Consider the following 57671-nt stretch of genomic DNA (forward strand, 5'->3'; position numbering starts at 1 on the left):
CATCAACCACGGCGAGTCCGACAAGATGTACATGACCACCAACCAGTTCAAGGCGTACGACTACGCGCTCGTCGCCGGCGACGCCGCCAGGGACCGGTTGCGGCGCGCGCTCTGGGATTACGACGTCGAGACCCGCACCCTGCCGATCGGCCGGCCCCAGGCCGACCATTTCGCCGGGGAGCTGCCGTACGAGCCCGACGACCGCACGGTGGTGCTCTACGCCCCCACCTGGGAGGGCGACCGCGCGGCCGCCGCCTACGGGTCGATCGCGACGCACGGCACCGCGCTCGTCGACGCGCTGCTCGCGACGGGCCGCCATCGCGTCATCTACCGACCCCACCCGCGCAGTGGCGTGCTCGACCCGGAGTACAAGGCCGCGAACGCCGCCATCATCGCCGCGCTCGAGGCCGCGAACGCCGCGGATCCGGCTGCGCACCACGTGTACGACGACGGGCCGACCCTCGGCTGGCAGCTCGCCGCGGCCGACGTGGCCATCACCGACATCTCGGCGATGGTCTACGACCGGCTCGCAGTGGGGCGGCCGCTCATCGTCACCCGCCCCAGTTCGCCTCACGCCGCCATCGACCACGGGGGATACCTCGGGGAGGCGGAGTGGCTGCGGGCCGACGACGCCCGCGCCATCGTGCCGCTCGTCGATCGGGTGCTCACGAGCGAAGAGGCGCAGCGGAAGCTCGAGTTCTGGGTGCACCGCTACTTCGGGGACACCACGCCCGGAGCCGCGACGGCCCGATTCCACGCCGCGATCGACGAGCTCAGCGCCCGGTGGGAGGAGCACGCAGCGCTCCACCGCGATGACCCACGGCACGACGAGCGCGACCCGTTCGCGTACGAGGACGACGAGGACGCCCCGGTCGAGCAGGACTGACCCGCCGCGACGCCGTCGGCGATCAGCTCCGGCGGCGGCCCGGCAGACGCAGCCGGGCACCCTCGCGGGGAGCACGCGGCGGCTTCGGCGGCTTCGGCTCCTTGAGGATCGGCTCGAGTTCGAGCGGGAACGATGCGGCCGGCGGCCCGAACGCCGTCCGCGCGCTCGCGACCACCTTGCGACCGAGCATGTGGTTGCCGGTTCCGCCGATGACCGCGCCGATGCCGAAGGGCAGCACGCGTCCGACGATGTTGCCGCCCTGCATGGCCGCGAAGCGGCGCACGAACGAGTGCTTGATGCGGTCCGCGATCGGACCCATGACCGCTTGCGGAAGATTGCGCGTGACGAGGTCGCCCCAGAAGGCCGAGCGCGCCGGGCCCGACCCGGTGACCTGCGCGGCCAGCTGTCGCACGAGGTCGGTGCCTCCGCTGCCGAGCATCATCGTCATAACGAGCGCGCGTGCCCGATCCGGATCCTCGACGGCGATGCCGTGCACCTCGGTGACCGACTGTGCGAACAGGGCGCTCGCCTCGAGGAACCCGACGGTCTCCACGCCCGACAGGGCGAGCGATGCGGCGACGCCGACCCCCGGAATCACCGCGCTCGCCCCCACGGCGGCGCCGCCGGTGGTGACGGCGGCGAGGTATTCGCGTTCGAGGATGCGGATCACCTCGGCGGGTGACGCGTGCGGATGCCGCGCCCGGATGGCCCGGATGTGCGCGAGCACCACGGGACGCTGCACGCCCAGCACCCGGTCGATGGCCTTCAACACCCTCGCGTTGGCCCCGGTCAGCTCGGTCTGGTCGGACGGGAGGCGCCACGCCTCCGCGGCCCGCTCCTGCGCCGACACGTCGACCGCTCGATCCTCACTCATCCGCTCAGTGTCGCACCGCGACATCCACGACCCCGGAGAGGACGCGGGAAGCCGGGCGGATTCGGAGCGTGCTCAGGCGTACTCGGCGTTGTAACGCTCGATGACCTCGTCGATGGGGCCGTCGAGCACGAGCGAGCCCTTGTCGAGGTAGAGCCCGCGGGTGCAGAAGCGGCGCAGGTCGCGCTCGTTGTGCGACACGAAGAACAGCGTGCGACCTCCCGCGAGCAGCTCCTCGATGCGGCGATAGCACTTCTCGCGGAACCCTTTGTCGCCGACGGCGAGCACCTCGTCGACCAGGATGATGGGCTCTTCGAGCCGCGAGATGACCGCGAACGCGATCCGCACCTTCATGCCGGAGGAGAGGTGCTTGTACGGGGTGTCGAGGAAGTCGCCGATCTCGGCGAAGTCGATGATCTCGTCGAAGCTCTCGTCGATCTCGCGCCGGGTCATGCCGTGCAGTCCGGCGGTGAGGTACACGTTGTCGCGCACCGAGAGGTCGTCGACGAACCCGCCCGTGATCTCGATGAGCGGCGCGACTCCGCCGAGCACATGCACGGTGCCCTCGTCGGGCAGGATCACCTCGGCGACGAGCTTCAGGAGGGTCGACTTGCCCTGCCCGTTGCGTCCGACGACGCCGATCGCCTCCCCGGCATCCACCCGGAAGCTCACGTCGCGCAGCGCCCAGAACTCGCCCGGGAGGGTGCGCCGGTGCCGTCCGGCGAAGAGGTCCTTGAAGTTGCGACGCGCGCGACGGTTGCGCCGGAACCGGATGCCGGCGCCGTCGACCACGATGACGGGTTCGCTCATCAGATCTCCTTGAGCACCGAACGCACGCTGCGCCGGAACACGAGCAGGCCGATCGCGAAGATGAGCACGCTCATGCCGGCGCTGATGCCCACGGCCCACCATTCGAGCTGCTGGGGGAAGAACGCGCTGCGATAGAGCGAGAAGATGCCGGCGAGCGGGTTGAACGCCCCGAGCACCCGCAGATCCTCGGGCAGGTCCGAGAGTCCGTAGATGATGGGGGAGGCGTAGAACAGGAAGCGCAGCACGAGCTTCGTCGCCCGCTCCAGGTCGCGGAAGAACACGACGAGCGGCGCCACGAGCAGCCCGATGCCGAGGGTCAGCACCAGCTGCAGTGCGATCGCGAGCACCCAGGTGATCGCCTCCCAGTGCAGCGTCGCGCCCTGCCAGATGGCGAACGCGGCGAGCACCGGCACGCTGAAGAGGAACTCCATGCCCTTCGAGAGCACGATCCGGCCCACCCAGATGGTGCGCGGGATCTTCGTCGAGCGCACGAGCTTCGCCTCACGCAGGAACGCGCGGGTTGAGTCGGAGACCGCTCCGTTGAACCACATCCAGGGCAGCAGCCCCGAGAGCAGGAACACGATGTACGGCTCGTGGCCGACCCCGCGGTGGAAGACCTGGGTGAAGACGAACCAGTAGATGAGCGACATCACCAGCGGGTCGAGCACCGACCACAGATAGCCGAGCACCGACGTCGAGTACCGCACCCGCAGGTCGCGGCGCGTGAGCAGCCACAACGTGCGCCGATAACGCTCCGCCGGGCGCCAGGCGCTGCGGGCGGGAACTGCGGTCACGGGGTCCTCACGAAGTCAGCACCCCCGTGCCCGCGTCAGACGAAGAGGTTGGCCCTCTCCAGATCCTCGGCGAAGTCGATCTCCACGGCGTAGAGGTCGGAGATGTCTACCGGCTCGAATCGGAGCTTGTTCTGCTCGATCGCCAACTCTATTCCACGCTCGAAGTAGTCCTGGTCGTTCACACGCTGCAGGTGGCGCAGGAGCACGGCCTTGTCGTTCGCGGCGACGTAGTTGATGCCGACCGCCTCGCCGAGTCCGTTCTTCACGGTCTTCGAGAGCTCCTTGATGTAGCCCTCGGCATCCGTCGTGTACTTGACCTCTTCGTCGGACACCTTCGCGGTGTTGACGGAGACGAACGACTGGTCGCGGGCGACCATCTCGGCGGCGCGGTCCAGCGCGGCGGGGTCGAACACGACGTCGCCGTTCATCCACAGCACTCCACCGGGGGCGGACGCCTGCAGGGCGCGCATGAGGCTCTTCGACGTGTTCGTCTGGTCGTACTGCTCGTTGTAGACGTACTCGGCCTCGGGGAACGCCTCGATGATGTGCTCGAGCTTGTACCCCACCACGATCGTCACCTTGGCGTCGTCGCCGAATGCGTGCCGGATGTTGTCGAACTGCTGCTGCATGATGGTGCGGCCGTCGCTGAGCTCGGTCAGCGGCTTCGGCAGCGTCCGCCCGAGGCGGCTGCCCATTCCCGCCGCGAGGATCACGATCTGCGTGCTCACGATTTGTCTCCCTAATCGCGCGCCGCCAGGCGGCGCGGGTCGGACCCGCCGCGCCCCCGTTCACCGGGAATTCACGCGCGAGTCGCCATTCCGACACGTCGTTGTGCAGGTCAAGGCTACCGGGGACCTTCCGGAATGGTGATTATCCCCAGTTTTCTGTCACCTTTTCGTGATGTGACCGGCCCTCGTCACCCCGTTGGTACGGTGATGGGATGGATTCCGACGCCGAGACGCCCGAGGTCATTCTCGCAGACGCCGACGCGGAATCGACGGTTCGCGACGACGGTTCTGCGACCGAGTCGCGAGCCGCGGAAGGTGACTCCGAGCGCGGGGCGCGCGAGTCGTCCGCGAGCCGCACGGCGCCCGCCGCGGCGGCGCCGAGCACGCGCACACCGCGTTCGACGAGCGGTCGAGCGGGTTCCGGCACGACCTCGCGATCGGGCGGTACTCGTACCCCGCGTGCCCCGAAGAAGCCTGCCGCGCCTGCCGGGGAGCGCCCCGCCGCCGAGGCAGCGCCGACCCCCAGCGCGGCCGTCGAACCCACGACGGTCGAACCTGCCGCCACCGATTCGGTGGACTCCCCGAGCGGGCCGACCGAGGGCACTCCGGCCGAAGCCCCAGCCGCGCCCGCCACGAAACCTCGGCGCCCCGCGGCGAGGAAGCCGGCCGCACGCAAGACACCAGTGAAGAAGACCGAGCCCGCGGCGCGACCGGTCAACGCCGCCGCCCCGCCGCCCGCGGATGACGCCGTGGCATCCGCCGACACTGCAGCTCCCGCCGACACGACCGCTCCCGCCGACACGACGGCTCCCGCCGACACGACCGCGTCGCCCGAGCCGTCGGCCGCGGCGGACGCGACCGCCGTGCGCCCGACCGCCGCCCGCTCGCCGCGCACCTCCACGGGCCGCACCTCGACGCCGCGCGCGTCGACCCCGCGCGCGTCGACCGGGCGCACCGCGACCCGCACGTCGACCACTCGCTCCACGACCCGCACGAAGAGCGCGGAAACCGCGGCTCCCGCCTCGACTGAGCCGGATGCCGCCGCGCCGACTCCGTCGGCCGCCGTGTCCGCCCCGCCGACCGTCGCGCCTTCACCGACCGCTCCGGCGAAGACCGCCGCCGAGCCGCAGATCGCGACGCCCGATGCAGCGACGGCTGCCCCGGCGACCGTCGAACCGGCCGAGACCGAAGTGGCGACACCCGCGCCCGCCCGACCGGCCCGCAAGAAGGCCGCGCCGCGCTCGCGCACCAAGACGTCCCCCGTCGCGCCTCCGGCTCCTCAGCCGGCCGCGCCGGTGGTGCTCGGCATCTCCGGACTCACCAAACGCTTCGGGTCGACGCTCGCGGTGAACGGGATCGACCTCGAGGTGCGTCAGGGGTCGTTCTTCGGCATCGTCGGGCCGAACGGCGCCGGGAAGACCACCACGCTCTCGATGGTGACCGGCCTGCTGCGGCCCGACGCCGGGGCCGTCCACGTGCACGGCGCCGACGTGTGGGCCAACCCCGTGGTCGCCAAACGCAACATGGGGGTCCTTCCCGACCGGCTGCGGCTGTTCGACCGGCTCACCGGCGCTCAGCTGCTCTATTACGCGGGGGTGCTGCGCGGGCTCGACTCCGACACCGTGCGCTCGCGGTCGACGGACCTCGCCAACGCGTTCGGACTCGAGGACGCGCTCGACCGCCTCGTCGCGGACTACAGCGCGGGCATGACGAAGAAGGTCGCGCTCGCGGCCGCGATGATCCACTCGCCCCGACTGCTCGTGCTCGACGAACCGTTCGAGTCCGTCGACCCGGTCTCGGCGGCGAACGTGACCGAGATCCTCCAGCGTTACGTGCAGGCGGGCGGCACCGTCGTGCTCTCGAGCCACAGCATGGATCTGATCCAGCGCATCTGCGACCACGTCGCGATCATCGTCGAGGGCTCGGTGCTCGCCGCGGGCACGACCGACGAGGTGCGCGGCGAGGGCACCCTCGAAGACCGATTCGTGGAGCTGGCCGGTGGCCGCAAGGCGGCGGAGGGCATGGAGTGGTTGCACACCTTCTCGGACTGAGGCTGCGCCTGCTGGCGGGCGCCTTCCGCCGGAGCCCGTGGCAGGTCGTGGGGATGGTGCTCGGCCTGCTCTACGGGCTCGGCCTCGCCATCGTCGCCGTCACGGCGCTCGCCGGACTGCGCCTGCTGCCGGTCGACATCGCCGGTCCGATCGTCATCGTCATCGGCGCGGTCATCGTCATCGGATTCCTGCTGGTCCCGCTCGCCTTCGGCGTCGACGACAGCATGGACCCGCGCCGGTTCGCGCTGTTCGGCATCGAGAACCGCCGGCTCACGCTCTCGCTGGCCATCGCGGCCCTGGTGAGCGTCCCGTCGCTCGTGATCATCGCCGTCGCCATCGCGCAGATCATCACGTGGACCCGATCGCCTCTCGCCACGGCGCTCGCGATCGTGAGCGCCGTCACGGTCGTGGCAACGTGCGTGCTCGGCGCGAGGGTCACCACCTCGATCGCGGCGTTCCTGCTCTCCAGTCGACGTGCGCGCGAAGCCACCGGTCTCGTGGCGGTCGTCGTGCTCGTCTCGCTGTCGCCCGTCATCGTGCTGCTCGCGAACATCGACTGGGCGCGCGACGGGCTCACGATGCTGCGCGAGGTCGCGGGAAACCTCTCCTGGACGCCCCTCGCCGCCGCCTGGAGCGCCCCGGTCGCCGCCGCCGAGGGCGACGCCGGCGGCGCGCTCTTGAAGCTGCTGATCGCGCTCGCGACGGTCGCCGTGCTGTGGTTCGCGTGGACCGCCCTCGTCGCCCGGATGCTCGTCACTCCGCACCGGGAGGCTCCGGCGAAGTCGTACCACGGCCTCGGCTGGTTCGGGCGCCTGCCCGCCACCCCGGCGGGCGTCATCGCGGCGCGGAGCCTCACCTACTGGGCCCGCGACGCCCGCTACCGCATCTCGCTCGTCGTCATCCCGATCGTCCCGGCGATCACGATCGTGCCGCTCATCGTCGGCGGGGTGCCGAGCCACGTCATCTGGCTGCTGCCGGTGCCGCTCATGGCCCTGTTCCTCGCGTGGACGATCCACAACGACGTCGCCTTCGACCACACCGCGATCTGGATGCACGTGGCCGCGAACACGTCCGGCCGTGCCGACCGCATCGGCCGGGTCGTGCCCGTGCTGCTCGTCGGCGTGCCGCTGCTCGTGGCGGGGTCGGTCGTGTGCGCCCGCGGCTTCGGCGACATGGACGCCTTGCCCGCCCTGCTCGGCGTCACCGGCTGCATCCTGCTCGTCGGCCTCGGGCTCTCGAGCATCATGTCGGTCGCGTTCCCCTATCCCGCTGTGCGTCCGGGTGACAACCCGTTCCAGCAGCCGCAGTCGAGCGGGGGAGCCGCCGCGCTCATCCAGGGCGTGTCGTTCCTCGCCATCGTGGTGCTCAGCCTCCCCTCGATCCTGTTCGCCGTCGCCGGCGTGTACGGCGAAGGTGACGGCGAATGGTGGGCGCTCTGGGTCGGACTCGGGGTCGGCGTGGTGTGCTTCGTCGGGGGAGTCTTCGCCGGGGGTGCGATCTTCTCGCGACGGGCGCCGGAACTGCTCGCCTTCAGCGGCCGGAACTAGAATCGACGCCATGAGCGACACCGAACCGGGCGGGGGCACGACGACCCTCGATCGCGAGCTCGAGAAGCTGCTGAACGACGAGCAGCTGGACGAGGGCGACCACGAGCGCTTCTCGCACTACGTACCGAAGGACAAGATCGTGGAGTCCGCGGTGACCGGCAAGCCGGTGCGCGCCCTCTGCGGCAAGCTGTGGACGCCGGGCCGCGACCCGCAGCGCTTCCCGGTGTGCCCCACGTGCAAAGAGATCTACGAGAAGCTCAAGGACTGACGCGCCTCAGCCGAAGACGGTGGGGATCTCCGCCTCGCCGTGGCTCAACCGCAGGGCGCCGATCGGGAGCTCGGCGATCGCCGCCGCGCGGTGCGCGCGGGCGTTCCGCGTGCCGGTGACGCCGAGGAACTCGGGCACGGCCTGACCGTCGCGCATGAGCGGCACGGTCAGCTCCCGGCCGTCGATCTCGAGCGCCTCGGGCACCCCGTCCCGGTCGGCGTCGACCACGATCCGCTCCGCCACCGCGACGCCGCCGCGCAGCTCGCGCACCGCGCGCTTCGCGCCGCCGTGCGAGGCCTTCTCCGCGCTCTTCTTCGCGACGGGAACCCACGAGCCGTCATCGTCGCTGTGGGCGACCAGCTTGTAGACCATGCCGGCCGCCGGTGCTCCGGAGCCGGTGACGACGGACGTGCCGACGCCGTAGGAGTCGACCGGCGCGCCGCGCAGGGCGGCGATGGTGTGCTCGTTGAGGTCGCTGGTCACAGTGATGCGGGTACCGGTCGCGCCGAGGGAGTCGAGCTGCGCGCGCACCTCGCGCACCAGGGAGGGGAGGTCTCCGGAGTCGATACGCACGGCGCCGAGCCCCGTGCCGGCGACGCGCACGGCCGTCTCGACGGCTTGACGGATGTCGTAGGTGTCGATGAGCAGGGTGGTGCCGGTGCCGAGGGTCTCGACCTGGGCGCGGAACGCCTGCTCCTCGGTGTCGTGCAGCAGGGTGAACGAGTGCGCGGCGGTGCCCATGGTGGGGATGCCCCACGTGCGCCCCGCTTCGAGGTTGCTCGTCGCGTCGAACCCGGCGATGTAGGCGGCGCGGGCGGCGGCGACCGCGCTCGCCTCGCTCGTGCGGCGTGAACCCATCTCGGCGAGCGGACGACCCTCGGCCGCGGCGACCATCCGCGCCGCGGCGCTCGCGACGGCGGTGTCGTAGTTGAGCACGCTGAGCACGAGCGTCTCCAGCACGACCGCCTCGGCGAATCCGCCCTCCACGGTCAGCAGGGGCGAGTTCGGCAGGTACACCTCGCCCTCGCGGTACCCGGTGATGTCACCGCGGAAGCGGTAGGCGGCGAGCCAGTCGAGGGTGCGCCGGCCGACCACCCGTTCGCGTTCGAGCCACTCGAGTTCGGCCTCCGCGAATCGGAAGTCGGCGATCGCCTCGAGCAGGCGTCCCGTCCCCGCGAGCACGCCGAAACGGCGGCCGTCGGGCAGTCGGCGGGCGAAGACCTCGAAGACGGAGCGTCGATCGGCGCGCCCGGAATGCAGGGCGGCCTCGATCATCGTCAGCTCGTAGCGGTCGGTGAGCAGCGCGGTGGTCACCCGGTCAGCCTAGGGGCGGCGCTCCGGCGGTGACGCATCGCGTCGGGCTTCCGTCAGGATGCCGGTCGGGCCGCGCCCCGCGGGCGGTCTACACTCGGATGCCGTGACCGACGCGCCTCTCGGAGTATTCGACAGCGGCGTCGGGGGACTCACCGTGGCGCGCGCGATCATCGACCAGCTGCCCAACGAATCCATCCATTACGTCGGGGACACCATCCACTCGCCGTACGGTCCGAAGCGCATCGCCGACGTGCGGCGCTACGCGCTCGCGGTGCTCGACGACCTCGTCGAGCAAGGGGTGAAGGCGCTCGTCATCGCGTGCAACACCGCCTCGTCGGCGATGCTGCGCGATGCGCGTGAGCGGTACACCGAGGAGTACGGCATCCCCGTCGTCGAGGTGATCCAGCCGGCCGTCCGCGCGGCGGTGCGGCAGACCCGCTCCCGCCGCATCGGCGTCATCGGCACGCAGGGCACGATCCGCTCCCGGGCCTACGACGACGCCTTCGCCGCCGCATCCGACCTCGAGATCCACAGCGTCGCGTGCCCCCGCTTCGTCGAGTTCGTCGAGTCGGGAGTGACGAGCGGTCCCGAGCTGTTCCGCGTCGCCGAGGAGTACCTCGCGCCGCTCAAGGCCGCCGACATCGACACCCTCGTACTCGGCTGCACGCACTATCCGATGCTCGCCGCGGCCATCCAGTACGTCGTCGGGCCGGAGGTGACGCTCGTGTCGAGCGCGGAAGAGACCGCGTACGACCTCTACCGGGTGCTCGTGAAGCACGGGCTTCAGCGCACCGCGTCGACCCCACCCACCCGGCGCTTCGAGGCGACCGGGCCGGACGAGGCGGGCTTCCTGCAGCTCGCCGCCCGCTTCCTCGGCCCCGAAGTCCACCACGTCGAGACGTTCGAGACCGGAGCGATCCCGCTCCCGCACCGCAAGGAGACCGCATGACCAGGGCCGACGGCCGCACCAACGACCAGCTCCGCGAGGTCACCATCGAGCGCGGCTGGAGCGCCCAGGCCGAAGGCTCGGCGCTCATCTCGTTCGGCAACACAAAGGTGCTGTGCACCGCGTCGTTCACCAACGGCGTGCCGCGCTGGCTGACCGGCAAGGGCAAGGGCTGGATCACGGCGGAGTACGCCATGCTGCCGCGCTCGACCAACGAGCGTATGGACCGCGAGTCCGTCAAGGGCCGCATCGGCGGACGCACGCACGAGATCTCCCGGCTCATCGGCCGGTCGCTGCGGGCGATCATCGACCTGAAGGCACTCGGCGAGAACACCATCGTGATCGACTGCGACGTGCTGCAGGCCGACGGCGGCACGCGCACCGCCGCCATCACCGGCGCGTACGTCGCGCTCGCCGACGCGATCGAGTGGGCGCGCGGTCAGAAGTTCATCGGTCAGAAGTCGCAGCCGCTCATCGACAGCGTCTCGGCCGTGAGCGTGGGCATCATCGACGGAGAACCGATGCTCGACCTCGCCTACGTCGAAGACGTCCGCGCCGAGACCGACATGAACGTCGTCGTCACCGGTCGTGGCCTCTTCGTCGAGGTGCAGGGCACCGCAGAAGGTGCACCGTTCGATCGGCGCGAGCTCGACTCGCTGCTCGACCTCGCCCTCGGCGGCGCGGTGACCCTCGCCGAGAAGCAGGCGGCGGCGCTCGCGTGACCCGTCTCGTGCTCGCGACGCACAACGCCCACAAGGTCGTCGAACTGCGTCGCATCCTCGGCAACCGTCTCGAAGGGATCGAGCTCGTCGGCTACGACGGGCCGGAACCGGTCGAGGACGGCACGACGTTCGCCGAGAACGCGCTCATCAAGGCCCGGGCGGCGTTCGCGCACACGGGTGTGCCCTCGCTCGCCGACGACTCGGGGATCAGCGTCGCCGCGCTCGGCGGTGCCCCGGGCATCCATTCGGCCCGATTCGCCGGGACCAGGGACGACGCCGACAATCGCCGGCTAGTGCTCGAACGCCTCGACGGGGTGGCCGAACGGGACGCGGAGTTCGTCTGCGCCGCGGCCTTCGTCGCCGAGGGCTTCGAGCACGTCGAGCTCGGCCGGTGGCCGGGCGTCGTGGGTGCCGAGGAGCGGGGGAGCGGCGGGTTCGGCTACGACCCTCTCTTCGTGCCCGCGGACGGTGACGGACGCAGCGCGGCGGAGCTCGGCGCGGACGAGAAGGACGCGATCAGCCACCGCACCCGCGCGTTCACGGCGCTGCTCGACGCGGTCGGCGACCGGCTGCGCTGAGACCGGCGCCGCAGCATCCGCTCGTCGGGTGAGAACGGCAGTCGTTCCCGAGTAGGCGAGGCGTCTGGCATATCCCGGGCGGGGTTCCTACGCTGGTGGGGTGAGCCACGACCACCACTCCCACGCGTCGGGCGACCGCCGCCGGCTGGTCGTCGCGCTCGCGATCGTCGCGACGGTGCTCGTCGCCGAGGTGATCGGCGCGCTCGTCTCCGGCTCGCTCGCGCTGCTCGCGGATGCGGGCCACATGGCCAGCGACGCGATCGGCCTCGTCGTGGCCCTCATCGCGAGCGTCTTGGCGGCCCGGCCCGCGACCGACCGGCACACGTTCGGCTTCCAGCGCCTCGAGGTACTCGCCGCCCTCGTCAACGGCGTCATCCTCGTCGCGGTTGCGTTCTCGGTCGGCGCGGAGGCCGTCCGGCGCCTGGTCGCGGACGAGACCGAGGTGCAGGCGACGCCGATGCTCGTCGTCGCCGCGCTCGGGCTCGCGGCCAACGTGGTGGCGCTCTTCGTGCTGCGCGGCGGCGATCGCACCTCCCTCAACATGCGCGGCGCCTACCTCGAAGTGCTCGGCGATCTCTTCGGGTCGATCGCGGCCGTTGTGGGTGCGCTCATCATCCTGCTGACCGGGTTCGCCTCGGCCGACGCCATCGCCTCGCTCGTGATCGCCGGGCTCATCGTGCCGCGGGCCTTCCTGCTGCTACGCGACGTGGCGCGCGTGCTCACCGAGTCCGCTCCGCGCGACACCGATGTCGCCGAGATCCGCAACCACCTGCTCGAGACCGATGGCGTCGTCGAGGTGCACGACGTGCACGTGTGGGCGATCACCTCCGGGTCACCGGTCTTCACCGCCCACGTCGTGGTCGACGACGCCCTGTTCGCGCGCGGCGATGCCGGCGCGCTGCTCGCGCGGCTCAACGGCTGCCTGGCGAACCACTTCGACGTCGAGCACTCCACGTTCCAGCTGGAGCCAGCCGGGCACTCGGCACGGGAGGGGAACGCTCATCGCTAGGCCGCCCGCCACCGTCGTCGAGGATTACCTCAAGGCGATCTACGCCCACACCGAGTGGCAGGACGACCCGGTCACGCCGTCGCAACTGGCTGAACGCCTCGGTCTCGCGCCGTCGACGGTCACAGAGATGGTCAAGAAGCTCGCGGCGCAGGGACTCGTCGACCACGCCCGCTACGGCGCGATCCGGCTCACCGATGCCGGTCGCCAGGAGGCGCTGCGCATGGTGCGGCGGCACCGCCTCATCGAGACCTGGCTCGTGGAGCGCTGCGGTTTTGCGTGGCACGAGGTACACGACGAGGCCGAGGTGCTGGAGCACGCCATGAGCGACCGCCTGCTCGACGAACTCGATCGGCAGCTGGGCCACCCGACATCCGACCCGCACGGCGACCCGATCCCGGATGTGCACGGCCGGGTCGACAGGCCGGATGCGGTGCCGCTCGCTCAACTCTCGGACGGTCGCGCGCTCGTTGCGCGGGTGAGCGACCGTGACCCGGAGATGCTGCGCGAACTGACGCGCGGGGGTGTATCGCCGGGCTCGATCGTTTCGGCCGGGAGCCTGGCGGCGGCTGCGACGGCGATCTGGGTGATTCCGCTCGACGACTGATCCTGCTAGTTTCGGTTCACCGAAACCAGGAGGGGTCGATGTCCGCCGCGCCGCCCGCTGCACCTCGCGCCGCTCTGCGCGTGCTGCCGCTGCTCGGGCCCGCCATGGTCGCGGGCGTCGCCTACCTCGATCCGGGGAACGTCGCGAGCAATATGACGGCGGGCGCCCAGTACGGGTTCCTCCTGGTGTGGGTTGTCATCGTCGGCAACGCGATGGCCTGGCTCATCCAGTACCTCTCCGCCAAACTCGGGCTCGTCACCGGCCGCAGCCTTCCCGAGGTGCTCGGCGACCGCATCCGCCACCGGTACGCCCGCTACGCGTATTGGGTGCAGGCGGAGCTCGTCGCGATGGCGACGGATGTGGCCGAGGTGATCGGCGGCGCGATCGCGCTGCAACTGCTGTTCGGTGTCCCGTTGCTCGCCGGAGGGGTCATCACGGGTGTCGTCTCGATGGTGCTCCTCGCCATCCACAACCGCCGCGGGTCGAAGCCGTTCGAGCGGATCGTCTCGACCCTCGTCGTCGTGATCGCGGTCGGATTCTGCGCCGGGCTCGTCGTCGGACCTCCCGCCGCGGCCGATGTCGTCGGCGGACTCCTGCCGCGCTTCGAGGACACGGGATCGGTGCTGCTCGCCGCATCGATCCTCGGCGCCACGGTCATGCCGCATGCGATCTACGCGCACTCCGCGCTCACCCGCGACCGCTTCGGTCGCGTCGACGAAGGCGCGGACCGCGCGACGGTGCTGCGCGCCACCCGCATCGACGTCACCATCGCGCTCGTACTCGCGGGGACGGTGAACGTCGTCATCCTGCTGCTCGCCGCGACCAACCTGCAGGGCGTCGCGGGCACCGACACGCTCGAGGGCGCCCACGCCGCGCTCGATGCGGCACTCGGTCCGGTGATCGCGACGTGCTTCGCCGTGGGGCTGCTCGCCTCCGGACTCGCGTCGACGTCGGTGGGCGCCTATGCGGGCGCGGAGATCATGCACGGGCTGCTGCGCACGCGAGTGCCGCTGCTCGCCCGCCGCGCCGTCACGCTCGTGCCGGCGCTCGCGCTCCTCGCGCTCGGCGTGGATCCGACCCTCGCCCTCGTGCTCAGCCAGGTCGTGCTGTCGTTCGGCATCCCGTTCGTGCTCGTGCCGCTCGTGTGGTTGACGGCGAAACGGGAGCTGCTCGGGTCGAGCGTCAACCGCCGCGGCACGACCCTCGCGGCCGCCGTCGCGGCGCTGCTGCTGATCGCGCTCAACGTGACGCTGCTCATCCTGCTCGCCACCGGCGGCTGAGCGGGCCCGCCACCGGCCGCGGTCGGCCCGGCGGGCGCGGCTCGCTCCCTGAGCCTGTCGAAGGGAGCCGTGCGGGGCCGCGATGTGCACTGAGCGCGGACGATTCGTCGGACGCGCCGTGCCCGCCGCGTGCACGTCGGCGTGTCGCGGTACGAGTCCGCTGTGGCTGCCGCCGGCGGGACGCCGGGGCGCGTTCTCGACCTGGCGGCACTCCGCGGTGCTCCGGGCTGCCGGATGTCTCGCGCTACAGTTCCGTGCTCACGCGCCGGACTTTTGTGGCGCTCGAGCGCGGAACTGTAGCGCGACGCGCGGAGACAGTGGCGGCAGCGCGGAACTGTAGCGCGACGCGCGGAGACAGTGGCGGCAGCGCGGAACTGTGGCGCGAGGCGCGGACGCGTCGCGGGCCGGGTGCGACCGCCGGAGTGGGCGGAGCGTCCCGGGTCAGTGCTTCGGGTCGTTCTCGCGGTTCTGGTCGAAGTACTCGGGCGAGAGGGCGAGCGACGCGGTGTCGACCGGCTCCGCCGCCTCGGTGCGGGCGCGACGCGCCTTGCGGGACGACTGGATGTAGTGGAACACCGTCGGCACGACCGCGGTGAGCACGGCGGCGAGCAGGATGAGGTCGATGTACTCCTGCACGAAGTCCGCCACGGGCGGGATGTAGCCGAGCAGGTAGCCGCCGTAGGTGAGCCCGGCGCCCCAGATGAGCGCGCCGATCGCGTTGTACAGCGAGTACTTCGCGTAGTTCATATGCCCGACGCCCGCAGCCACCGGGGTGAACGTGCGGACGATCGGCACGAAGCGGGCCACGATCACGGCGAGTCCACCGAAGCGTTCGAAGAACGCGTTCGTCCGCTCGACGTTCTTGACCGAGAAGAGCCCGGACTCCTTGCGCTCGAAGATGCGCGGGCCCGCCTTGTGCCCGATGAGGTACCCGACTTCACCGCCGAGGAACGCGGCGAACGCGATCGCGAGGCAGACCCACCAGATGTCCACGGGGAAGTCGGGATTGAACGCGAGCAGGCCCGTGATGATGAGCAGGGTGTCGCCCGGCAGCAGGAAGCCGACGAGCAGGCCGGTCTCGGCGAACACGATGAGGCAGACGCCGAGGAGGGCGAACGGCCCGAACGCGGTGATGAGCGTCTCGGGGTCGAGCCAGGGGATGAGCGCAGCGGGGGCCACAGGACTCCAGTCGTCGGGTGCCGGCGACGGCAGGCGGATATCCGTTCAGATTAGCGGGTGACGCTCACCTCGCGCCGGATGCGGCTGGTGCGGAAGGTGGGACTCGAACCCACACGCTCGAAAGCACAGGAACCTAAATCCTGCGTGTCTACCGGTTTCACCACTCCCGCTGATGCGCGATCAGTGTATCGACCGGGTGCGTCGCGCTCGTTTTGCGAGTCGCCACGGGCCTGTGGCATACTCGTCAAGTTGTCGTGACGGCCCCATCGTATAGCGGCCTAGTACGCCGCCCTCTCACGGCGGTAACGCGGGTTCGAATCCCGCTGGGGTCACCACAACGGGAAGCCCGGCTCCGGCCGGGCTTCTTGCATTACCGGAGAATTCGTCGAACTGGGGCTTGTGCCCCCCGTTCGGGGTGCGTCACGCTGTGCTCGTCCGGGCCGCTGGGAGCCCGGGGAGCCGGAGGATCGGCATGTCGACGTCGAGGCGATGGATACGGTCGGTTCTCGCGACGGGGGCCGTGCTGACGGTGGTGGTGGCAGGAGTCGCGGTCCCTGCGGCGGCGGCGGATACGGGAACGGCGGCCGTCGTCGAGTATCCCGCGGGCGGAGACGACTGGCCGCGGCCGGAGGCGGAGTACGGTGCTCCCGCGCCGGAGGCACGCCGGATCGAGATCTCACCGGCCGCACGCACCATCCGGGTCGAACCCGAGTTCCCCGAGGATTGGTCGCTCGGGATCGTGTGCTGGCTCGAGGACGACGCCACGCGGACCGACCTCGCGCACCGGAACTGGGCCGGGATCATCTGGAGCGAAGAACCGGCCGAGCGCTACTTCACCGTGCCCGAGGGGGTGATCCAGCCCGACGTCGCCTACACCGTCACCTGTCAACGGGGTGAGGTGGTGATCGAGCGCATCGCGTGGCATCTCTCCGGTGTCGAAGACGGCGCAGCCGACGTCGCGCTCACCCTCGACCCTGCGAAGCACGTGTCCGACTCGTCTTTCCGTTACTTCGAGCTCGCGGCCTACGAGCGGCGCACCCTCCGTACCGGGGACACGGTCGTGATCCGCGGTGAACCGGGTACCTTCCACCAACCCGGACCGACCCCCGAACTCCGGGTGGCCTTCGGATTCGATCCGGAACTCCTCGCCGACGACGCTCGTGTGTCGGACGACGGGTCCCGCGTCGAGTTCACCGTGCCGGAGTTCCCCCCCTCCGGCGCGACGAGGGCATCGCTCCGCGTCACCCTGGTCAGCGAGGAGGCGGGCTCCGACACCACGCCGACACGGCGGTGGACGACCCGCTGGTACTCGACGCCCGACATCGTCGCCCCCGATCTCGGGTCGTCCGTCCGGCTCGCCCTCAGCCGCAACCGTGGTGTGTCGTTCTGGCCGACCACGGGCACGGCGCGGGTCACCGTTCCGGGTGTGCTCTATCCGACCGGCACCATGACGGTATGGGTCGACGATCGCGCGGTCCGCGAGATCGAGATCGGACCGACGCTCGGGGCCGTGTCGTTCCGCTTGCCGAAGCTGGCGCCCGGCACCTACGCGATCCGCGTGCAGTATTCCGGCGCCCCCGGAGTCGCGGGTTCCATCAGCGCCCCGGCGTCGCTGCACATCCACGTCTAGCGCCGCATTCCCGGAGAATTCGTCGAACTGGGGCTTGTGCCCCCCGTTCGGGGTGCGTCACGCTGTGCACATCCGGGCTACTGGGGGCCCGGGGATCCGCGTCGGGCCGTCACACGGGGGAGACCTCGTGCACCGCGTCCGCCGGGGGACGGGGTGGCGCATGTCCGGTCGGAGCAGGTCGAGCTGGGCGGCCGTCGCCGCCACCGCACTCATCCTCACGGGGGTGGGGATCGCCTCGCCGGCTCACGCCGACGCGCCCCAGCCGACGGTCGACTATCCGGCGGGGTTCGGCGACTCGAGTTTCGAGCACACCTACGGCGCAGACGCTCCCGCGGCTCGGCGGATCGAGATCGGCACGGCCACCCGCACCGTGCGGCTCGACCCGGGATTCGACGTCTTCCTGTACATGAATTGCTTCCTGGAGGCGCCGAACGGCGGCCAGCTCTCCGGCCGCACCTGGCACGAAGAGGAATGGGCGATCACCGACAACCGCCGGCTCCCCGTCCCCGAGGGACGAGTGATCCCGGGTGAGCTCTACGAAGTGTGGTGCGACACCGGGGAGTTCACTTCGGAGCGGACTCGATGGATCCTGTCCGCCGTCGAGGGAGGCCCGACCACGCTCCCGCTGTTCGCGGATGCGTCGAAGGCCGTCGTCGAGCACGAGACCGTGTTCCTCGGTGGCGGGCAGAGCGAGCAGCGCACCCTCGCCGCGGGCGACCGTGTCACCATCACCGGATCACCGGGCACGTGGGCGCGCCAGGGCGAGATCGACACGGCCACCGTGGTCGTCGTCGCATCCGCCGGGTCTGGACGGGTCGAGACCGTACCCGAGATCTCCGGCGACCGGTCCGCCCTTACCTTCGTGGTGCCCGACGAGGCCACGACGGCAGCCCTCACCGGCAGGATCGAATTGCAGGTGCGCGTTGACAGCACGCTGGCCGGTTCGGACACCGTTCCGGCTCAGACGTACTCGGCGTGGTGGGTCGCGGAGGCGATTCTCGTCGACCAGAAGACGTCATCGAGCGTACGGCTCGCATTGAGCGGCGAATACGCCGTGTCCGTCCGCCGCGTCACCGGCACCGCCCGCGTCATCGCGCCCGGCACCCCGCATCCGCTCGGCACCGCGACGGTCGTCGTCGACGGCGTCGCCGTCCAGGCCCTGCAGCTGCGCGACGGAGCGGGAGGGCGCGTCACCTTCACGCTGCCCCTGCTGAAACGCGGCACCCACGACGTGAGCGTCGTGTACTCCGGCACCGACACCATCCGCGGCAGCACCAGTCCGACGACGTCCGTACGCGTCATCTTCTAGGTGCCCACCGTGGAGCGTTCCCGGGCCGCACTCCTCGTCTTTGCGATCGTGGCGTCCAGCGCGCTCGTCGTCGCCCCGATCAGCGCACCGAGCGCATCCGCCGCCGAGGTGTCGTTGGATGCCGGGCCGCCCGGTCACGACGTCTCGATCGACTACGGCACCACGATTCCGGATGAGCAGCGGATCGAGGTCGGGCCGGCGACGACGACCCTCGTCGTGACCCCCGGCCTCAGCGAGGAGCCGCCCGGGGTCTTCTGCGCTGGTTCCGGCGGTCTGCCCGACTATTCGTCGCTCGAGACGCCGTGGACGGGCCGCGTGGTCGTGCAGGTCGATCCGGGCACCTTCGGCTCGACCGGCGGCATCGATGCGTGGTACCGCTGCCGCAGCGGTGGGGGACCGGAGACGTCGGTGTACTCCGAGACGTGGTGGCTCGCCGGCTCGGCCGACGCTCCGGAGACGGTCGAGCTGACCGCCGATCCGGCGAAGCAGGTGCAGCGGACGGACGACTACACCTTCACGGGTGAGGAAGCGGAGACGCCTCGCGTCGTCCAGGCGGGTGATCGGGTCACCGTGTCGGGCCTCGGGGGAGTGTGGCCGTCGTCGAAGGCGTACGTGTCGGTGAACCACCTAGGGGGGTCCACGCTCGCCCCGGCGGTGGTCGCAGCGGACCGCGACTCGTTCTCGTTCGTCGTCCCGCCCGATCTGCCGGAGAGCCCGTTCGGCGCGGCCTACTTCGTGCAGGCGAGCGCCGACTCCGGGATACCGGGCGATCCCTCCATGCCGGAGCTGCTCGTCAGAGCAGCCTGGTCGGACTACCTCACGATCCGCTCCGCCGAGGCCGCGGCATCGACCACGCGGTTGTCGCTCGATCGGCATTACGCGCTGTCGTCGTCGACGATCAGGGCGACCGTCTCGGTGCGTTCGGAGGGCCGGCCGGCGACGGACGGACGCGTGCGACTGCTCGTCGGCGGTCAGGAGTTCCGGCGCTCACTGACGGCGGACGACGCCGGCGACGTCACGTTCACCCTGCCCAAGCTCCGACGCGGCCTGCACACCGTCACCGCCGTCTACGACGGCACCTCCGCCAGCGAAGGCTCGCGCGACCGGCCGGATCGCGTCCGGATCCTCTGGTAACCCCGGAGCGCCCCACCCGACCCCCACAGAAAAGCGGCAGATCATGGAACACCCCGTCCCCACCGCCCCCCGACGCGGCCCCGCCCGCGCCGTACTGGCCGCCGTCGCGGCTCTGACACTCGCCCTTCCGCTCGCGGCCGCGACGTCGGCGTCCGCCGCTGAAGTGGTGTTCCCCGCCGGTCCCGCCGACGGCAGCATCACCTGGACGTACGGCAGCTCCCAACCGGCATCCCGGCTCATCACGATCGGCGCGCAGACGACGGAGATCACGATCGTGCATCCGATCCGGGTGACCGCGAGCGGGATCACCTGCACCCTGTGGAACCCCGCCGGTGGTCCGTCGACGTTCCGCACGTGGACCCGCGCCGAGTGGCAGGCGGAGGAGGTGCACTCCCTGCCCGTGCCCGCGGGCATCGTCGAGGCCGGATCCTTTGCGCTGTACCGGATGCAGTGCCGCAGCGGCGTCGAGCGTTCGCAGATCGCCGCCTGGGCGCTTAAGGAGAGCCGCACCGCCCCCGAGGTGCTCGCCCTCACCGACGACCCGGCGAAGATCACGCGGTACACCGAATTCACCGAGCGACGCGGCGGTACCACGACGCCGCCGTCGACGCTGCGCCCGGGCGACCGGTTCGTGGTGCGCGGCGAGGCGGGAGCGTTCGCCCGATCCGGCCAGGACCCGGCTGTCCAGGCGTCCCTGCAGCCGATCACGATCGACGGTGCGCCGACGGCGCCGGCCTTCGTCGTGACGGGCGCCGAGGTGAGCGCAGACGGATCCGAGCTGTCCTTCACCGCGCCGGGCGACCTGCCGGCGACCCACGTCGGGGAGCGGGTGGTGGTACGCACGGCGTCGGTCGTGCGTCAGCCGTTCACCGACACCACGCCAACCGTCGAACGCGACGTGCGATTCAACGTGATCGTTCGCGTGGAAAGCGCGCCCGCCGTGACGCCGACCTCGACCCGCCTGGCGCTAGCTCGGAGTGTCGGGTTCACGTTCTCGTCGGTCACGGCGACCGTAGCGGTCACTCCCGCGGCGGCGGGTGGCACGGTCGATCTCGTGGTGGACGGCACGGTCGTCGCGACGAAGCCCGTTCCGGCGACCGGCCGTGTGCCGTTCACCCTCCCGCGCCTGCCCCGCGGACCGCACGAGGTCGTCGCCCGCTTCTCGGGAACGCCGACGAGCGCGGCGTCCGAGAGCGAGCCGCAGTCGCTCCGCATCCTGTTCTGATGCTGAGCGGATGCCGCGGGTCAGCCCGCGGCATCCGCTACCATGGTGCGAGCGAGAGGGAGTATCCCGAACGCCGTGATCGTCACCACGAGCTCCGAGGATGCGGCTCCGGGCACGGCGCCGTCCGCTTTTCGGCCGGGGGAGAGACTTTCGGTCTTTCTCCATCCCCTGATCCCCGAAGGAATCCCGTGGAACTCGCCCTGCCCGCCTGGTTCGAAATCGGCACCTACATCACGCTGCTGCTGATCCTGGCGTTCGACATCTTCCTCGCCTACCGGCGCCCGCACGTGCCGTCGACGCGCGAGTCCGCGCTGTGGATCGGCTTCTACGTCGCGCTCGCGCTCATCTTCGCGGGCCTCATGTTCGTGCTCGGCGACGCCGAGCACGCGGGGCAGTTCATCGCGGGGTGGCTGACGGAATACAGCCTGTCGATCGACAACCTGTTCGTCTTCATCATCATCATGGCCCAGTTCTCGGTGCCCCGTAAGTACCAGCAGGAAATCCTGATGGTGGGCATCATCCTGGCGCTCGTCTTCCGCGGCATCTTCATCATCATCGGCGCGCAGCTCATCGCGAACCTCAGCTGGATCTTCTACATCTTCGGCATCTTCCTCGTCTACACGGCCATCCGTCAGGCGATGTCGAGCCACGAGGACGACGAGCAGACCGAGAACGGCATCATCCGGTTCTTGCGCAAGCGCATCCCGATCACCGACACCTACGACGGCGGCAAGGTGCGCACGGTGGTCGACGGGCGCAAGATCTTCACGCCCGTGCTCGTCGTGTTCATCGCCCTCGGCACGACCGACCTCGTGTTCGCGATCGACTCGATCCCGGCGATCTTCGGCATCACGCAGAGCCCGTTCATCGTGTTCACGGCCAATGTGTTCGCGCTCATGGGTCTGCGCCAGCTGTACTTCCTGCTCGGCGACCTCGTCGAGAAGCTCGTCTACCTCAAGTACGGCATCGCGTTCATCCTCGCCTTCATCGGCGTGAAGCTGTTCTTCCACGCCCTTCACGAGAACGAGCTGCCCTTCATCAACGACGGCCACCACGTCGAGTGGGCGCCCGAGATCGACACCTGGACCTCGCTCGCCGTGATCGTCGGGGCCATGGCGGTCGCCGTCATCGCGAGCCTCATCAAGATCCGCTCTGAGGCCAAGCGCAGCACCCCGATCGAGTCCGAGCACACGCCCCAGTAGTCTGGTCGGCGCCGCCGCGTTGGTAACGTGAGCGGTGGTCGCAAGAGGAGGGGGATTCCGTGGGCGCGCCTCGCACGTACGACATCCCGCTGCCCGCGGCCTCGTTGCAGCTCACCGTGACCACCGCGACGGACGTCGGGGCGGTACGCCGGGTCAACGAGGACAGCCTCCTCGCCGTCGGCCCCGTCTTCCTCGTCGCCGACGGGATGGGCGGCCACTCCTTCGGTGACCGGGCGAGTCAGAGTGCCGTCGCCGCGTTCCAGCGCGAGGTCGTGCCCGGACGGCCGGCCGAGATCGCGCACATCCTCGATCTCGTGCAGGTGGCCAACTCCGACGTCATCGACCTCAGTTCGTGGGCTGGGGAGGAGCGGGTGCTGTCGGGCACGACGCTCACCGGCCTCGCTCTCGTCGAGACGCCCGGCGGCGCGTTCGCGTGGCTCGGCTTCAACGTGGGTGACTCGCGGCTGTACGGCTACACCTCCGGGCACCTCACCCAGTTGAGCGTCGACCACTCCGTCGTGCAGGAGCTCGTGGACGCGGGCGCCATCACGCCCGAGCAGGCGCACGGGCACCCCGACCGCAACGTCGTGACGCGCGCCCTCGGCGCCGCGGAACGCGCCGACGCCGACGTGTGGTCGATCCCGATCCAGGAGCAGCAGACGTTCCTCATCTGCTCCGACGGGTTGAGCAAGGAGATGACCGATCCGGAGATCGCCCGGGTGATGCGCGACCACGACGCGTCATCGGGATCGACCGTCGCCGAGGAGCTCGTCGCCGCCGCGGTCGCGGCGGGCGGACGCGATAACGTGACCGTCGTGGTCGTCGAGTCCCGACTGGTCGGCGACCTCCACACCGATGCCGCGCAGACGCTCGACCGTCCGCCGATCTCCGCCGCTTTCGAAGACACGATGCCGAGGGCTTGAACTCATGGTGCTGCAGTACTCCCCGTCCGACCCCGCCGCGTGGCGCGCGATCGTCACCGACACCGCGCTGCTCGTGCTGGACCCCGCCGCCGACGGGGCCCTGCTTCCCGATCTGGCCGGGCGCCTGGAGCAGGAGGGGGCCTTCCAGGCGGTGCTCGACCGGCTCGTCGCCGGCGGCGTCTCGACGGCGCCGTCGTTCGCGCTGCTGTCGTGGGGCGGAGGAGAGTCGCTCGGCGACCTGCGAGTGCTCGTGCGCGGCGCAGTGGCCCTGACGATCACCTCGGCGCAGGGGGACAGCCGTCTGAGCGGTGAGGGCGTGACCACGTGGTCGGAGCAGTTCGTGCCCGGAACCACCGGGGTCACCGTGAGCACCCCGGGCGGCGACTGGGCGCTGGGCGGCGCGTCCACCCCCGCTCCCACCGCGGTCGCGACCTCCGCGCCGTCCGCCGCTCCGGAGCCGAGGACGGCTCCGGCGGCCTCCGAACCGACGCCGGTTGCCGCAACACCGCAGCCGAAGGCGACAGCCGCCGCGCCTGAGCCGACGCCTGCCGCCGCGGCACCGGCCCCGCCCGCGTTCCCCACGCCGGTGCCCGCCGAGGCGCCCCAGCCGACGGCTCGACCGGCGACCGCCCCCACGCCCGTGGTGGAACCCGGCGAACTCGACTCCGAGGCGACGATGGTGCCGTCGGCGATCCCGGATGCCGACGGCGATCACGACGGCCACACCGTCATGAGTTCCGACATCCGGGCCATGCGCGCCGGGCGCCCCCGTGCATCCGACACCGCATCCCCGGCCGCGCCGAAGGACGTCGCGTTCTCGCTCGAGCTGCCGACCGGTCGCCGTGAGCCGTTGAGCTCCGCCGTCGTCGTCGGCCGCGCCCCGTCCGCGGGCCGATCGACCGGTGCCGACGCTCCCCGCCTCGTCACCCTCGGCGGCGACGATCAGGACATCTCCCGCACCCACGCCCGCGTCGCCGTCGAGGGCGGCACCGTCGTCGTCACCGACCTCCACTCCCGCAACGGCACCATGGTGGTACTGCCGGGCAAGGGACCGCAGCGGTTGCGGGCCGGCGAGCCGACGGCCGTGATCACCGGCACCGTCATCGACCTCGGCAGCGGCGTGACGCTCACCGTGCGTGAGGGCTGATGCGCCGAGCCGCCTCGACCCCTCCCGAACTGCCGGGGTACCAGTTCATCAAGCTGCTGGGTTCCGGCGGCTTCTCGGACGTGTTCCTGTACGAACAGAAGCTGCCGCGCCGCCGCGTGGCCGTGAAGGTGCTGCTCACCGAGGAGCTCACGCCGGCCAACCGTGCCGCGTTCGTCGCCGAGGCGAACCTCATGGCGCAACTGTCGGCGCATCCGTACATCGTGACCATCTACCACGCCGACGTCGCCTCAGACGACCGACCGTACTTCGTCATGGAGTACTGCTCCGGCCCGAGCCTCTCGGAGCGGTACAAGCGCGAGCGGTTCCAGGTGGTCGACGCCCTGCGCACCGGTGTGCGGCTGTCCTCCGCCATCGCGACGGCGCACTCGGCGGGCATCCTGCACCGTGACATCAAGCCCGCCAACGTGCTGACGAACGACTACGGATGGCCGGCGCTCACCGATTTCGGCATCTCGTCGACGCTCGAGGACGAGCTGCCCGTGCACACCACGACGCTCACCGGGCGCAGCAGCGACACGGGCACCGGCAGCACCACGAGCGGCCAATCCGTGGGCATGAGCGTGCCCTGGTCGCCGCCGGAGATGTTCGAGGACGACCCCGAACCGGATGTCCGCAGCGACGTGTTCTCGCTCGCGGCGACCATCTACACCCTGCTCGCGGGGCGCACCCCCTTCGAGATCGCGGGCCGCTCGAACGGCACCCTCGACCTCATCGGCCGGATCGAGCGCGGCGTCGTCACCCCGATGCCCCGGGACGACGTTCCGCGCTCGCTGCTCGCCGTGCTGCAGAAGGGCATGTCCCCGCGGCGCGAGGAACGCTTCGCCACCGCCGTCGACTTCGCCCGTGCGCTGCAGCGCGTGGAACTCGAGCTCGGGTACGCGCCGACGAACATCGAGGTGCCGAACCTCGACCTCCGCGACACCCGCGACGACAACGACGACGACGGGGACGACGTCACCCGCGTGCGATCCGTCGCGACCGTGAACGCCCAGCCGCGCACGCTGCAGGACGACCCCGACGCCACCCGGGCGCGTTCGGTCACGCCGATCGCGGCGCAGGCCGACGACGGCACCGTGGTGCGGTCGTCGCGGCGCACCATCGCGCAGCCGGACGAGGAGGATCGCACGGTCGTCCGTTCGCGGCAGCGGGTGGAGCCGGAACCCGACCACACCGTGATCCGCCGCCGGGATCTGCCCGCCGTCGGCGATGCGGCTCAGCCCGCGTCCGTCGAGGAGCAGACGGCACCGCGCGGCGGCCGGGGCAAGGTGGTCGGCATCATCGTGGGCGCCGCCGCCGCGGTCGTGGCCGCCGTCGTGATCGTGTCGGTCGTGCTGACCGGTGGTACCGCCCCCGGTCCGACGCGCCCGACGCCGAGCGCCGACGGCGGTGACGCGATCATCGACAAGGTGGCACAGCCGGCCGACATGACGGTCACACCCTCCGCCGACGGCGCGTCCATCGTCTTCAGCTGGACCAACCCGGAGCCGGAGAAGGACGACCGCTTCGTGTGGTACCGCACCGAGCAGCCCGACCTGCCGCAGGTGACCGAGGAGCCCACCATCACCGTCCCGGCGGACGGCACGCGGATGTGCGTGGCCGTCGAGATCCGCCGTTCCGGCCGCAGTTCCGAACCGACCACGGGGTGCTATCCGTCATGACCACGACCGACACCGCCACTCTCCGCGTCGAGTTCTGCGGTGAGTGGTACACGCCCGAACCGGGCGTCGACTTCAACATCGGGCGCGAGTCCGACCTCACGATCGACGACAACCCCTACCTGCACCGCCAGTTCCTGCGGCTGTATCAGGATCACGGGATGTGGTGGCTCGGAAACGTGGGCAGCCTGTTGACGGCCACCGTGACGGATGAGACCGGCCAGGTGCAGGCCTGGCTCGCCCCGGGCGCGCGCCTGCCGATCGTCTTCCAGGTGATGCACGTCATGTTCAGCGCGGGGTCCACCACGTACGACTTCACGATCCACGCCGAGGAGGACTACTTCAACACCGCGGCGGCCCTCACCCCGAGCGGCGGCACGACGACGATCATGCCGGTGCTGCTGACCAAGAGCCAGCGCCAGCTGATCGTCTCGCTCGCGGAGCACGTGCTCAAGCAGAGCGTCCCGGGGCGAGGGACGATCCCCACCTCGGCGGAGGCGGCGGAGCGACTCGGCTGGAGCATGACGACGTTCAACCGCAAGCTCGACAACGTCTGCGACAAGCTCGACAAGGTCGGGGTGCCGGGCCTCCGCGGCGGCAAGGGCAAGCTCGCGGTCAACCGCCGCGCACGGCTCGTCGAGTACGCGGTCACGAGCCGACTGGTGTCGGTCGAGGATCTCCCGCTCCTCGATGAGCGGGATGGGTAGCGGTCCCCATTAGTGCGGACCTTGAGCACATGTTAGGTTGACTCCGGCCGACTGGGGTGGCCGAATCCAAACCGATGTGAAGTTCATGCGATAGCGGGAGTGCTCGTGCGGGGGATGTGGGCGTGGCTTCGGCGGCGCAAGTCGATCGCCTCAGCGACGGCGATCGCCGTGCTCGTCGGCGTGCCGATCTCGATCGCGGTGATCCACAAGGGGTTCCCCGTCACCGAGGTGGACCTCGATGCGAAGCAGGTCTGGGTCACCAACGGCGAGAAGCTCATGGCCGGCCGACTCAACCGGCAGATCGAGGAGCTCGACGCGTCGGTGCAGGCCGCAGCCGCGACGCTCGATGTCGTGCAGGACGGCGAACGCGCCTTCCTCTTCGATCCGCAGGTCGGCTCCATCAGCCGCATCGACCCGGCGTTCACGACCCTCGTCGAGTCGGGCTCCATGCCGGCCGGCGCCGAGGTCGACCTCGCGGGTCGCGTGCTCACCGTGCTCGACCCCTCGAACGGCTCGGTGTGGGTGCTGGATGTCAGCGACAAGCTGTCGTTCGACCCCTCCGAGAAGCCGGATGTGAAGCTCGGCAAGGGCGGACACGTCGCCGTCACGCCGAAGGGACAGGTGTACGCGACCGCCCCCTCCGACGGCATCCTGTACCGGATCGACGGTCCGGGGGGAGACATCACCGAGTCCGCCTTCAAGATCTCGACCGAGCACGAGCTCGCGGCGGTGGGGGAGCGGATCGTCGCCCTCGACCTGAAGGAGAGCCGCCTCGTGGTGCACGACGGCGGCACCACCGACCTCCCCGAGGGCGTGCTGAAACTGCAGCAGTCGGGCCGTGAGAACGACGCGGCACTCGTCTCCACGGGCACCGCGCTGCTCGAGGTCCCGCTGGGAGGCGGCGAGCCGGTCGAGCATCCCTCCGGCGGAGAGGTGACCACCGCCGACGCGGTCGCCGCCCCCGTCTGGCTCAACGGATGCGGACACGCCGCCTGGGCCGGAGCGGGCCTCTACCTCGCGGCGTGCGAAGGAGCCGAGCCGCGCATCGAGGAGCTGAGCAAGAGCACCACGGGCTCCCGGCTCGAATTCCGCGTCAACAAGTCGGTCATCGCCCTCAACGACCTCGACACCGGCAACGTGTGGCTCGTCGACGCGAACATGCGACTCGTCGAGAACTGGGACGAGGTGAGCCCCCCGCAGCAGAGCGAGGAGCAGATCGGCGACGACAAGTCGACGATCCAGTCGTTCGAGGAGGCGCTCGCCGAGCGCACCGAGGTGAACCGGCCGCCCGTCGCCGTCGACGACCAGTTCGGGGCGAGACCCGGCCGCACGACGATCCTCCCGGTGCTCGACAACGACACCGACCCCGACGGCGACGTGCTCACCATCAGCGAGATCACCGAGATCCCGGAGTCACTCGGCTACGTCGACCTGATCGACGGCGGGCGGGCGCTGCAGTACACCTCCGCGGAAGGAGCCGTCGGTTCCACCACGCTCCGGTACACCGTCGACGACGGCCGCGGCGGAGTCGCGACCGGCAACGTGAACATCACCCTCATGCCGGCCGAGGCGAACAACGCGCCGGTCGCCAAGCGCGAGACGGGCGTGCAGGTCGAGGCCACCGGAGCGGTCGACTACAACGTGCTCGTCGACTGGATCGACCCGGACGGCGACGAGCTGTTCCTCACGTCCGCGTCGCCCACCGGGGCCGACCGCGTGTCGTACACCCCCGACGGAACGGTCACCTTCACCGACCTCACCGGGCAACCGGGTCCCCGTGAACTGCAGTTCGTCGTCTCCGACGGCAAGCTCAACGCGACCGGCACGCTCACGATCCAGGTCGAGCCGGCCGGCTCGGTCAAGCCCGTCGGTGTCGCGGACTTCGTGGAGACGTTCGTCGACCAGCCGATCACGATGAAGCCGACCGAGAACGACATCACGCCCACGGGCGGCATCCCGAGCCTGACCGGCATCGAGGAGGTGCCGTCGCAACTCGACGCCGAGCCGAACCTGCAGAGCCAGGAGGTGGTCGTCCGGTCGAGCAACCCCGGCGTCTACTACTTCTACTACGCCCTCGCGAGCGGCGCGGCGACGAGCAAGGGCCTCATCCGCGTCAACGTGCTCGAGGCGCCCACCGACCCGCTCCCGCCGGTTCCGGTCAAGGACACCGCGTTCCTGCGCCCCGGGGAACCCACCATCGTCCGGATGCTCGACAATGACGTCTCTCCCACCGGCAAGGTGCTCGGCGTGCAGTCGATCGACCGCAGCCGAGCCGCCGACAGCGTGTCGATCGAGCTGCTGAACAACACGTTCGCCCGCATCACGACGCCGACCGCGCTGACCGAGCAGACCCAGTTCACCTACACCGTCTCGGATGGCGGCCAGTCCGCGATCGCCGGCGTGACGATCGTGCCGGTGCCGCCGGTCGTCACGCGGCAGACGCCGATCGCCCAGGACGACCAGCGCACGGTGCGCGCCGGCGACTTCGTGAGCGCCGACGTGATGGCGAACGATCGCCACCCCGACCTCGCGCAGATCCACCTCGACCCCGAACTCGTCGACGGGTCGCAGGTCGGCGACGGGCTCGCCTTCGTCGGTGACGACACCGTCCGCTTCCAGGCGCCGAGCCAGCCCGGCGACTACCCGGTGCGGTACCGCGTGTTGGACCAGTACGGCGAGCAGGCCACCGCGACCGTCAACTTCACGGTCAAGGGCGGCGACCTCGACTCCAATCAGCCGCCGAACCCGAACCCCGTCACCGCGCGCACCTTCGAGGGCTCGGACGTGCGCATCCAGCTGCCGCTCAACGACGTCGACCCCGACGGCGACTCGGTGCAGGTCACCCAGGTGCTCAGCGCGCCGCAGCTCGGCACGGTGAAGTCGGACGGCCCCAACGCGTTCATCTACACCGCCGCGCCCGGGGCTTCGGGTGGGGACATCTTCCGCTACGAGCTCCAGGACGCCTACGGCTCGAAGGCCATCGGCGAAGTGCGAGTCGGGGTCATCCCGCGACCGCAGCAGGTGTCGCCGCCGAACGCCGTCGACGACAGTGTGCAGATCAAGCCCGGTCGCACCGCGTCGGTCCCGGTGCTCACCAACGACTCCGATCCCAACGGCTACAAGCTGAAGCTGAGCGAGGAGCTCCCCGAGATCGATCCGGGCATCACCGCGGAGGTCCGCGAGGACATCGTGGTCGTCGAGGCTCCCGAGACGGAGGGCACGTTCGCGATCCGTTACGAAATCTCGAACGGCAACGGAGGATTCGACACCGCCTTCATCCAGGTCGACGTGACCCCCGATGCGAAGGTCATGTACCCGACCGCCGAGGACTACTTCGTGCCGGTGGAGGACGTCATCGGCGAGGACGGCGAGGCGGTCGACTCCCTCGACGTGAACATCGACGACTACGCGACCAACCCGGGTGGGGTCGTCGAGGACCTCGTCGTGACGACCGAGGGGCCGTACGCCGCGCAGGCGCAAGTGGACCAGGCGAACCGCATCATCACCGTCTCACCGGGTGAGAAGCGGATCGCGATCGCCTACCGCGTGACCAACGAGATCGACGGCACGAGCGCGACGGCGTTCATCGTCGTGCCCCCGGCGAACAACCCGAGCGACTACCCCGCGCCGTACATCGACCCGGCGCTCCCGCCGCAGAACGTCGACATGAACGGCGAGATCACCTGGGATCTCGACGACATCCTCGTCGTGCCGTCGAAGAAGCCCGTGAAGCTCATCGAACGCGAGACCATCAAGGCGACGGCGAGCGACGGCTCCGAACTGTCCATCGACGAGAACACCCTGCGGTTCGCCCCGCTGACGGACTACCGCGGGCCGGCGACCATCACCTTCACGGTGACGGACGGGTCCGGGCGTGACGATCCCAACGCGAAGTCGCCGACCCTCTCCCTTCCGTTCATGGTCGGCAACCCCACCTACGAGGACACGCCGCCGACGTTCACCCAGCAGACCATCCAGGTCGAGGCCGGGGAAGCGCCGAAGACGCTCGATCTGCGCAGCGCGACCCAGCATCCGAACTCGTCGCTCATCGGCGAGATGACCTACTCGAACCTCACCGGAGCGACCCGCGACATCGAGGCCGGGCTGAGCGGGTCCACGCTGTCGGTGTCGTCGCCGTTCGGTGTGCAGCCCGGAACCGGCACGACGCTCACCGTCGACGTGCAGTTCCGCGAGTTCCGCATCCAGGGCACCATCCGCGTCGAGGTCGTCGCCTCGACCCGCCCGCTCCCGCGCGCCGCGCAGGACGAGGCGAAGGGACAGCGCGGCAAGAGCTCGACCGTCAACGTGCTCGGCAACGACTACAACCCGTTCCAGGCGCAGGGCCAGCCGCTGCGGGTCATCGAGGCGTCCGTCGAGAACGCCGCCGAGAGCGCCGCGAGCGTGAGCCACACCGAGGGCGGCGACATCACGGTGCGCGCCGGCTCCACCTTCATCGGCGTCGTGAGCGTCGTCTACACCATCGAAGACGCCACGAAGGACCCGAGCCGCCACGTGCAAGGCCGACTGTTGTACAACGTGCGCGACGTGCCCAGCAAGATGGCTCCGCCCGCCATCGCGGGGGAGAGCGACAAGGAAGTGACGGTCACCTGGAAGGCCCCGGCCACCAACGGTGAACCGATCCAGAGCTACACGGTCGTGTGGAACGGCGGTCGCGCGACCGTCGGCGCCGATCAGGACTCCTACCGGGCCACCGGTCTCACGAACGGGAATTCGTACAACTTCACGGTGACGGCGAAGAACGTGCTCGGCGACAGCGAGGTGTCCGACCCGAGCAACACCGCGATTCCCTACGGCAAGCCCTTCCCGCCGGACGGGTTGAACAGCACGGCGACGAACAACGGCTCCGGTCAGGCGACGATCAGCTGGAATGCCGCGAACGGCAACGGCCGCGGTGTGACGAACTACATCTGGCGTACCTCCGACGGCCAGTCCGGTTCCACGGGGACTCAGACGAACGCCACCGTCAAGGTTCCGATCGGCCAGACGAACATCACCTTCTCGGTGAGCGCCGTCGGACCCGCCGGCGAAGGCGAACGGTCCGGCTCGCAGAACGTGGCGACCCCGAAGCCGGGTGCGCCGTCGAACCCGCGGGCCGACGTCGGGGCGCGCGGGGACCAGCGCGTGTCCCTGAGCTGGAGCGCTGCCCGCTCCGACGGTCCGGGGGTCGACAAGTACGTGCTCGACATTCAGGGCCGTGGCACCGTCGAAGTCGACGGCAACCAGACCAGCTACTCATTCAACGGCGAGTTCAACCGGACCTACAGCTTCCGCGTGCACGCGATCACCAACGGGGCATCGAGCGCGTGGTCGGGACAGTCCAACGACGCGACTCCGCTCCCGGAGCTCCCCCCGCCCCCACCACCGAAGCCGAAGGTCATCCTGAGTGAAGGCGCGGCGACGACGTGCCAGAGCAGCGGCCGACCGGGCTGCCACTTCTACAACGTGCAGCTCGAGAACTTCCCCGGCGGCAGCCACCACATCGATGCGTACTGCAGCGGACCGTTCCGATCGACCAACTTCAGCGGCAACAACTTCAACTCCGGGACGAACGGCACGGGGTGGCACTGCGGCTTCGCCGACACCTACGTGATCGTCGACGGCGTCGAGAGCAACCACGTCGACTTCCGTTAGCGCCGCCCCGCACAACCACACCCAGCACCGACCACCGCACTACAAGAGAGCACGGAGAGGCCCCGATGCCCGTAACCCAGGAGCAGGCGACCTGGTTCGCCGACGCGTTCGACAAGCTCGTCGGCAACGTCGACCAGGCGATCCTCGGTAAGAACCACGTCATCCGGCTCGTCGTCATGGCGATGCTCAGCGAGGGGCACGTGCTGCTCGAGGACTTCCCGGGAACGGGTAAGACGGTGCTCGCGAAGGCGCTCGCCAACACGATCGACGGCACGAACTCGCGCATCCAGTTCACCCCCGACCTGCTGCCCTCCGACGTCACCGGTGTGACGATCTACGACCAGGGCAAGGGGATCTTCGAGTTCCACAAGGGCCCGATCTTCTCGTCGGTCGTGCTCGCGGACGAGATCAACCGCGCAAGCCCGAAGACCCAGAGCGCGCTGCTCGAGGTCATGGAGGAGGGCGTCGTGACCGTCGACGGCGTGGGCCACTCGGTCGGCTCGCCGTTCATGGTGATCGCGACGCAGAACCCGGTCGAGCAGGCCGGCACCTACTCGCTGCCGGAGGCGCAGCTCGACCGCTTCCTCATCAAGACCTCGCTCGGCTACCCCGATCACGAGACCTCGGTGACGCTGCTGCTCGACTCGTCGAACCGCGCCCGCGCCTCGCGCATCTCGCCGATCATCGCCTCGGCATCGGTCGTCTCGATGGCCCAGCTCGCGAGCGAGGTGTACACCGACGCCGCCGTCATGGGCTACGTGAGCGAGATCGTCTCCGCGACGCGCACCCACAAGGACGTCGCGCTCGGCGTCAGCATGCGTGGCGCGCTCGCGCTCGCCCGCGCCGCCAAGACGTGGGCGCTCGCCGCCGGCCGCACCTACGTGACCCCCGACGACATCCGCGACCTCGCGGTGCCGGTGCTCGCGCACCGCATCATCGTCGACCCCGAGGCCGAGTTCACGGGGGCGCGCGCGGACGACATCGTCTCGCGCATCCTCGTCGACATCGAGCCGCCGGTCTACCGCGCCGCATGACGCAGGCCGCGCCCGTCCAGCTGCCCACCTCCGCGCCGGTCGCGCGGGGGTGGCGCGCCCGCGTGCGCGCGGCGTGGTCGGTCACGCGATTCGCGGCGACCAGGGCGTGGCGGTGGGCGAAGCCCTACCTGCAGGTCATCAGCGCGGTGGGATGGCTCGTGCTGCTCGGAGCCGTGCTCTTCCTCGCCGCCGGAGTGACCCTCGGCTGGCCCGAGTTCGTCTTCGTCGGCATCACCTTCCTCGCCGGCCTCGTCGTCGCGGTGCCCTTCGTCTTCGGCCGCGCCGCCTTCGCGGTCGGGGTGGAACTCGAGCCGCGGCGTGTGGTCGCGGGTGAACGGGCACTCGGCCGGATGGCGGTCACGAACACGGGCGCCCGCAAATCGACCCCCTCACGGATGGAACTGCCCGTCGGCAAGGGACTCGCGGAGTTCATCATCCCCGGCCTCGACCCGCAGGCCGAGCACGAGGAGCTGTTCGCCGTGCCGACGAACCGCCGCGCCGTCATCGTCGCCGGCCCCGCCGTCTCGGTGCGCGGCGACCAGCTGGGCCTGCTGCGGCGCGCGGTGAAGTGGTCGGATCCGACCGAGCTCTTCGTGCATCCGCGCACCGCTCGGCTCGACCCGTCCGCCGCCGGCCTCGTGCGCGACCTCGAGGGCGAGATCACCAAGACGATCACCAACAGCGACATCTCGTTCCACGCGCTGCGCGCCTACGAGCCGGGCGACGACCGTCGTTACGTGCACTGGCGCACCTCGGCGCGCACCGGGCAGCTCATGGTGCGGCAGTTCGAGGAGACACGACGGTCGCAGCTGACGATCGTGCAGACCTCCGACCGTCGGTACTACACGAGCGACGAGGAGTTCGAACTCGCCGTCTCGGTGATGGCCTCGATCGCCGTGCAGGTCGTGCGCGAGGGGACCCGGGTGAGCGTCGTCACCGAGGGCATGTCGTTGCGCACCCACACCCCGACCGCCGTGCTCGACGACTCGTGCCGACTCGAGCAACTCACGTCGCCCTTCGCGAACATGCGCGACTTCGCCCGGATCTCCACGCTGACGCTGCCGCCGCCGAGCGTCGCGATGGTGATCGCGGGCTCCAAGTCCGACACAACCGACTTCCGGGCGGTGGAGTCGCTGTTCGGCTCCGACTCGCAGACCTTCGGATTCCGCATCGAGCTGGGAGCGCCCGCCCGCGTCTCCCGCGTCTCCGGCTTCTCCGTGATGACCATCGGCGAGCTCGCCGACCTGCCGCGCGTGCTGAGGAGGGTGCGATGATCGCGTCGTTCCTCGCCGGTGTGCGGCGGATCGCGGTGCGCAGCTGGGTCGATGTCGGCGTGCTCGTCGTGCTGTCGCTCATCGGCATCGTCGGTCTCGCGACCGCGTTCGACGACTCCGCGTATCTGCGCGCCGGCATCGGCGGCCTGCTCATCGGCACGATCGCCGCGACGGCTTCCGCCATCTGGCGCCTCGGCGCCCTCACCACCACGGGCCTCGCGATCGTGCTGTTCTTCGTGCTCGGCACCCCGGTCGCCGTGCCGACCGAAGGCATCGCTGCCGTCGTGCCGACCGCGCAGAGCCTCACAAGCCTGTGCGTCGGCGCGGTCTTCGGTTGGGCCGACATCGTGACCCTGCGCGCGCCCGCGAGCCTGCCGGACTACATCGCGGTGGTCCCGTACGTCGCCGGTCTGGTCGTGGGACTCGTCGGCACCGTGCTCGCCCTGCGCTGGCTGCCGCGCAAGCGCACGACCTGGCGGTCGAGCCTCCTGCTCGTCGGACCCGCGGTGCTCTACCTCGCGAGTGTCCTGCTCGGCACCGAGGAGCCCTACCACCCCGGCGTGCGCGGCGTGCTCTTCGCCGCGATCGCGCTCGTGTGGCTCGGGTGGCGGCGCAGCCAGCGCCTCGGCGTGTCGGGCAGCCGGGCGATCCTCTGGCGCAAGGTGCGCGGCACGGCGATCGTCGTCGTGGCCGCGATGCTCCTCGGCGGCCTCGGCGGCTGGGCCTTCGCCCCGAAGCCCGACGACCGCTTCGTGCTCCGCGAGGAGATCCAGCCCCCGTTCGACCCGCTCGAATACCCGAGCCCGCTCTCCGGGTTCCGCAAGTACACGAAGGACCTCGCCGAGGAGCCCCTCTTCACCGTGAGCGGATTGAAGACCGGCCAGCTGGTCCGTCTCGCCACGATGGACAGCTACGACGGACGTCTGTGGAACGTCGCGAGCGACACCGAGGCCACCTCCGCCTCGGGCACCTTCGCGCTCGTCGGCCGCAGCTACCCGGAGCCGCCGCTCGTCACCCCCGAGGGCTCGTCGCGGGTCGAGTTCGAGATGACCGGGTACTCCGACGTGTGGATGCCGAGCGTCGGCTACCAGGACAAGGTGCGCTACGACGACCCGCAGCTCGCCGAGCGGGCCGACGATCTGCGCTACAACGCGGCCACCGGGACCGCGGTCATGACGTCCAAGCTGCGCGAGGGCAACCGGTACCGTGTCACCTCGATCGACCAGGCGGCGCCCGTCGAGGGCGAACTCGACGACGTGCCGACCGCGAACGTGCAGCTGCCGAACGCGAGCAATGTGCCGCCGATCGTCGCCGAGAAGGCGGCGGAGATGAGCGCCGGCGAGGAGACCGCGTACGGACAGCTGCGCGCGATCGAGACGACACTCAAGACCACGGGCTTCCTGAGCCACGGCGCGGCCACCGACAGCGTGCCGTCGCGGGCCGGCCACGGCTCCGACCGCATGACCGAGCTGTTCGAGCGCTCGCATCTCGTCGGTGATCAGGAGCAGTACGCGTCGGCGTTCGCCCTCATGGCGCGCAGCCTCGGCTATCCGGCGCGGGTCGTCATGGGCTTCGCCCCGGAGGTGCCCGAGGGCACCGAGACCGTCGAGGTCATCGGCGACGACGTCACGGCGTGGGTCGAGGTGCCGTTCGAGGGCTACGGATGGGTTCCGTTCCTGCCCACCCCCGACAACACCGACGTGCCGCAGGACGAGGTGCCGAAGCCGCAGTCCGAACCGCAGCCCCAGGTGCGACAGCCCCCGCGGACGGAGCAGCAGCAGGACGATCTCGTCACGGCCGTGGAGGTGGAGGAGTCCGACTCGGACGACGACACCATCTTCAACCTGCCCGCCTGGGTCGTCGTGCTCGCCCTGAGCATCCTCATCCCCGCGCTCATCCTGCTGATCCCCGCGCTCATCGTCGGGCTGCTGAAGGCCCGACGGGAACGCCGCCGCCGCCGCACCGGGCCCGGGGACCGGCGGGTCGCCGGGGCGTGGGAGGAGATGCTCGACCGGTACTCCGAACTCGGCTACGCGATCCCCGACAAGCTCACGCGACCGCGCACGGCGGCGGATCTCGAGGCGCAACTACCCGAGGATCGTCGCGGCGGCGTGCAGACGCTCGCCCGCGTGACCGACGACGCGGTCTTCTCAGGACGCGACGTGGATCCGGACGACGCCGAGAAGGTGTGGACCGAGGCCATGGCCTCCGTCGCCGCCGCGCGAGCGGCCGCGACGACGTTCCGCCGGCTGATCGCCCGCTACCGCATCGGCGCCGCCCGCCGCTGGGCGGCGCGAGTGAGCGCCAAGGCGGCGAAGTCGGATGCCCAGCGGCGTAAGTGACCCGCGCGCGACGCGGACGATGACGCCGCCCTCGGGCCGGAGCCGCCGCTCCGCTACCATGGGCTCGGCCGGAGGTGGAACGTGAGCGACGCGGAGAAGAACCCCTTTCTGATCACACCCCCGCCCGGACTCATCCCTGCCGCGGACCCGGACGTCGATTCCGGCACGCGCCGCAGCGTGCCGGCGCCGCGGATCGCGGCGCCGCTGCCGCCGTTCTTCCCCGGTCAGGGCGTGCGTGCGACGCTCCCGCAGATCCTGCCGCCCGGCTCGCCGGCCGCCGTCGAGGCGGAACGTGTGGCCGCCGAGGGGCAGCCCGATGCGGTCGACCCCGATCCGGCCGCGCCGGAGACGCCGCCGGCGACCCCCGTTGTGCCGATCGCATCCTGGGTGCTGCGCCTGCCGGACAGCACCGAACGGCCTCTGCCCGGCACCGTCGTGCTCGGACGCAACCCCTCCGTGCCGCCGAACCGGAGCGGCGCGACGGTGCTGCCCCTCGACGACCCCGCGCGGAGCGTCTCGAAGACGCACGCGCTGCTCGAACCGACCGTCGACGGGCTGCTCGTCCACGATCTCAACTCCACCAACGGCGTCGTCGTGGTCGACCCCGACGGCACGAGCCGCGTGGTGGAACCGGGGCATCCGCAGCCGGTCGCCAGCGGGGGAGCGGTCGAACTCGGCAGCTACGTCGTGCGCCTCGCGCGCTCCTGAGTCCGGCAGGGCGGGAATACACCCTCGCGGCGGCGGGTTCACCTACCGCGAACTAGACTGATCCGATCCCCGAACGAGAGGTAGGAGTCGTGGGCAGGACGCTGGCAGAGAAGGTATGGGACGACCACGTCGTCGTGAAGGGTGAGAACGGCACCCCCGACCTCCTCTACATCGACCTCCACCTCGTGCATGAGGTGACGAGCCCGCAGGCCTTCGACGGACTGCGGATGGCGGGTCGTCCGGTGCGGCGCCCCGACCTGACCATCGCCACGGAGGACCACAACACCCCGACCCTCGCGATCGACCGGCCCATCGCCGACCTCACGAGCCGCACCCAGATCGACACGCTGCGCCGCAACGCCGCCGAATTCGGTGTGCGTCTGCACTCGCTCGGCGACGTCGAGCAGGGCATCGTGCACGTCGTGGGACCGCAGCTCGGGCTGACCATGCCCGGCATCACCGTCGTCTGCGGCGACTCGCACACCTCCACGCACGGCGCGTTCGGCGCGATGGCGTTCGGCATCGGCACGAGCGAGGTGGAGCACGTGCTCGCCACGCAGACGCTGCCGCTCAAGCCGTTCAAGACCATGGCGATCACCGTCGAGGGCGAACTCCGCCCGGGCGTCACCGCGAAGGACATCATCCTCGCCGTCATCGCGAAGATCGGCACCGGCGGCGGTCAGGGCTACGTGCTCGAGTACCGCGGCAGCGCCATCCGTGCCCTCTCGATGGAGGGGCGGATGACCATCTGCAACATGTCCATCGAGGCGGGTGCCCGCGCCGGCATGGTCGCCCCGGACGAGACGACCTACGCCTACCTGAAGGGTCGCCCGCACGCCCCGCAGGGCGCCGACTGGGACGCCGCCGTCGAGTACTGGAACACGCTGCGCACCGACGACGACGCGGTCTTCGACGCCGAGGTGTTCCTCGACGCCGACGAGCTCGAGCCGTTCGTCACGTGGGGCACCAACCCCGGGCAGGGCGTCTCGCTGAGCCAGCCCGTGCCCGACCCGTCCACGATGATCGACCCCAACGAGCGCGCCGCCGCCGAGCGCGCCCTCGAGTACATGGACATCGCGCCCGGGACCCCGATGAAGGACATCCGCGTCGACGCGGTGTTCATGGGGTCGTGCACGAACAGCCGCATCGAGGACCTGCGCGCGTTCGCGTCGATCGTGCGCGGTCGCAAGAAGGCCGACGGCGTGCGCGTGATGGTCGTGCCGGGCTCCGCCCGCGTGCGTCTCGAGGCCGAGGCCGAGGGCCTCGACAAGGTGTTCGAGGAGTTCGGCGCCGAATGGCGGTTCGCCGGCTGTTCCATGTGCCTCGGGATGAACCCCGACCAGCTCGCCCCCGGCGAGCGGTGCGCCTCGACCTCGAACCGCAACTTCGAGGGCCGGCAGGGCAAGGGCGGTCGCACCCACCTCGTCTCCCCGCTCGTGGCCGCCGCCACCGCCATCCGCGGCACCCTGTCGAGCCCGTGGGATCTCGGCATCGACGTCGACACCGTCGCCGAGCAGGCGGAGGTGCTGCGCTGATGGAGAAGATCACCACCGTCTCGGGCGTCGGCGTGCCGCTGCGCGGCTCCAACATCGACACCGACCAGATCATCCCCGCCCAGTTCCTCAAGCGGGTCACCAAGACCGGGTTCGACGACGCGCTGTTCTACGCGTGGCGGCAGGACCCGGACTTCATCCTCAACCGGCCCGAATACCAGGGCGCGACCGTGCTCGTGACGGGACCCGACTTCGGCACCGGATCGAGCCGCGAGCACGCCGTCTGGGCGCTGCGCGACTTCGGCTTCAAGGCCGTGCTGAGCCCCCGTTTCGGCGACATCTTCCGCGGCAACTCCGGCAAACAGGGCTTGCTCACAGGAACGGTCGACGAGGCCGACATCGAGCGGCTCTGGGCGGTGCTCGAAGCAGCGCCCGGCACCCCGGTGACCGTCGACCTGCCGGCGCAGACCGCCACGGCGGGCGACATCACCGTCGATTTCGAGATCGATGCTTACACTAAATGGAGGTTGATCGAAGGCCTCGACGACATCGCTCTCACGCTGCGCGACGAAGCGCAGATCACCACATTCGAATCCCGCCGGGAACCCTGGCGGCCGACCACGCTTCCTGCCCGAAGCTGAAGAAAGTCACCACGTGAACTCACTCGTCGAAGACGCCCAGAAGGCGGGAGCGCGGGTCGGAATGACCGCCGACAAGATCGTGATCAACGGCGGCAAACCGCTGCAGGGTCGCATCCGCGTGCGCGGGGCCAAGAACCTCGTCACCAAGGCCATGGTCGCGTCGCTCCTGGGCGACACCGAGAGCCTGCTGCGCGATGTGCCCGCGATCAGCGACGTGCAGGTCGTGCGCAACCTCCTCGAGGTGCACGGCGTGCTCGTGTCGGAACCGGAATCCGGCGAGCTCGTGCTCGACCCCCGCAACGTCAAGAGCGCCCACTTCGCCGAGATCGACGCGTTCGCCGGCTCGAGCCGCATCCCGATCCTGTTCTGCGGCCCGCTGCTGCACCAGCTGGGCGAGGCGTTCATCCCCGACCTCGGCGGCTGCCGCATCGGCGACCGGCCCATCGACTTCCACCTCGACGCGCTGCGCGCCATGGGCGCCATCGTCGACAAGGGCTACGAGGGCATCCACCTCACCGCGCCCGACGGCCTGCACGGCGCCAACATCGAACTGCCGTACCCGAGCGTCGGAGCCACGGAGCAGGTGCTGCTGACCGCCGTGCGCGCGAAGGGCGTCACCGAGCTCAAGAACGCCGCGATCGAGCCCGAGATCATGGACCTCATCGCGATCCTGCAGAAGATGGGCGCGATCATCTCGGTCGAGCCGAACCGCGTCATCTTCATCGAGGGTGTCGAGAGCCTGCGCGGGTACACCCACACGGCGATCTTCGACCGCAACGAGGCCGCGAGCTGGGCGTCCGCCGCCCTCGCGACCGAGGGCGACGTGTTCGTCGAGGGGGCGAAGCAGCAGGAGCTGATGACCTTCCTCAACATCTTCCGCAAGGTCGGCGGCGCCTTCGACATCGAAGACGACGGCATCCGCTTCTACCACCCCGGCACCCCGCTCAAGCCCGTCGTCGTCGAGACGGACGTGCACCCCGGGTTCATGACGGACTGGCAGCAGCCGCTCGTCGTGGCCCTCACGAAGGCCGAGGGCGTCTCGATCGTGCACGAGACCGTGTACGAGAACCGTTTCGGCTTCACCGAGGCGCTCATCGAGATGGGTGCGGACATCACCGTGCACAAGCAGGGTCTCGAGTCGGTCACCCGCCGGGTGCCGCGTCGTCCGCTCGAGCAGGCCGCGGTCATCACCGGCCCGACGAAGCTGCACGGCGCCGATGTGCACGTGCCCGACCTGCGCGGCGGATTCAGCCACCTCATCGCCGCGCTGACGGCGGAGGGACGCTCGACGATCAGCAACGTGGGGATCATCTCGCGCGGCTACGAGCACTTCATCGACAAGCTGAAGACCCTCGGCGCGGACTTCTCCGTCGCGAGCTGACCCGGCGGTGACGCAGGAGACACCGGGGAAGCGCCGGCCCGAAAAGGTGCGCTCGGAGAAGACGCCGGTCTGGTACACCCTCGCGGGCCTCGTGCTGCCGGTCATGAACATGGCCGCGCGCTACGAGATCCGCGACGGGCACAAGCTGCCGAAGACCGGCGCGTTCGTCCTCGCCCCGAACCACTACACCGAGATCGACCCCATCGTGATGGGCGTCGTCATGTGGAAGCTGAACCGGATGCCGCGCTTCCTCGCGAAGGCGTCGCTGTTCAGGATCCCGATCCTCGGGGCGCTCATGCGCGCCTCGGGGCAGATCCCGGTCGAACGCTCCGGCCGCGGAGCCGACCCGCTCGCCGCCGCACGCTCCCTCGCCGAGCGTGAGCTCGGCGTCATCATCTACCCGGAGGGCACCCTCACGCGGGAGCCCGACATGTGGCCGATGCGCGGCAAGACGGGTGCGGTGCGCATGGCGCTGCAGGCCGGCGTGCCGGTGATCCCGGCCGCGCACTGGGGTAGCCAGCAGCTCATGGCCCGCTACGACAAGAAGGTCAGCCTCTTCCCGCGCAAGCACATCGTCATCAAGATCGGCGACCCCGTCGATCTGTCGGCCTACCGAGGCAAGCCGCTCGACCCCGCCACGTTGACGAAGGCGACGGAGGACGTCATGGACGCGATCACGCGACTGCTGGAGGACCTGCGGGGCGAGAAGGCACCCGAGACGCGCTGGGACCCGGCCAAGCACGGTCAGGCCGAGACGGGGCGGTTTTGACGCGCGTCGCGGTGCTCGGGGCCGGCAGCTGGGGCACGACCTTCGCCAAGGTGCTCGCCGACGGCGGAGCGGATGTCACCCTGTGGGCGCGACGCCAGGAGCTCGCGGAGCAGATCACCCGGTCGCGGCGTAACAGCGACTACCTGCCCGGGATCACCCTCCCGGCGAACCTCTCCGCCGATTCCGACGTCGCCGCCGTGCTCGACGGGGTCGAGCAGGTGTTCGTCTCCGTGCCGAGTCAGACGCTGCGCGAGAACCTCGCCGCGATCCGTCATCTCATCCCGGACGATTCCCGCGTCGTCTCGCTCATGAAGGGCGTCGAGAAGGGCACCCGGTTCCGGATGAGCGAGGTCATCGAGCAGGAGCTGCACATCGACCCCGCCCGCGTCGCCGTCGTCTCGGGCCCGAACCTCGCGATGGAGATCGCGAAGGAGCAGCCGACCGCCTCCGTGGTCTCGAGCACCGACCCCGACACCGCCGCGGCCGTCGCGGTCGTCGCGACGAACCCGTACCTGCGCTCGTTCGTCAACAACGACGTCATCGGCACCGAGTTCGGCGGCGTGCTGAAGAACCTCATCGCGGTCGCCATCGGCATCGTCGACGGCGTCGGCTACGGCGAGAACACGAAAGCGTCGATCATCACGCGGGGCCTCGTCGAGATGACCGACTTCGCGGTCGCCTACGGGGCGCGGCCCGAGACCCTGAGCGGCCTCGCCGGCCTGGGCGACCTCATCGCGACGTGCGAGTCGTCGCTCTCGCGCAACAACACGGCGGGGCGGCTGCTCGGCCAGGGCTACAGCTTCTCGGCCGTCGTGCGGCAGATGAACCAGACCGCGGAGGGGCTCGCGTCGGTCGCGCCCGTGCTCGAACTCGCGGCGGCGAAGGGCGTGGACATGCCCATCGTGAGTCAGGTGGCCGAAGTGCTCGCCGGTACGCTGGCCCCGAGGGACATCGCGCCCCACCTGACGACCGACACGGACGAACCGCAGGGCGAGTAGCCCCGGAGCGTCCTCCCGCCCCGAGGAGCCCCCATGATCCGCGTCGCGCTGCTGTTCGGCGGCCGTTCGAGTGAGCACTCCGTCAGCTGCGCGACGGCCGGCGGCGTGCTCTCCGCCATCGACCGCGACACCTACGAGGTCATCCCCGTCGGGATCACGCGCGACGGCGCGTTCGTGCTCGAGGACGACGACCCCGCCAAGTTCGCGATGTCGGCCGAACTGCCCTCCGTGGTCGACAACGGCACGCGCATCCTGTGGCCCGACAGCGCGACGAACCGCGAGCTGCGGGTCGTCGACGGCGACGGCATCCGGTCGCTCGGCGACATCGACGTGGTGTTCCCGATCCTGCACGGCCGTTACGGCGAGGACGGCACCCTGCAGGGCATGCTCGAGCTGCTCGGTCTGCCGTACGTTGGCGCGGGCGTGCTCGCCTCATCCGTGGGCATGGACAAGCACTTCACCAAGACGGTGCTGCAGCACGCGGGCATCCGCGTCGCCCCGTGGCGCACCGTGAGCGCGCGGGAGTGGCTCGCCGATCCGGATGCGGTCGCGGCGGACGCCGAGGAGCTCGGCTGGCCCGTGTTCGTCAAGCCGGCCCGCGCCGGATCCAGCGTCGGCGTCTCGCGCGTCTCCGGCCCCAACGAACTCCCCGGCGCGATGGAGGTCGGCCTCGCCGAAGACGGCAAGGTGCTCATCGAGGCCGCCGTCGCCGGCCGCGAGGTCGAGTGCGCCGTGCTCGCCGGTCGTGACGGATCCGCCCCGCGCGTGTCGGTCGCGGGCGAGATCGTGACCGCCGCCGGACAGTTCTACGACTTCGACGCGAAGTACCTCGACCCGGACGCCGCCGGCCTGGTGTGCCCCGCCGACCTCGCCCCCACGGAGCTCGCCGAGATGCAGCGGATCGCGGCGGACGCGTTCCTCGCCATCGACGGCACCGGGCTCGCGCGGGTCGACTTCTTCCTCACCGACGACGGTTTCGTCGTCAACGAGCTCAACACGATGCCCGGCTTCACGCCGATCTCGATGTTCCCGAAGTGCTGGATCGCGAGCGGCATGAGCTACCCCGAGGTGATCGACGAGCTCATCCAGCTCGGCCTGCAGACCGCCCGCTGAGCGGAAATCGCTCGTCGAGTTGGCGAAAGCATCGCCACCGGTGCGCTCTTGGCGATGGAGTCGCCGACTCGAGCGCGGCTGAGGGGCGTCAGAGGGTCTCGACCGGGTCGACGCACTCGCGCACGGCCTCGGTCTCCTGCACGGCCCGGGCGAGATCGCTCAGCACGATGCCGCCGGAGGCCTTGTCGGAGTCGATGACGACCTGCACCGCGGGCTCGCGCCCGTAGGTCGTGAACACGTAGGTGGGGTCGTCGGCGTCGTCGCGCAACCACGAGATGCCCTCCACCGTGACGCACGGCAGGGTCGACGGCGCCGGCGGCTCGACGCCGCAGCGCAACAGCACGCTCGCCGGATCCCCCCACGCGCCGGTCGCCTGGGCGTCGGTCTCGCGGATGCTCAGCTCGTCGACCGTTTCGGGCAACCACACCGTGACGGCGGCGCACGCGGGATCGGTGGCGTACTCGGCCGCCTCGAGGCTCACCGTCGAGGTGCAGCCGGCGAGGCCCGCCACCGAGAGGAGGGCGAGCCCGAGAGCGGTGGCACGGCGCGGGCGGTTCATCCCCTCCAGGCTACCGTTGAGCCATGACGACGGCGCACACCCTCGGCACCCTCGGCGAGCAGGCCGTGCTCGCCCGCATCTTCCCCCGACTGCCGCACGCCGCCTCGGCGATCATCGGTCCGGGCGACGACGCCGCCGTACTCGCGACGCCCGACGGCCGGACCGTCGTGACCACCGACATGATGGTGCACGGCCCGGACTTCCGGCTCGCCTGGTCGAGCCCGTACGACCTCGGCTGGAAGGCGGCGGCGACCAACCTGGCGGACGTGGCCGCGATGGGTGCCGCGCCGACCGCCCTCGTGGTCGCCCTGGCCGTGCCGGTCGACACCCCGGTCGACGCCCTCGAACGCTTCGCCGACGGGCTGCGGGACGCCTGCGACGCGCTCGCACCGAGCTGCGGCGTGGTCGGCGGCGACCTCTCGGTCACCGACACCATGACCATCGCCGTCACCGCCTTCGGCGACCTCGCGGGCGCGGCACCGGTGTTGCGCTCCGGCGCCCGACCGGGTGACGTCGTGGCCGTGGCCGGCGACCTCGCGCTCGCCGCGGCCGGCATCCGTCTGCTCTTCGCCGAAGCGGTGGATGCGCACGGCATGCCCGACGCCGACGCCGCGGCCCGCCTCGCCGAGCGGCACCCGGAAGAGCTGCGGGCGCAGCTGCGGCCCTCGCCGCCGATCACGCTCGGGGTCGTCGCGGCACGGGCAGGGGCGACCGCCATGCTCGATGTGAGCGACGGACTCGCCCTCGACGCCCGTCGCATCGCGCGGGCGAGCGGCGTCGCTCTCGACCTGCGGCTCGCGGACGTGGGCTCGCCCGAAGCACTCGAGGGCGGGGAGGCGCACGCCCTGCTCGCGACATTCCCGCCGGAGGGCGCCCTTCCGGAGGGGTTCCGGCCGATCGGGCTGGTCGTCGAGGGGGAGAGCGTGCTCGTCGATGGCGAGCCGTACGCCCGACTGGGCGGCTGGGATCCCTACGCCGACTGGAACGGGGCCCGCGGGTGAGCCCGCAGACGGCCGCGCGCGCCGATCTCTTCTCGGCCATCGCGGATCCGCGCCGGCGCCGCATCCTGGAACTGCTCCGGAGCGCCGACCGGACCGTGGGGGAGCTGACCGCCGACCTCGGCATCGCCCAGCCGTCGGTGTCGCAGCACCTGCGGCTGCTCGCAGACCTGGGTCTCGTCGCCTCGACGCGACGCGGCACGAGCTCGGTCTACCGCCTCACTCCCGAGCCGCTCGCGACGGTGCGCGACTGGGTGGACGCTCAGTCGCGACCGAGCCAGTAGATCGCCGTGTCGCCGTAGTCCTTGCGGCGTTCGAGCTCGAGTCCCTCGGGCCACTCCGGGGGACGATCGCGAGCACTGCGTTCGAGCACGACGACCGCGTCGTCGGAGAGCACCCGCACGAGCGCCTCGAGGTTGTGCACGAGTTCCGCGCCGCCGAGCTCATACGGCGGGTCGAGGAAGACCAGGTCCCACGGCCCCGCCGTGCCGCCCAGGAAGGACTGCACCGGTTGCGAACTGACGGTGATCGTCACGCCCTCGTCCACCCGGCGCCGCACGAGCGCGGCGTTCGTCGCGAGCACCTTGCTCGCCGCGGCCGCCTTGTCGACGAGGGTCACCTGGGCGGCGCCGCGCGAGGCCGCCTCGAGCCCGAGTGCTCCGGATCCGGCATACAGGTCGAGCACGCGAGCGTCGGTGATCGCGTCGCGGGCCTCGAGGGCGCTGAAGATCGCCTCCCGCACGCGGTCGCTTGTGGGCCGGGTGCCGAACGGCGGCACTTTGAGCTGCAACGATCCGGCGGCACCGGCGATTATGCGGGTCATCGCTGTCGAGCGTAGCGCCGTGTCGGAGGACGACGTCATGCTGGGAGCACGGACGCGGCGGTGCCGCGACGGAGCGGACGAGGAGGACCGATGGTGCAGGTGCGCGAGATCCGGGCGGACGACGCCGAGCAGTGGCGGCGCCTGTACCGGGGCTACGTCGAGTTCTACCAGACGGAGAAGAGCGAGGAGAGCTACGACCTCGTGTGGGGCTGGCTCATGGACCCCGATCACGAACTCGGCGCCTACGTCGCCGAGGTGGAGGGGCGACTCGTGGGCATCGCGCACTGGCGCCCGTTCGTGCGGCCCCTCAACGGCTCGGTGGGCTGCTACCTCGACGACCTCTTCGTCGAGCCGGAGGCCCGCGGGTCGGGGGTCGCGGACGCCCTGCTCGCGCGGCTGCGCCGCCTCGCCGCCGAGCGCGGCTGGTCTGTCGTGCGCTGGATCACCGCGGAGGACAACTACCGCGCCCGCGCCCGGTACGACCGCATCGCGGAGCGCACCCCGTGGGTCACCTACGACATGCGACCCGAGTGAGCGGACAACGCCGACCGGCGCTCGCCCCCTCCGCTTTGGAGGAGCGACACAACTGATTCCGCGTGCCACCGTGGAAAGCTCCAGAATCCGATCCATGACCAGCGTGGATCGCACCCCGAAGCCCTCGTTCACGAAGTCGCTGTTCCTCGGCCAGGTGCAGTCGGAACTCGTGATGCCCTACCCGCTCATGACCGACGGCGAGCGAGCGAAGGTCGACGCGGCGGTCGCGTCGGCGCGGGAGTTCCTCACCGAGACCTACGACCCCTGGAAGGCTGAACGGGAGGGCTGGGTCGGCGACGACACCATCCGCGAACTGGGCGAGCGCAAGCTCACCGGACTCTTCGTCGACGAGAAGTACGGCGGACTCGGCTTGAGCCAGAGCGGCTACTGCCGCGTGATGGAGGAGTTCGGGCGCGTCGACGCGAGCCTGTCGGTGGTCATGGGCGTGCACCAGTCCATCGGCACGAAACCGCTGTTCCTGTACGGCACCGACGAGCAGAAGGAGCGCTGGCTGCCCGACCTCGCCGCCGGACGCAAGCTCGCCGCGTTCGTGCTCACCGAGCCCAACGTCGGCTCCGACGCCTACAACCTCGAGACGTGGGCGGAGCGGCAGTTCGACGGGTCGTGGCTGCTGAACGGCGAGAAGCGCTGGATCGGCAACGGCGACAAGGACGTGCTCACCGTCTTCGCCCGCAGCGACCTCGGCCACGTCGCGCTCATCGTCGAGAAGGGCATGGACGGGCTCGAGACGGGCCCGCGGTTCGACACCCTGGGCCTGCGCGCCAACCACCTGCAGCGGGTGCGCTTCACGAACGTGCGGGTGCCGGCGGAGAACCTCCTCGGCGAGCCCGGCGACGGATTCCGCATCGCCATGAACACCCTCAACAACGGCCGCATGTCGATGGGCACGTCGATCTCCGGTGGGATGAAGCGGTTCCTCGAGCTCGCGCTCGAGCACACGACCACCCGGCGCCAGTTCGACCGGGAGATCATCGACTTCGAGCTCGTGGAGGACAAGCTCGCCTGGATGGAGCAGTCCATCTACGGGCTCGAATCGACCTCGTACCTCACCACCGGCATGGTGGATGCCGGCACCTCGGACTTCTCCCTCGAGTCCGCGATGACGAAGGTCGTCGCGAGCGACGTCGGCTGGTACGCGCTCAACCGGGCGTTCCAGGTGCACGGCGGCACCGCGTTCATGAACGACCACCCGCTCGCGAAGGCACTGCGCGACTTCCGCATCTTCCCGATCTTCGAGGGCTCCAACGACGTCATGCGCGCGTACGTCGCGCTCAACGGACTCAAGGCACTCAGCGAGGACCTGCCCGATGTCGCGAGCCTGCGCATCAACGACCCGCTGAAGGCGGTCGGGGTGCTCGCGCCGTACGTCTCGGGGCGCATCAACCGGCGCATCCGTCCCGACAAGCTGCGCGGAGCGCATCCGGCCTTCGCCCGTCAGGTGAACTCCCTCTCCGACCAGACCACCCGGTTGCGCGATCGTGCCGAGGCGGCGTTGCGCAAGCACGGCAAGAGGGTGCAGGAACGGCAGCTCATCCAGAAGCGGCTGGCGGATGCGGCGAGCGGCATCTACGCGCAAGCGGCGGTCATCGGACGGGCGAGCGCCGTGTTCGAGCGCGACGGGGCCGACGCCTCGGGCGCCGAGAAGACGGTCGCGATGAACTTCCTCAAGCGCACCGAACGTCAGGTCGGCCGCGCCCTGCGGTCGCTCGAGGTCAACGACGACCGGTTCGTCGCGCAGATCGGGCGCACCGTGCGGGAGGACGGCGGGTACGGGTTCCGGCTCTGACGGAGGGCTACGATTCCCGGGTGACCTCGATCGAGCCGGCGACGCGTTCCCACATCGTCGACAACGCGCTGTACGAGCACGGGGCGCGCATCGCCTCGCCGGCGACGCTCGCCGACACCTTCGCCGCCCTCGACACGCATCCGCAGGCGATGGCCTGGATCGGCCTGTACCGCCCGGAGCGTCCCGAGCTCGATGCGCTCGCCGCCGAGTTCGGGCTGCACGAGCTCGCCGTCGAAGACGCCGTCGTCGCCCACCAGCGACCGAAGATCGAACGCTACGGCGAGACGCTCTTCATGGTGCTGCGGGCCGCTCAATACGACGACGACGAGGAACGCGTCGAATTCGGCGAACTGCACGTCTTCGCCGGCCGCAACTTCGTCATCACCGTGCGTCACGCCGAGACGCCGGACCTCGCCGTCGTGCGGCGCACCATGGAGGCGGCACCCGAGCACCTCGCCCACGGTCCGGAGGCCGTGCTGTACGCCATCCTCGACGCCGTCGTCGACGGGTACAAGCCCGTGGTCGCGGGGCTCGCGAACGACATCGACGAGATCGAGACGCAGGTGTTCGACGGCGACCCGACCGTGTCGAAGCGCATCTACCAGCTCAACCGCGAGGTCATCGAGTTCGAACGCGCGGTGGTTCCGCTGCTCGGCATGATCCAGGCGTTCGCGCGCGGCTTCGCCGACGGCCACGTCGAGGAGAAGCTGCGGCAGTACCTCCGCGACGTGTCCGACCACGTCGTGCAGGCGAAGGAACGCATCGAGGAGTTCCGGGCGCTGCTGCGCGACATCCTCGCCGTGCACACGAGCCTCGTCGGCCAGCGGCAGAACGAGGAAGCGCGGCGGCTCAGCGAGGCGAGCAACCGGCAGGCCGAGGAGGCCCGCAAGATCTCCGGCTGGGCGGCCATCCTGTTCGCCCCGTCGCTCATCGGGTCGATCTACGGCATGAACTTCGACCACATGCCCGAACTGCATTGGGCGTTCGGGTATCCGTTCGCGCTCCTGCTCATGCTCGCCTCGAGCGTGGCGCTGTTCGCCGTGTTCAAGCGCGTCGGCTGGCTCTGACCGTCCGCCGCCGGCGCTAGCCTCGATCCGTGGCCTCCCCGCTCGACACGAAGCTCTCCACCGCGCTCGGCGGGCGCACGGGTTCGTCGTTCGAGCGGAACCTCGGCCTCCGCACGGTCGGCGACCTGCTCGCCTACTACCCGCGCCGCTACGCGAAGCACGGGGAGCTGAGCGACATCGAGACGCTCCCGCTCGATGAGAACGTGACGATCGTCGCGGAGGTCGTGGGCGTGCAGGAGCGCAAGATGCGCCAACGGCGCGGCTCGATCCTCGAGGTGATCATCACCGACGGGCGGGGCCGCCTCAGCCTCACCTTCTTCAACCAAGCCTGGCGGCAGAACGAACTGCGGCCCGGTGTGCGCGGCATCTTCGCCGGCAAGGTCACCCGGTACCGCTCCGACCTGCAGCTGACGCACCCCGCTTACGAGCTGTTCCCGCTCGACGAGGACGCCGCGGGGGAGCGGGCGCGCAAGTGGGCGGAGACGCCCATCCCGATCTACCCCGCCACCGCATCCGTCGCCTCGTGGCAGATCCAGAACGCCGTCGGCGTCGTGCTCGACACCCTTCCAGAACTCGACGACCCGGTTCCCGCATCGATCCGTTCCGAGCGGCGGATGGTGAGCTACTCCCGGGCGCTCGAACTCATCCACCGGCCGCAGAAGGATGCGGACTTCGGCGTGGCGCGGGCGACCCTGCGGTTCCAGGAGGCGTTCGTGCTGCAGGCGGCGCTGCTGCAGCAGCGCGCCCGGTTGCGGGCCGTCACCGCGACGCCGCGCGTGCCGGGGGCGCTCGCCGCCGAGTTCGAAACGGCGCTGCCGTTCGAGCTCACCGACGACCAGCGGGCGGTCGGCGAGCAGATCGCCGCCGACCTCGCGGCGAGCGCGCCGATGAACCGGCTCGTGCAGGGCGAGGTCGGCTCCGGCAAGACGCTCGTCGCGCTCCGCGCGATGCTCGCCGTCGCCGATTCCGGAGGTCAGAGCGCCCTGCTCGCCCCGACCGAGGTGCTCGCGGCCCAACACCTGCGTTCCATCGTGCGCACCCTCGGGCCCGACCTCGCGGCACGCCTGCGACCCACCCTGCTCACCGGGCAGCTCTCGACCGCCGAGCGCAAGAAGGCGCTGCTCGCCGCGGTGTCGGGGTCCGCGCGCATCGTGGTCGGCACGCACGCGCTGCTCGGCGACAACGTCGGCTTCTACGACCTCGGACTCGTCGTGGTCGACGAGCAGCACCGGTTCGGGGTCGACCAGCGCGAGGCGCTGCGCCTCAAGGGCGCCACCCCGCCGCACGTGCTCGTGCTCACCGCCACACCCATCCCGCGCACCGTGGCGATGACGGTGTTCGGCGACCTCGACGTGTCGACGATCACCCAGCTGCCGGCCGGTCGCTCACCGATCGCGAGCCACGTCGTGCCGCTCGCGGAACGACCCGGGTGGGTGAACCGCATCTGGGAGCGCCTCGCCGAGGAGCTCGACCAGAGGCGTCAGGGCTTCGTCGTCTGCCCGTCCATCGGCGGGGGCACCCCCGAGGACGAGCAACCCGAGACCGACGGGGCGGATGCCGACGGCGGTGCCGAACGGATCGCGAGCGTGCTCGAGATGGTCGACGTCGTGCGCGGGCATCCGCTGCTCGTCGGTCGCCGCATCGAGGCGCTGCACGGTCGCCTGCCGAGCGACGAGAAGGACCGCCTGATGCGCGAGTTCGCGGCCGGACGCATCGACGTGCTCGTGTCGACGACGGTCATCGAGGTCGGTGTCGACGTGCCGAACGCCTCGACGATGGTCGTGCTCGACGCCGACCGCTTCGGCGTCTCGCAGCTGCACCAGCTGCGCGGGCGCGTGGGCCGGGGCAGCGTGCCCGGACTGTGCCTGTTCGTCACCCGCGCGGAGGCGGGCACGCTCGCGCGGGAACGGGTCGAGGCGGTCGCGTCGACCCTCGACGGATTCGAACTCGCCCAGAAGGACCTCGAGCTGCGGCAGGAGGGCGACGTGCTCGGCAGTACGCAGTCGGGCCGTCGGTCGTCGCTGCGCCTGTTGCGCGTCGTGAAGGATGCGGCGCTGATCAGCGAGGCCCGCGACCTCGCCGCGACGCTCATCGAGGACGACCCGGACCTCACCCGCACGCCCGCCCTCGCGGAGACCCTCGCCCGGCGGCTCGACGAGAGCGAACGCGACTTCCTCGCGAAGAGCTGACCCAGCCGCCGGGGCCGCCGCCCGGGTCCCGCTGGTCGAGTAGGCGCGCGAAGCCGCCGTATCGAGACCCGCCCGGCGCATCGCGGCGCGCGCTCAGGCTCGTGTCACGAAACGGTAACGCCGCCACGATAGGGTTTGAACATGAGTCGGATCGCCGTCGTTCCCGGGTCGTTCGACCCCGTCACCCTCGGTCATCTCGACGTCATCGGACGGGCGGCCGGCATCTTCGACGAACTCCACGTCGTCGTGGTGCACAACCCGGCCAAGACGGCGCTGCTGCCGATCGCGCAACGCGTCGACCTCATCCGCGACTCCATCGCCGAGGCGAAGATCGAGGGCGAGATCGTCGTGACCTCGTGGAGCATGGGACTGCTTGTCGACTACTGCACGGATGTCGGCGCGAGCGTGCTCGTGAAGGGCATCCGCTCGCAGGTCGACGTCGCGTACGAGACGCCGATGGCGATCGTGAACCGCAACCTCGCCGGCGTCGAGACGGTGTTCCTGCTGCCGAACCCGGCGAACGCCCACGTGTCGAGCTCTCTCGTGCGTCAAGTGGCCTCGCTCGGCGGCGACGTCGCGCCCTACGTGCCGCGCGCGGTCGCCGACTACCTGCAGCACGCCGACTGACTCGTCGCGCTACAGTTCCGCGCTTCAGCCATCGTTCTTTCGAGCGCGCGGACGCGCTTCTGTAGCGCGATGGATGAGGGCGGCCTCCACGCCTGACGCGGGCCGGGCTCGGAGCGTCGTCGCAGGATGCGACGGAGCAGAATGGGCGTATGACCCTCACCCTCGGATACAAGGCCTCCGCCGAGCAGTTCAACCCGCGTGAACTCGTCGAGATCGCGGTTGCCGCCGAAGCGCACGGCATGGAGAGCGTCGCCGTCAGCGACCACTTCCAACCGTGGCGTCACGAGGGCGGTCACGCGCCGTTCTCGCTCGCCTGGATGGCGGCCGTCGGCGAACGCACCTCGAGCATCCGGATCGGCACCTCGGTGATGACGCCGACGTTCCGCTACAACCCGGCGGTGATCGCGCAGGCGTTCGCGACGCTCGGCTGCCTCTACCCGGGACGCATCATGCTCGGCGTCGGCACCGGCGAGGCGCTCAACGAGATCGCGACAGGATTCCGGGGCGCCGGTGAGCAGGACTGGCCCGAGTTCAAGGAGCGTTTTGCGCGCCTGCGCGAGTCCATCCGCCTCATGCGCGAGCTGTGGACCGGAGACCGGGTGAACTTCGAGGGCGAGTACTACTCCACCCACGACGCGTCCATCTACGACGTTCCCGAGGGCGGCATCCCCGTCTACATCGCCGCCGGCGGACCGGTCGTCGCGAAGTACGCGGGCCGCGCCGGCGACGGCTTCATCTGCACGTCCGGCAAGGGCATGGACCTCTACACCGAGAAGCTGCTGCCCGCCGTCGCCGAGGGCGCGGAGGCCGCCGGTCGCGACGCCGGCGCGATCGACCGGATGATCGAGATCAAGCTCTCCTACGACACCGACCCCGATGTCGCGCTCGAGAACACCCGCTTCTGGTCGCCGCTCGCCCTGTCGAAGGAGCAGAAGCACGACATCACCGACCCGATCGAGATGGAGAAGGCGGCGGATGCGCTGCCGATCGAGCAGATCGCGTCGCGCTGGATCGTCGGTTCCGACCCGGACGAGGTCGTCGAGGGCATCAAGCAGTACGTAGACGCGGGGCTCAACCACCTCGTGTTCCACGCGCCGGGACACGACCAGCGCCGCTTCCTCGAGCTCTTCGAGCGCGACCTCGCCCCGCGCCTGCGCGCCCTCGCGTAGTCCCGTTCCCTGAGCCCGACGAAGCGAGCCGTCGCACGACCCGCTTCGACAGGCTCAGCGGCCGTTTCCTGAGCCTGTCGAAGGGAACCGTCGCGCTACTCGGCCGCCGCGGGCGTCCGGAAGCCGCTCACGTCGGCGTCGACGTGGATGACGGCGTCGACGAGCGACACGTCGCGCACCCGCACGCCTCCGACCCGTTCGTCGACCGCGCGCTGCACGTCGACGGACACCCGCGGGTCACCCTCGTCCGCGAACACGCGCACGAGCCCGTCGGGGAGCCCGGCGCGATCGAGCGCCGACTCGATCGGGCCGATGAGGTAGGGCACCAGCCGATGCGCCGGCAGTCCGCGGGCGTGCGCCGTGACGACGAACACCGCGACCCCGTCCGCGAACTCCTCGAGCCGGGCGGCGACCTCGACCGTGCCGGCCGCCATCGCGGCGAGACGGAACCCGAAGGAGTCGCTCTCGATCTCGCGCAGGTCGATGTCGGCGTAGACCGTCGCGCCACTGCAGCGCAGGTCGCGCACGAGCGGCGGCAGCGTCGTCGCGGAGCGGACGACGGCGAGCCCTTCCGCGAACGGCAGTTCGATCCTCATGAGCGTCCTTCCCGTGGGGTGCACGTCCGATGCTAGGCGGGCGGAAGAATGGAGCCATGTCCCCGCGCCTCCGCATCGGCTACTCCGTGCCGCTCGAGCAGTTCCCGCCCGCCGAGGTGCTCGACCTCGCCGTGCACGCGGCACGGCACGGCTTCGACGGGGTGATGGCGGCCGACCAGTTCCAGCCGTGGACGCCGCGCCAGGGGCAGGCGCCGTTCGTCTGGAACATGCTCACCGCGCTCGCCGAGCGCACCGAGGGGGAGATCGGGCTCGGCGCGACGGCGCCGACCTTCCGCTGGCATCCGGCGACCGTCGCCCAGGCCTCGGCGACGCTCGCCGCGATGTACCCGGATCGGCACTGGCTCGGCATCGGCAGCGGGGAGGCGATCAACGAGCACATCGTGGGGGAGTACTGGCCGGAGGCGCCGGAACGCATCGCCCGGATGTTCGAGGCGGTCGACGTGATCAAGAAGCTGTTCGCGAGCGGCCTCGCGGGCAAGGACGTCAAGCACGCCGGACCGCACTTCCGCCTCGAGTCGACCCGGTTGTGGACGATGCCGCCGACCGCTCCGGAGATCCTCATCGCGACCGGCGGTCCCGTGACGGCACGGCGTGCCGGGAAGACCGCCGACGGGCTCATCACGATCGGCGCGCCGGTCGAGAAGCTGCGGACGCTCCTCACCCGTTTCGCGGAGGGCGCCCGCGAAGCGGGCAAGGATCCGGCGACGATGCCGAAAGTGCTGCAACTCGCCGTCAGCTGGGCGCCGACCGACGACGAGGCGACGCGCAACGCCCTCACGGAATGGCCGATCGGCGGCCTGCGCGCCGGTCGGTCCGACATCCGCTCGCCGCACGAGTTCGAGCAGCTCGGGCGGATGGTGCGCGCCGAGGACTTCGAGGGCCGGTTGCTCGTGAGCTCCGACCTCGACGCCCATCGCGCGCACCTGCGTCAGTTCGCCGCGCTCGGCTTCGATCGCATCATGGTGCGGAACGTCGGCCGCAACCAGCGCGAATGGATCGAGACCTTCGGCCGCGCCGTGCTGCCGGCGGTGCTCGCATGACCGCGCCGCGGCTGACCGCCTGGGCGGTCGACGGCATCCCGGAGGTGCACCCCGGCGACGACCTCGTCGCGCTCGTCGGCGACGCGCTTGCCGACGAGGGGATCGAGCACGGCGACATCGTCGCCGTCACGAGCAAGATCGTCAGCAAGGCCGAGGGACGCGTCGTCGCGGCGACCGACCGGGAGGACGCGATCACGGCGGAAACGGTGCGGCTCGTCGCCTCGCGCGTGCACCCGAACGGCGTCACCCGGATCGTCGAGAACCGGCTCGGACTCGTCATGGCCGCCGCCGGGGTCGACGCGTCGAACGTCGCCGAGGGCACCGTGCTGCTGCTGCCGGAGGACCCGGACGCGACGGCGCGCACACTCGCCTCCGCCTTGCGCACGCGCTTCGGCGTCGAGGTCGGCGTCGTCATCAGCGACACCGCAGGCCGCCCCTGGCGTGACGGACAGACCGACATCGCGATCGGTGCCGCCGGCATCCGCGTGCTCGACGACCTGCGCGGCAGCACGGATGCGCACGGCCGCCGCCTCGACGTCACCGCCCCCGCGGTCGCCGACGAGATCGCCGCCGTCGCCGACCTCGTGAAGGGCAAGGCGAGCGGCCGCCCGGTCGCGGTGGTGCGCGGCCTCGGGCACCTCGTCGGTCCGGTCGACCTCCCGGGCGCCCGCGCCCTCGTCCGCACCGGCGAGAACGACATGTTCCGGATGGGCACGGCCGAGGCGATCGCGCTCGGCCGCCGCCTCGAACGCGAGTCGCGCGACGCGGACACCGAGTAGGCCGCTCGGCGTCTCCGCGGATCGAGTAGGCCGTTCACGGCCGAATCGAGATCTCTCTGAGCGGGACCCGTGGTAGGTGTCTGCGGTAGGGAGGTCCCGATATCGGCGCCGGGTGCCCGTGGTGCATCGGACGAATCAGGTAGAGGGAGACCTCAAGCGAGGAACGCGGACACCATGGGCAGCACGAGATCGGGCCGGATGACCTCCAGGTGCTTGGTACCTGGAAGGATCGCCAGCTGCCCATCCGGCACCGACTCCTTCATCTCGACCGCGTGCTCGAGACGGACGAAGTCGGTGTCACCGATGATGATGAGGACGGGCATGGTCAGCCCGGCGAGCTGCTCGGGGGACCACCCCTCGAACTCGTGCACTTCCGACTGCGCCTTCGGCACGAAGTCGAAGAAGCCGTCGGGGTTCGGGGCGACCTCGGCGTAGGCGGCGATCATCGCGTTGCCCTGCTCCTCGGTCGGCATCCGTGGGGAATCGAGTTTCACGTCGGTGATGTCGGAGTAGTAGCCGACGCCCCTGGTCCGCCCGAAGTGCGACGCGGCCAGCACCAGCCGGCGTACGCGCTCCGGCGCTCGCACGGCGACCTCGGTGGCGGTCAGTCCGCCGATACTGAAGCCGAAGAAGTCGGCCTCGCCGATGTCGAGGTGATCCATCAGCGCGAGAACGTCCTCGGCGCACTGCTGCAGCGTGAACGGGCGATCGCTGTCGGCCGTGTGGCCGTGCCCCTGCAGCTCGATGCCGATCACGCGATGGTCGGTGCTCAAGGCCGGCAGGACCGCGTCGAAACTCAGGTGGAACGTGTACGCGCCGCCGTGGAGGAGGATGAGCGGCGTGCCCGGGTTGTCGGCCCCGTGGATCTCGTAATAGAGGGCGATGCCGTTGATCTCGGTGTAGGCGCCCTGCGTCATTCCCGTCTCCTCCTCCTTGCTCATCGCTTGGGCACGTAGGCCAGGACCACGGTGCCGTTGCCGACCTCGGTCACGTTCGTCAGCTCGAGTCGGGTCGTGACCAGCCCTGAGAACAGCGACTCGCCGGCTCCGGCGACGAAGGGCGAAACGCTGAGATGCAGCTCATCGATCAGGCCCGCCTCGAAGAGCGCCCGGCTGAACGCGCCGTTGCCGTACTTGATAAGGGTGCCGTCGCCGGCGTCCTTGAGTCGCGCGACCGCCTCCACGGCGTCGCCTTCGAGAGGCTGCGCGTTCCAGCTGAAGTCGGTCAAGGATCTCGTCGCGACGTATTTCGGCAGCGGGTTGATTCTGTCGGCCACGTCCCCGGTGAGAGTCGGCCAGGTCTGGGCGAACCCCTCGTAGGTCTCCCGCCCGAGCACGATGCCCACGGCCGAGGAGAGCAGCCCGAGCTGATAGGTGAAGTGCATCTCGCCGGGGACGATATCCTGCTGGCCCGCCCACCAGGCGTCGCCCGCTTGCTTCCCGTCGATGGACAGGTGGTCGTACTCGATCAGCTTGCTCATGCCCCGGAGTAAATCATCCGGCTGGTCGGCCGGTCTT

Annotated in this window: 51 protein-coding genes and 2 tRNA genes (1 of these 53 only partly in view); 41 read left to right on the forward strand and 12 right to left on the reverse strand. The window is 70.4% G+C overall.

The genetic code is table 11. From position 1 onward, the window contains the following. Positions 1-886, forward strand: the 3' portion of a protein-coding gene (locus tag CLV46_RS05960) for a CDP-glycerol glycerophosphotransferase family protein (RefSeq protein ID WP_100363927.1). It extends 413 nt beyond the left edge of the window; the window shows 886 of its 1299 coding nt (coding positions 414-1299); its start codon lies beyond the left edge, outside the window; its stop codon occupies positions 884-886. Positions 887-908: 22 nt separating this feature from the next. On the opposite strand, the gene CLV46_RS05965 is transcribed toward CLV46_RS05960, so the two are convergent. The 4 genes from CLV46_RS05965 to CLV46_RS05980 all read right to left on the reverse strand — a co-directional run bounded on the left by CLV46_RS05965 (position 909) and on the right by CLV46_RS05980 (position 4089). Continuing rightward, on the reverse strand, positions 909-1760 hold the full coding sequence (locus tag CLV46_RS05965) for a hypothetical protein (RefSeq protein WP_100363928.1): 852 nt from the start codon (positions 1758-1760) through the stop codon (positions 909-911). Between the two features lie 72 nt (positions 1761-1832). Next, positions 1833-2567, reverse strand: a complete 735-nt coding sequence (locus tag CLV46_RS05970) for an ABC transporter ATP-binding protein (protein WP_100363929.1) — start codon at positions 2565-2567, stop codon at positions 1833-1835. After that, positions 2567-3361 (reverse strand): ABC transporter permease, encoded by a 795-nt coding sequence (locus tag CLV46_RS05975; protein ID WP_100363930.1) that lies wholly within the window; start codon positions 3359-3361, stop codon positions 2567-2569. Before CLV46_RS05975 ends, CLV46_RS05970 begins: the two co-directional genes overlap by 1 nt. A 35-nt stretch (positions 3362-3396) precedes the next feature. Then, positions 3397-4089, reverse strand: a complete 693-nt coding sequence (locus tag CLV46_RS05980) for a phosphocholine cytidylyltransferase family protein (protein ID WP_100363931.1) — start codon at positions 4087-4089, stop codon at positions 3397-3399. Between the two features lie 1064 nt (positions 4090-5153). On the opposite strand from CLV46_RS05980, the gene CLV46_RS16950 reads away from it, so the two are divergent. The 3 genes from CLV46_RS16950 to CLV46_RS05995 are packed head-to-tail and all read left to right on the forward strand — an operon-like array spanning position 5154 to position 7955. Then, positions 5154-6140: an ABC transporter ATP-binding protein gene (locus CLV46_RS16950; protein WP_157802376.1), complete on the forward strand. Its 987-nt coding sequence runs from the start codon at positions 5154-5156 to the stop codon at positions 6138-6140. Then, positions 6116-7687 (forward strand): ABC transporter permease, encoded by a 1572-nt coding sequence (locus CLV46_RS05990; protein ID WP_245866575.1) that lies wholly within the window; start codon positions 6116-6118, stop codon positions 7685-7687. The genes CLV46_RS16950 and CLV46_RS05990 overlap by 25 nt, the downstream gene beginning before the upstream one ends. A gap of 10 nt (positions 7688-7697) precedes the next feature. Beyond that, the gene (locus CLV46_RS05995; protein ID WP_100363933.1) at positions 7698-7955 is read left to right on the forward strand and encodes a DUF3039 domain-containing protein; all 258 of its coding nucleotides are present in this window, start codon (positions 7698-7700) and stop codon (positions 7953-7955) included. 6 nt (positions 7956-7961) lie between these two features. Here CLV46_RS05995 and CLV46_RS06000 read toward each other — a convergent pair whose 3' ends face one another. Further along, positions 7962-9230: a nicotinate phosphoribosyltransferase gene (locus CLV46_RS06000; RefSeq protein WP_100365923.1), complete on the reverse strand. Its 1269-nt coding sequence runs from the start codon at positions 9228-9230 to the stop codon at positions 7962-7964. 142 nt (positions 9231-9372) lie between these two features. On the opposite strand from CLV46_RS06000, the gene murI reads away from it, so the two are divergent. The 6 genes from murI to CLV46_RS06030 all read left to right on the forward strand — a co-directional run bounded on the left by murI (position 9373) and on the right by CLV46_RS06030 (position 14408). Next, positions 9373-10218, forward strand: coding sequence for a glutamate racemase (gene murI / locus CLV46_RS06005; RefSeq protein WP_100363934.1), 846 nt, complete (start codon positions 9373-9375; stop codon positions 10216-10218). Continuing rightward, positions 10215-10937, forward strand: coding sequence for a ribonuclease PH (rph, locus tag CLV46_RS06010; RefSeq protein WP_100363935.1), 723 nt, complete (start codon positions 10215-10217; stop codon positions 10935-10937). The genes murI and rph overlap by 4 nt, the downstream gene beginning before the upstream one ends. Beyond that, positions 10934-11515 carry an RdgB/HAM1 family non-canonical purine NTP pyrophosphatase gene (gene rdgB / locus CLV46_RS06015; protein ID WP_100363936.1) on the forward strand — a complete coding sequence of 194 codons (582 nt, stop codon included), beginning with the start codon at positions 10934-10936 and terminating at the stop codon, positions 11513-11515. The genes rph and rdgB overlap by 4 nt, the downstream gene beginning before the upstream one ends. Positions 11516-11615: 100 nt before the next feature. Further along, on the forward strand, positions 11616-12524 hold the full coding sequence (locus tag CLV46_RS06020; protein WP_100363937.1) for a cation diffusion facilitator family transporter: 909 nt from the start codon (positions 11616-11618) through the stop codon (positions 12522-12524). Continuing rightward, on the forward strand, positions 12517-13128 hold the full coding sequence (locus CLV46_RS06025) for a metal-dependent transcriptional regulator (protein WP_100365924.1): 612 nt from the start codon (positions 12517-12519) through the stop codon (positions 13126-13128). Before CLV46_RS06020 ends, CLV46_RS06025 begins: the two co-directional genes overlap by 8 nt. Positions 13129-13166: 38 nt before the next feature. Next, entirely contained in the window at positions 13167-14408 is a 1242-nt protein-coding gene (locus CLV46_RS06030) for an Nramp family divalent metal transporter (RefSeq protein WP_100363938.1), read from the forward strand. Positions 14409-14849: 441 nt separating this feature from the next. Here CLV46_RS06030 and CLV46_RS06035 read toward each other — a convergent pair whose 3' ends face one another. Further along, the gene (locus tag CLV46_RS06035; RefSeq protein ID WP_100363939.1) at positions 14850-15587 is read right to left on the reverse strand and encodes a DedA family protein; all 738 of its coding nucleotides are present in this window, start codon (positions 15585-15587) and stop codon (positions 14850-14852) included. Positions 15588-15672: 85 nt separating this feature from the next. Next, a tRNA-Leu gene (locus tag CLV46_RS06040) sits at positions 15673-15757 on the reverse strand. An 89-nt stretch (positions 15758-15846) separates the two neighbouring features. Here CLV46_RS06040 and CLV46_RS06045 point away from each other — a divergent pair. The 21 genes from CLV46_RS06045 to CLV46_RS06145 all read left to right on the forward strand — a co-directional run bounded on the left by CLV46_RS06045 (position 15847) and on the right by CLV46_RS06145 (position 43945). Beyond that, positions 15847-15922 (forward strand) — tRNA-Glu (locus tag CLV46_RS06045). Between the two features lie 137 nt (positions 15923-16059). Further along, a complete protein-coding gene (locus tag CLV46_RS06050; RefSeq protein WP_157802245.1) occupies positions 16060-17217 on the forward strand; it encodes an Ig-like domain-containing protein in 1158 nt (385 codons plus the stop codon). Positions 17218-17377: 160 nt separating this feature from the next. After that, positions 17378-18526 carry an Ig-like domain-containing protein gene (locus CLV46_RS06055; protein ID WP_100363941.1) on the forward strand — a complete coding sequence of 383 codons (1149 nt, stop codon included), beginning with the start codon at positions 17378-17380 and terminating at the stop codon, positions 18524-18526. Positions 18527-18535: 9 nt separating this feature from the next. Then, entirely contained in the window at positions 18536-19660 is a 1125-nt protein-coding gene (locus tag CLV46_RS06060) for an Ig-like domain-containing protein (protein ID WP_157802246.1), read from the forward strand. A 43-nt stretch (positions 19661-19703) separates the two neighbouring features. After that, the gene (locus tag CLV46_RS06065; protein ID WP_100363943.1) at positions 19704-20885 is read left to right on the forward strand and encodes an Ig-like domain-containing protein; all 1182 of its coding nucleotides are present in this window, start codon (positions 19704-19706) and stop codon (positions 20883-20885) included. 188 nt (positions 20886-21073) lie between these two features. Further along, positions 21074-22087 (forward strand): TerC family protein, encoded by a 1014-nt coding sequence (locus CLV46_RS06070; protein ID WP_100363944.1) that lies wholly within the window; start codon positions 21074-21076, stop codon positions 22085-22087. 59 nt (positions 22088-22146) lie between these two features. After that, a complete protein-coding gene (locus tag CLV46_RS06075; RefSeq protein ID WP_100363945.1) occupies positions 22147-23010 on the forward strand; it encodes a PP2C family protein-serine/threonine phosphatase in 864 nt (287 codons plus the stop codon). Between the two features lie 4 nt (positions 23011-23014). Beyond that, positions 23015-24157, forward strand: a complete 1143-nt coding sequence (locus tag CLV46_RS06080) for an FHA domain-containing protein (RefSeq protein ID WP_100363946.1) — start codon at positions 23015-23017, stop codon at positions 24155-24157. Continuing rightward, complete coding sequence (locus tag CLV46_RS06085) at positions 24157-25836, forward strand: serine/threonine-protein kinase (protein ID WP_100363947.1); 1680 nt, start codon at positions 24157-24159, stop codon at positions 25834-25836. The genes CLV46_RS06080 and CLV46_RS06085 overlap by 1 nt, the downstream gene beginning before the upstream one ends. Then, positions 25833-26540, forward strand: coding sequence for an FHA domain-containing protein (locus CLV46_RS06090; protein WP_100363948.1), 708 nt, complete (start codon positions 25833-25835; stop codon positions 26538-26540). Before CLV46_RS06085 ends, CLV46_RS06090 begins: the two co-directional genes overlap by 4 nt. 114 nt (positions 26541-26654) lie before the next feature. Continuing rightward, positions 26655-32192, forward strand: a complete 5538-nt coding sequence (locus tag CLV46_RS06095; protein ID WP_157802247.1) for an Ig-like domain-containing protein — start codon at positions 26655-26657, stop codon at positions 32190-32192. Positions 32193-32257: 65 nt separating this feature from the next. Next, on the forward strand, positions 32258-33226 hold the full coding sequence (locus CLV46_RS06100; RefSeq protein WP_100363950.1) for an AAA family ATPase: 969 nt from the start codon (positions 32258-32260) through the stop codon (positions 33224-33226). Continuing rightward, positions 33223-34500, forward strand: a complete 1278-nt coding sequence (locus CLV46_RS06105) for a DUF58 domain-containing protein (RefSeq protein ID WP_245866578.1) — start codon at positions 33223-33225, stop codon at positions 34498-34500. The genes CLV46_RS06100 and CLV46_RS06105 overlap by 4 nt, the downstream gene beginning before the upstream one ends. Further along, positions 34497-36842, forward strand: coding sequence for a transglutaminase TgpA family protein (locus CLV46_RS06110; RefSeq protein ID WP_100363951.1), 2346 nt, complete (start codon positions 34497-34499; stop codon positions 36840-36842). Before CLV46_RS06105 ends, CLV46_RS06110 begins: the two co-directional genes overlap by 4 nt. A gap of 81 nt (positions 36843-36923) precedes the next feature. Further along, on the forward strand, positions 36924-37550 hold the full coding sequence (locus CLV46_RS06115; RefSeq protein WP_100363952.1) for an FHA domain-containing protein: 627 nt from the start codon (positions 36924-36926) through the stop codon (positions 37548-37550). 89 nt (positions 37551-37639) lie between these two features. Next, positions 37640-39085 (forward strand): 3-isopropylmalate dehydratase large subunit, encoded by a 1446-nt coding sequence (gene leuC, locus CLV46_RS06120; protein ID WP_100363953.1) that lies wholly within the window; start codon positions 37640-37642, stop codon positions 39083-39085. After that, positions 39085-39684 (forward strand): 3-isopropylmalate dehydratase small subunit, encoded by a 600-nt coding sequence (gene leuD, locus CLV46_RS06125; RefSeq protein WP_100363954.1) that lies wholly within the window; start codon positions 39085-39087, stop codon positions 39682-39684. The genes leuC and leuD overlap by 1 nt, the downstream gene beginning before the upstream one ends. Positions 39685-39697: 13 nt before the next feature. After that, positions 39698-41065 carry a UDP-N-acetylglucosamine 1-carboxyvinyltransferase gene (gene murA / locus CLV46_RS06130; RefSeq protein ID WP_100363955.1) on the forward strand — a complete coding sequence of 456 codons (1368 nt, stop codon included), beginning with the start codon at positions 39698-39700 and terminating at the stop codon, positions 41063-41065. A 7-nt stretch (positions 41066-41072) separates the two neighbouring features. Continuing rightward, the gene (locus CLV46_RS06135) at positions 41073-41834 is read left to right on the forward strand and encodes a lysophospholipid acyltransferase family protein (protein WP_342746103.1); all 762 of its coding nucleotides are present in this window, start codon (positions 41073-41075) and stop codon (positions 41832-41834) included. Further along, a complete protein-coding gene (locus tag CLV46_RS06140; RefSeq protein WP_100363956.1) occupies positions 41831-42832 on the forward strand; it encodes an NAD(P)H-dependent glycerol-3-phosphate dehydrogenase in 1002 nt (333 codons plus the stop codon). Before CLV46_RS06135 ends, CLV46_RS06140 begins: the two co-directional genes overlap by 4 nt. A gap of 33 nt (positions 42833-42865) precedes the next feature. Beyond that, entirely contained in the window at positions 42866-43945 is a 1080-nt protein-coding gene (locus tag CLV46_RS06145) for a D-alanine--D-alanine ligase family protein (protein ID WP_100363957.1), read from the forward strand. A gap of 88 nt (positions 43946-44033) precedes the next feature. Here the strand turns inward: CLV46_RS06145 and CLV46_RS06150 are convergent, their stop codons facing one another. After that, the gene (locus CLV46_RS06150; protein WP_100363958.1) at positions 44034-44504 is read right to left on the reverse strand and encodes a DUF3515 family protein; all 471 of its coding nucleotides are present in this window, start codon (positions 44502-44504) and stop codon (positions 44034-44036) included. A 23-nt stretch (positions 44505-44527) separates the two neighbouring features. On the opposite strand from CLV46_RS06150, the gene thiL reads away from it, so the two are divergent. Both thiL and CLV46_RS06160 read left to right on the forward strand, forming a co-directional pair. After that, positions 44528-45505, forward strand: a complete 978-nt coding sequence (gene thiL / locus CLV46_RS06155) for a thiamine-phosphate kinase (RefSeq protein ID WP_100363959.1) — start codon at positions 44528-44530, stop codon at positions 45503-45505. Beyond that, entirely contained in the window at positions 45502-45786 is a 285-nt protein-coding gene (locus CLV46_RS06160; protein WP_157802248.1) for an ArsR/SmtB family transcription factor, read from the forward strand. The genes thiL and CLV46_RS06160 overlap by 4 nt, the downstream gene beginning before the upstream one ends. Here the strand turns inward: CLV46_RS06160 and rsmD are convergent. Next, positions 45765-46325, reverse strand: coding sequence for a 16S rRNA (guanine(966)-N(2))-methyltransferase RsmD (rsmD, locus tag CLV46_RS06165; RefSeq protein WP_100363961.1), 561 nt, complete (start codon positions 46323-46325; stop codon positions 45765-45767). The two genes, CLV46_RS06160 and rsmD, sit on opposite strands and share 22 nt — an antisense overlap. A gap of 90 nt (positions 46326-46415) precedes the next feature. On the opposite strand from rsmD, the gene CLV46_RS06170 reads away from it, so the two are divergent. The 6 genes from CLV46_RS06170 (at position 46416) to fgd (ending at position 53718) form a co-directional block, all read left to right on the forward strand. Next, the gene (locus tag CLV46_RS06170) at positions 46416-46859 is read left to right on the forward strand and encodes a GNAT family N-acetyltransferase (RefSeq protein ID WP_100363962.1); all 444 of its coding nucleotides are present in this window, start codon (positions 46416-46418) and stop codon (positions 46857-46859) included. Between the two features lie 94 nt (positions 46860-46953). Beyond that, positions 46954-48666, forward strand: coding sequence for an acyl-CoA dehydrogenase family protein (locus CLV46_RS06175; RefSeq protein ID WP_100363963.1), 1713 nt, complete (start codon positions 46954-46956; stop codon positions 48664-48666). 20 nt (positions 48667-48686) lie between these two features. Then, on the forward strand, positions 48687-49733 hold the full coding sequence (locus CLV46_RS06180) for a magnesium and cobalt transport protein CorA (RefSeq protein WP_245866580.1): 1047 nt from the start codon (positions 48687-48689) through the stop codon (positions 49731-49733). A gap of 29 nt (positions 49734-49762) precedes the next feature. Then, positions 49763-51922 (forward strand): ATP-dependent DNA helicase RecG, encoded by a 2160-nt coding sequence (locus CLV46_RS06185; RefSeq protein WP_100363964.1) that lies wholly within the window; start codon positions 49763-49765, stop codon positions 51920-51922. A 141-nt stretch (positions 51923-52063) separates the two neighbouring features. Continuing rightward, on the forward strand, positions 52064-52549 hold the full coding sequence (gene coaD / locus CLV46_RS06190; RefSeq protein ID WP_100363965.1) for a pantetheine-phosphate adenylyltransferase: 486 nt from the start codon (positions 52064-52066) through the stop codon (positions 52547-52549). Between the two features lie 149 nt (positions 52550-52698). Next, the gene (gene fgd, locus CLV46_RS06195; protein ID WP_100363966.1) at positions 52699-53718 is read left to right on the forward strand and encodes a glucose-6-phosphate dehydrogenase (coenzyme-F420); all 1020 of its coding nucleotides are present in this window, start codon (positions 52699-52701) and stop codon (positions 53716-53718) included. A 95-nt stretch (positions 53719-53813) separates the two neighbouring features. On the opposite strand, the gene CLV46_RS06200 is transcribed toward fgd, so the two are convergent. Further along, on the reverse strand, positions 53814-54314 hold the full coding sequence (locus CLV46_RS06200; protein ID WP_100363967.1) for a hypothetical protein: 501 nt from the start codon (positions 54312-54314) through the stop codon (positions 53814-53816). A 56-nt stretch (positions 54315-54370) separates the two neighbouring features. On the opposite strand from CLV46_RS06200, the gene CLV46_RS06205 reads away from it, so the two are divergent. Both CLV46_RS06205 and CLV46_RS06210 read left to right on the forward strand, forming a co-directional pair. Continuing rightward, a complete protein-coding gene (locus CLV46_RS06205; RefSeq protein ID WP_100363968.1) occupies positions 54371-55375 on the forward strand; it encodes a TIGR03557 family F420-dependent LLM class oxidoreductase in 1005 nt (334 codons plus the stop codon). Further along, on the forward strand, positions 55372-56154 hold the full coding sequence (locus CLV46_RS06210) for a coenzyme F420-0:L-glutamate ligase (protein ID WP_100363969.1): 783 nt from the start codon (positions 55372-55374) through the stop codon (positions 56152-56154). Before CLV46_RS06205 ends, CLV46_RS06210 begins: the two co-directional genes overlap by 4 nt. A gap of 152 nt (positions 56155-56306) precedes the next feature. Here the strand turns inward: CLV46_RS06210 and CLV46_RS06215 are convergent, their stop codons facing one another. Further along, positions 56307-57071 (reverse strand): alpha/beta fold hydrolase, encoded by a 765-nt coding sequence (locus tag CLV46_RS06215; RefSeq protein ID WP_211282158.1) that lies wholly within the window; start codon positions 57069-57071, stop codon positions 56307-56309. Positions 57072-57091: 20 nt separating this feature from the next. Next, on the reverse strand, positions 57092-57634 hold the full coding sequence (locus CLV46_RS06220; RefSeq protein WP_100363970.1) for a dihydrofolate reductase family protein: 543 nt from the start codon (positions 57632-57634) through the stop codon (positions 57092-57094). Between the last annotated feature and the right edge of the window lie 37 nt (positions 57635-57671).

The sequence above is a fragment of the Diaminobutyricimonas aerilata genome (assembly GCF_002797715.1).
In the GTDB taxonomy this organism is placed as follows: Bacteria; Actinomycetota; Actinomycetes; order Actinomycetales; family Microbacteriaceae; genus Diaminobutyricimonas; species Diaminobutyricimonas aerilata.

Bases quoted from the DNA above. Each gene is read 5' to 3' on its own strand.
- CLV46_RS06215 (WP_211282158.1), bottom strand. From the start codon at position 57,071: ATGACGCAGGGCGCCTACACCGAGATCAACGGCATCGCCCTCTATTAC.
- CLV46_RS06000 (WP_100365923.1), bottom strand. From the start codon at position 9,230: ATGATCGAGGCCGCCCTGCATTCCGGGCGCGCCGATCGACGCTCCGTC.
- CLV46_RS06200 (WP_100363967.1), bottom strand. From the start codon at position 54,314: ATGAGGATCGAACTGCCGTTCGCGGAAGGGCTCGCCGTCGTCCGCTCC.
- CLV46_RS06050 (WP_157802245.1), top strand. From the start codon at position 16,060: ATGTCGACGTCGAGGCGATGGATACGGTCGGTTCTCGCGACGGGGGCC.
- rph (WP_100363935.1), top strand. From the start codon at position 10,215: ATGACCAGGGCCGACGGCCGCACCAACGACCAGCTCCGCGAGGTCACC.
- thiL (WP_100363959.1), top strand. From the start codon at position 44,528: ATGACGACGGCGCACACCCTCGGCACCCTCGGCGAGCAGGCCGTGCTC.
- CLV46_RS05965 (WP_100363928.1), bottom strand. From the start codon at position 1,760: ATGAGTGAGGATCGAGCGGTCGACGTGTCGGCGCAGGAGCGGGCCGCG.
- CLV46_RS06105 (WP_245866578.1), top strand. From the start codon at position 33,223: ATGACGCAGGCCGCGCCCGTCCAGCTGCCCACCTCCGCGCCGGTCGCG.
- CLV46_RS06205 (WP_100363968.1), top strand. From the start codon at position 54,371: ATGTCCCCGCGCCTCCGCATCGGCTACTCCGTGCCGCTCGAGCAGTTC.
- rsmD (WP_100363961.1), bottom strand. From the start codon at position 46,325: ATGACCCGCATAATCGCCGGTGCCGCCGGATCGTTGCAGCTCAAAGTG.
- coaD (WP_100363965.1), top strand. From the start codon at position 52,064: ATGAGTCGGATCGCCGTCGTTCCCGGGTCGTTCGACCCCGTCACCCTC.
- CLV46_RS06220 (WP_100363970.1), bottom strand. From the start codon at position 57,634: ATGAGCAAGCTGATCGAGTACGACCACCTGTCCATCGACGGGAAGCAA.
- leuD (WP_100363954.1), top strand. From the start codon at position 39,085: ATGGAGAAGATCACCACCGTCTCGGGCGTCGGCGTGCCGCTGCGCGGC.
- CLV46_RS06145 (WP_100363957.1), top strand. From the start codon at position 42,866: ATGATCCGCGTCGCGCTGCTGTTCGGCGGCCGTTCGAGTGAGCACTCC.
- CLV46_RS06110 (WP_100363951.1), top strand. From the start codon at position 34,497: ATGATCGCGTCGTTCCTCGCCGGTGTGCGGCGGATCGCGGTGCGCAGC.
- CLV46_RS06150 (WP_100363958.1), bottom strand. From the start codon at position 44,504: ATGAACCGCCCGCGCCGTGCCACCGCTCTCGGGCTCGCCCTCCTCTCG.
- fgd (WP_100363966.1), top strand. From the start codon at position 52,699: ATGACCCTCACCCTCGGATACAAGGCCTCCGCCGAGCAGTTCAACCCG.
- CLV46_RS05995 (WP_100363933.1), top strand. From the start codon at position 7,698: ATGAGCGACACCGAACCGGGCGGGGGCACGACGACCCTCGATCGCGAG.
- CLV46_RS06030 (WP_100363938.1), top strand. From the start codon at position 13,167: ATGTCCGCCGCGCCGCCCGCTGCACCTCGCGCCGCTCTGCGCGTGCTG.
- CLV46_RS06080 (WP_100363946.1), top strand. From the start codon at position 23,015: ATGGTGCTGCAGTACTCCCCGTCCGACCCCGCCGCGTGGCGCGCGATC.
- CLV46_RS06095 (WP_157802247.1), top strand. From the start codon at position 26,655: ATGTGGGCGTGGCTTCGGCGGCGCAAGTCGATCGCCTCAGCGACGGCG.
- CLV46_RS06100 (WP_100363950.1), top strand. From the start codon at position 32,258: ATGCCCGTAACCCAGGAGCAGGCGACCTGGTTCGCCGACGCGTTCGAC.
- CLV46_RS05970 (WP_100363929.1), bottom strand. From the start codon at position 2,567: ATGAGCGAACCCGTCATCGTGGTCGACGGCGCCGGCATCCGGTTCCGG.
- CLV46_RS06175 (WP_100363963.1), top strand. From the start codon at position 46,954: ATGACCAGCGTGGATCGCACCCCGAAGCCCTCGTTCACGAAGTCGCTG.
- CLV46_RS06210 (WP_100363969.1), top strand. From the start codon at position 55,372: ATGACCGCGCCGCGGCTGACCGCCTGGGCGGTCGACGGCATCCCGGAG.
- CLV46_RS06065 (WP_100363943.1), top strand. From the start codon at position 19,704: ATGGAACACCCCGTCCCCACCGCCCCCCGACGCGGCCCCGCCCGCGCC.
- CLV46_RS06170 (WP_100363962.1), top strand. From the start codon at position 46,416: ATGGTGCAGGTGCGCGAGATCCGGGCGGACGACGCCGAGCAGTGGCGG.
- CLV46_RS06055 (WP_100363941.1), top strand. From the start codon at position 17,378: ATGTCCGGTCGGAGCAGGTCGAGCTGGGCGGCCGTCGCCGCCACCGCA.
- CLV46_RS06085 (WP_100363947.1), top strand. From the start codon at position 24,157: ATGCGCCGAGCCGCCTCGACCCCTCCCGAACTGCCGGGGTACCAGTTC.
- CLV46_RS06090 (WP_100363948.1), top strand. From the start codon at position 25,833: ATGACCACGACCGACACCGCCACTCTCCGCGTCGAGTTCTGCGGTGAG.